This window comes from Candidatus Eremiobacteraceae bacterium, assembly GCA_035295225.1.
Taxonomy (GTDB): Bacteria; Vulcanimicrobiota; Vulcanimicrobiia; order Eremiobacterales; family Eremiobacteraceae; genus JABCYQ01.
In genome coordinates this window covers 1-57671 of the sequence record DATGJI010000060.1, presented here as the reverse complement: position 1 = coordinate 57671, position 57671 = coordinate 1, and the positions used below count along the sequence as shown (strand labels likewise).

The window sequence follows — 57671 nt, the reverse complement described above, 5'->3', positions numbered from 1 at the left end:
CGGATTTGAGTTAGCCACGGCACTCGCGCCCGACGTCGCGGTCGTCGATATCGGCTTGCCTGGCGAAGACGGTATCGCGCTCACCGGCCGGATCCGCCACGCGCAGCCGAAGACGCACGTCGTCATCCTCACGATGCACGATCTTGAAGACGAGGTGATCGCAGCCCTTGCCGCCGGCGCCGATGCATACTGCCTGAAGGCATCGCGCCCGGAGCGTGTGCTCGACGCGGTCAGAATCGCAGCCGAGGGCGGCGTGTACTTCGATCCTCTCGTCGCCCACGTCGTGCTGCGTGGATTCGGCCGCCCGCTCATGCCTGCTCGAGCGACCCTTTCGCCGCTGACCGAACGGGAGACGCAGGTCTTGGAACTGATCGCGGGCGGCAAGTCGAACGCGGAAATCGCGGCGAACCTTTCGATCGGTTTGGGCACCGTCAAGGGCCACATCCGCGATATATTGGAAAAACTTTCGGTCGCGGACAGGACGCAAGCCGCGGTTGAAGCGTTTCGCCGCGGTCTGATCTGAAGGATCGTCTGAAGGGGCCGACTTCACGTCGGCCCAACCTCGATACCGATGATCTCCGTCGACGTCCTTCTCCCGCTGCTCTCGACGCTCGTCGCGCTCGCGGCCGTCGTGTTCACGACGATGATGATGGCGCGTCAGACGCGGCAGATCGAGCACGAGCGTAACGCGCTTGCGCTCATCGAAGCGATCGATAGACTTTCATCGCCCGAGGTGGTGGCCGCGTTCTACGAACTGGCCGGCGTCAACGAGCGCTATCCGACGGATATCGATCTGCGCGAGAAATTCCCCGGATCCGCTGACGAGCGCGCTCTGTTCGTCGTCGCCCAGTTCATCGAGACGATTGCGTGTCTCGCCCGGCGTGAGGTGCTTGATGCTTCGCTGATCGTCGATGCGGTCGGGCTGCTGCTTCGGACGCGGTGGGCCATGATCCAGCCGTTCGTCGAGCGGCAGCGCACGTTGGCCGGCAACCCGTACATCTACGAGAACTTCGATTGGCTTGCGCGCTACAGCGCGTGGTGGAAGGACGAGCCGCGGCCGAAGCGTCCGAACTACGATCCCGCGCAATTCTCTGTGTAGGGCGGGCCTTTACGGCCCGCCGGCGTTATGTAGGGCGGGCCTTTATGGCCCGCCGTCGTTATGTAGGGCGGGCCTTTATGGCCCGCCGGCGGACCGTAAAGGTCCGCCCTACAAGGCTTTTGCGCGGGCGGCTTCGATCATCTCGCGTTGCATGTTCTCGTCGCGCCAGCGGGCTTGCGCTTCGGGCTGCAGCTTGTCGATCGGATCGAAGTAGAGGAACGTCTTCCCCGGCTTGACGCTTGGCGCGGTGTAGACAGCGATGCCGTTCTCCGGATCGTAGTATTCGTAGCTGTGCAGATCGCGTTTACCGCCGCCGCCGGGTGCGTCGCAAAGGAACAGCGGTGTGTTGAATCCGGCGGTCGAACCGCGGACAAATTTCTCGATGTCGACCGCTGTCTGAATGGTGGTGCGCAGGTCTTCCACGCCCTTCACCATGTCGTGCATGTACACATAGTATGGATGCACGTTCAAATATCCGAGGCGCTTGACGAGCAGCTGCATGGTCTTCGCGTCGTCATTCACGCCGCGGATGAGAACGCTCTGATTGCGCACCATGATGCCGCGCTCGAACAGCAAGCGCATAGCCTTCTCCGTGACCCACGTGATTTCGTTTGGCGAATTGAAATGTGTATGCAGCATAACGTCTTTGCCGAGCTTGCGTCCTTGGTCGACGATAGACGTGAGCGCATCGGTCCACGCGACGTCGGTCAGGATCTTGCTCGGCAACACCGCCGGTCCTTTGGTGGCAAAACGCATGCGCCGGACGTTCGGCATGGCCAACAGCCGTTCGCCGATAGCTTTCAGGCTCTTCGCGGAGAGCTGATATGTGTCGCCGCCGGAGATGACGATATCCTCAAGTTCCGGACGCGACTCGATGTACTTGAACGCACGCTCCCATTTCTTGGGATCGGTGGCGAGCACGGCCTTTTCGACCGTTTCCGTATCTCCGCCGATCGCATACGAGCGCGTGCAGAATCGGCAATAGACCGGGCAGACGTTGAGCGGCAGGAAGAGCGCCTTGTCCACGTAGCGATGCGTGAGCCCCGGCACGGGCGCATCTTCTTGTTCGTGCAGCGAGTCGAGCGAAAGCTGCGGATGATCGGGCAGCAGGCGCGATGCAAGCGGGATGAACTGCGTGCGGATCGGATCGCCATATGGGTCGCTCCAGTCGATGAGCGATATCATATACGGCGAGACGCGCACCTGCATCGGCGCGCGCATGAAGCCGCGCTTGGCGTCTTCGATAAATTCGGGGGATGCGAGCTTTTGGATCGTGCTCAGCAACTCGTCGGGCGTCTTGACGGAGTGGCGGCCTTGCCAGATGTGGTCCGAGAACGTTTTCTCGTCCACGGCTTCGTAAGCGGGGATATGGCGCCAAAACTCGCCCTGACGAAGGTTCTTGTACTCGAAGGCTTCTGGTCCGACGGGCGGTTTGAGCGCGACGATCGGTTCTTCGGCTGCGGCGGATGCTGCGTTAACGGCGGTCATCGATTCCTCATGAGGTGAGTGTGAGATTCGTACGCGGCCGGCGCGCGATCAGCGGACGCTGCGCAAGCGCCGCGGCTGCGATTCTGCGGCCTGGGTGAGCTCGAGGCCGCCGCGTTCGAACGGCGAGGAGAGCACGATGGTGGTTCGCGTGCGCACCATCCCCGGAATCTGCTTGAGGCGAGCGAGAAAGTCGTCCAGATGCGTTGTGGAACGCGTGAGCACTTTCAAGACATACGTCTCTTCACCGGCGACACTGTGGACTTCGCAGACTTCGTGCATCGCGGAGACGTTCGCGGTGAACTCGTCATACTTGGTCTCGGCGGATGTAAAACAACTCACGAAAGCCGTTAGCGCGAGGCCGAGACGCGGACCGTCGAGTTGCGCGGCGTAGCGGCGCACGTAGCCGCGCGCTTCCAAACGCTTCACCCGATCGTGCACCGATGGTGCCTTCAGGCCCACGAGAGCGCCAAGTTCTGCGAACGTCGTGCGCGCGTTGCGTTGCAACGCATCGAGCAAACGGATATCCAGTTCGTCCAGATCAGGTCCTTCGATCATCGTCAAGGCCGCTCTCCAAGAATAGCCATTTATTAGGCATTCACAGCATATCACGCCGTATATTTCGGCGCAAGCGATGTCTCCATCGTATGGATGGACCCTGCGGTACCAGAGCGCGTGAATTGCAATCTACGGGACAGGCTGGTCGTGCGAACCTCGGGCGCAAATGCGTATGACGTCATCGTATTTGCCTTCGGTTACCGTTTGGCATCAGGCATTAGGCTTAAGCGCCCAAGGGTCGCGGTCTGCCGCATCCGCAAAAAGCGAATCGGATCAATTTCTTTTCCGCGAAAGATGCACATGCCAAAACACGGCTATATCGTCTTCGTCCTCGTATTTGCGCTGGCAGGGTGCGAAGCAACCACGCTCCCGCATACGATCTCGGCCGTTCGGCCCGCAGCGCCGCTGCACAGCAGTCGCAATGCACCGCAGACGATCGCGATGACTCATTTGTCGAACTTCGAGGACATCGGACAGGACGGGCATCGGACGAAAGTGTCCTGGCAGTCGATGAGCGCGTACCTCACGGCAGATGAACCGAGCAGCCCAACGGAATCTGATCTTGCGGCGGCCGCAGGCGAGCGCGTCGGCTGGTACAGCGATGTTGCGATTCTGCACGCTAGCGACGCCCTGTTCACATCGGATGAGACGACGTTCGCGCACGATTGCGGCGGCAATCGGATCACGAGCGCGTATGCAGGCCAGACCATTTACCTGACGGACCCGCACTCGACGCATCTCTTGCGACTCTGGATCGCGCAAGCGCGAAACGTCGTTGACGAGAGCGGCTACCACGCCGACTATGTCGATGCCGATAGCGTCGACGATCTGCGTAAGTTCGCGGCTCGACCGTGCAACAACGCAGGGCACACAGGCTTCGACGAATATGAATGGACGCACGCGACCGCGCAGATGTATGCGGCATTCGAGCAGCGCACGGGACTTGCGATTCTCGCAAACGCGCTCTACACGCCGTCGCCGAACGGCGGACATCGGATCAGCCCGGGCATCGCGCTCGCTTTCGCCGTGTGGGGCGAGATGACCGAGGAGTGCTACGCCGACACCGAAGGCTCGGGCGTGAATCCGGGTCCGGCCGAAAGCGCTTGGACGGCGCAGGAGACTGCCGAAATCGCGATCATGGCGACCGGCAAGAATTGGTTTTGCAGCGGCGATTACGAAAACGGCACCGACGCGGCGGCGGCCATCCCCGAGCGCATGTATCAGCTCGCTTCGTTCTTGCTCACGTATCAGCCGGCGCAGGCGTCCCTGAAGCAGCCGTGGCTCACGGGAAGCAATTTCCGGCAGAACAAAGAGACGCACCTCGTCGCGCTTGACCCCGTCGCGCCTCAACCCACGGACATATCCGGACTCATGACCCCATCCGGCGTCTTCGCGCGCGAATATGCAGCGTGCTATCTGTCGGGCGTTCTCGCCGGTCCGTGCGTGGCGATCGTGAATCCCATGAAGACCGCGGCGCTTGCGCGCGGATACGACAATTACACCCATACGCTGGCGGTGACCGGGTCGGATCCGTTCGACGGCGGCACCATCCGCGTCAACGGCCCGGCCGCACCGTCACTCCTACCGCCGGTGTCGGGATATATTCTCTTTCCCTGAGGCTAGGCTCACAATATGTGCATCCCGACCGGGATTCGGTCCCACATCGTCGTATGCGCAATGTATGAAATCATGGCCGCAAGCATAAGATGTATCAACGCAAGATAAATCCCGCTGAACCAGTGCAAGTCGACTTCGAGCGCCACGGGGTCGTGCTGTCATCCGATGGTTCGGATTGGGAAGCATGGGGCGTCATCAATCCCGGTGTTGCGAGAAGCCGTCAGGGCGAATTGCTTCTCTATCCGCGTAAAGTCGCGCAAGGCAATGTGTCGCGCATCGGGTTAGCGCGAGAAGGCACATCTTCGGGCGGTCATTTCGAGCGCCTCGGCGTCATCGTCCACCCGGAGACCGACTACGAACTCAGATCGGAGCCGGGCGGATTCGGCTGCGAAGACGCGCGCGTCACGTTCATCCCGAAGCTCGACAAGTACATCATGGCCTACGCGGCGTTCGGCAGACAGGGGCCGCGCATCGCGTTAGCGACATCAGATGACGGTTACCAATGGAAGAAACTCGGTCCGGTGCTGTTCGCGGACGGTGCGCTCAACGCGCTCGACAATAAGGATGCCGCGTTCTTTCCCGAACCGGTCTATTCGCCCGCCGGCGTCCTTTCATTTGCGATGTATCATCGGCCGATGCTTCCGTTCAGCGTGAACGGCCAAGCGCCGATCTCGACGATTCTTCAACTCGATCCGGCGGACAGGGAATCGATGTGGATCGCCTACATGTCCGCCGAGAGCGTGCTCGAAGATCTGGAGAATCTGCGCTATCCGCGTGAGACCGTCCGCGTCCTTCCCGTCGATTCTGAATGGGGAAAGCTGAAGAACGGCGCCGGCACGCCTCCCGTCCGTTCCCGCGCGGGTTGGCTCTCGATCTTCCACGCGGTGGACAGTCATGGCCCCGACCACGATCCCAAGCGAACGTATAGCGCCGGTATCGTCATTCACGACCTGCATCAACCGCATCGCGTACTCTACCGCTCGCCCGAACCCTTGATCGTGCCGCTTACCATCGACGAAAGCGTCGGCATCGTCGACAACGTCGTCTTCCCGACCGGACTCGACGTGATCTCCGACGGCGTCTACGACGTCTACTACGGCGCGGCCGATCACAAGATCTTGCGCGCCAGGTTGAGCGTCGAATTTTGAAGAGCTTCGAGCGTTAAATCAGGCGGATCCGAGCTGCGCCTCGTGTTGCCGAGTGCCGCGACGCTTGGATTTGTACATGACCAGGTCGGCTTGGCGAACCAATGCCTCGGCGTCATCGCCGTCTTGCGGGAATATCGCCATGCCGACGCTTGCGGTCACGCGGATGTCGTTCCCGTCCAGTGTGAACGGATCGGAAAAAGCACGCAAGACCGCGTTGCCGACGAGCCTGCATGCCTCGGGCGACGCCAGGGAATTGAGCACGATCAAGAACTCGTCGCCGCCGGAACGGGCTACGGTGTCGATCTCGCGCACGCCCGCGCGCAGCCTCTCGCCGACGAGCACGAGCAGCCGATCGCCCGCGGCGTGTCCGAGCGTGTCATTGAGTTCTTTGAAGTTGTCGAGGTCGAGGAAGAGCAACGCACCGCTGCAATCAGCACGGCGCGCGAGAGCGATTGCCTGGCGCAGGCGGTCGAACAGCAGCATCCGATTGGGCAATCCGGTGAGTGAGTCGTGCTGCGCGAGATACTCCAGCCGGTCTTGAGAGCGTTTGCGCTCCGTGATATCCAGAGCCGTGCCCATGAGTCGAACAGGATCCCCCGTGGAATCTTCTTCCACTGTACCCTGTGCGCAGAGCCAGCGCACCGCTCCACCCGGCATCGCGACGCGAAAGTCCACGCTGAACGGCTCGCGCAACGCGCACGCCGAGCGCAGCACTGCCGCGACGTTCTGCCTATCTTCCGCATAGATGCCCGCGATGAACGTCGTGAACGTCGACGTCGCCATCGTCGGCTGCATTTCAAGCAGGCGGCGCAGTTCTTTTGAACACGTGAAGACGTCTCTTCGGATATCCCAATCTAAGCTGCCGATGTGGGCGACGCGCTGCGCCTCGCGCAGCGCTGCTTCTGCCGTCTTGGCCGCGTGGGCGGCGCGACGCTGCTCAGTCTCGATATCGTGGGCCATGTCGGTGAATGCAGACGCTAGACGGCCGAGTTCGTCGGGCGCTTGCGTATCGAGATCGATTCGGTAATCGCCGCGCGCGATCTGATCCGCCGCGCGCAGCATCGCTTTGAGGCGCACGGAGATGCGGCGGGTCACCGATGCGGTGAGCAGCAAGCCGCTCAGTTCGACGGTGAGCGCGGCCGCGAAAAGTATCGTGAGGATGAGGCCGGTCATCCAGCGCGAGCCGTCGCCGAGCGTTGAGGAGAAACGATCTTCGACAACGGTCAAGCTCGCGTTCACGTCGCCGATCTGCGCGAGCGTCTTGGCGGCGGTCCGCGGCGGTTGCCCCGAGGTGATCTGAGCGTGCAGCTGCGTCGCGAGACCTTGGATCTGGCTGAGCAGCGAATCGCCTTCCGTCCAGTCCGCGATCGCGTCGGAGATATAGCTAATGCGGTTGAAGCGCTGGAAAAGCGCGATCATGCCTGGGATGTCGCTTGGATTATTGCCGCCGCGAAGGAAGCCCTGATACTCCTTGTTCCAATCGGGATTCGGCTTTGACATCTCCAGACGCGCCGCACGGTCGCCGAGCGAGACGCCGAGCAACGACCTATAGGCGGCGTATTCTTTGGGATCCCGCGTGCGGCCGTATGCCTCGAGGTGATAGACCGCGTCCTTTTGAGCTTTCGACCAGAGGCCTTCGCCGCCCACGTAGGCGCGAACGGCCGAGAGCGTGTGGATGGTGAAGACGAGCGCGGTCAATTCGGCGCTGATCAGGAGCACCATGATCCCGAGGACGAGGTAGAGACGTTGAGAGATCGACATCCGAGCCTATCTGTCGGAGACGCCTCGGCTGGCCCGGCGTACCGGTAGTCTATGCTTGTACTATCGGCCCCGTGAGGACCGCACGGCGTGTGACCGCAGTCACTGCACGCTCACAGCGTGGTGAGAATAGAATTGCTCAAAGTCACGAGGTATTAGGTACCCGCCGCTTGCTGCCTTAATCGAGTGCGTAGACGTTGCCATCGGTGCTTCCGACGAAGATCACGCCGTCGTCGATCGCGGGTGAAGAGAGAAATGCGCCCACGGTCATCATCCGCGCGAATCCCGTGATCAAGTCGTCGTAAAAATCGGAGGCGTAAGCCGGGGCGTAGTTGGGGCTGCCGTCGGCTTTGGTGAGATCCGGCCCAAGGCGTTTTGAAGCATCCGTCTGAAACGACCACGCCGTCTGCCGCTTCGTCAGATCGATCGCTGTGAGCACGCCTCGCCAGGAGCCGAGATACAGCATGTCTCCAGCGACCGCCGGCGACGCAAATTCCGGCCAGCCGTGGAAATCCTCGGAGAATACTATGGACCCGTCGCCGGCGTTGACCGCATAGAACAGCCCGCTATCCGATGTCGCGAAGTACACCTTGCCGTCGCGAACCGCCGGCGACCCGATCACCCACGACCCGTGCATGTCGAGCGACCATTTCTTGTCTCCGGTCTGTTCGTCGAGGGCATAGAGATGCGAGTCGCGACAGCCAAAGAACACTGTGCCGTCCATGACCGCCGCCGATGATTGGATGCCGACCTGATTGTGGATGTCGGGATCCACGCCGGTCTTGAAGCGCCATCGCATTTTGCCGCTCAGCGCGTCGAGCGCATAGAAGTAACTATCCCAACTCCCCACAAAAAGTGTGCCGTTATCGATCGCCGGTGATGCGTGGACGATGTCGCCGGTCTTGAAACTCCAAAGTTTTTCGCCGGTCTTTGCGTTCAGGGCGTACACGTGGCCGTCGCCGCTGCCGAAATACACCGTTTCATGCCAGATCGCCGGCGATGAGAGATACACATCAAACGGATCGGGCATGGTCTCGTCCACCGGCTGCGAGCCATGGAGATGCGTGCCTTCGAATCGGCGCTCCCCACCGGTTTTGAACTTCCAAAGGAGCTTGCCATCGTTTGCGCTCAGCGCGTAAAAGTTGCCGTCGTAACTGCCGAAATAGACGGCGCTCCTCCAGATCGCAGGTGACGAAACGACTCGGCTGCCTGTCTTGAAATGCCAGAGCGATTTGCCGGTTGTTTCGTCGAGCGCGTACATATTATCGTCGGCGCTGCCGACATAGACGACGCTATTCGCCACGACCGGCGACGAGTTCACATAGCCGCGCGTGTGGAAGGCCCACTTCACGTGTGCCGCTTGGGCTACAGGCGGAGAATCGTAGACGCCGGTGTGATCGAGGTCTCCGCGGAACATCGGGGTATCCGCGCCGCGCGCGGGGCTGCACAACGCCGCGAACAGCGCGACGATCAATATTTTTCGCATTGTGCTCGTCGCGTTCGGCGTTCTGAGGGCCGGAACCATGCCACCCCGGGTGCCGTGCTACTGCCATGCGACCGATCGGCAGGCCCATATGCGCGGGTGGCAAACCGCCGACATCATGGAGCTTGCAGGTCATACCGTTCTCATCACCGGCGGAGGTTCGGGCATCGGCCGTGCCCTTTCCGGCCGCTTCGCCGAGGCTGGAAGTTCGGTCGTGGTGTGCGGCCGTCGCGAGAGCAAGCTGCGCGAGATCGAGACCGCGCTTCCGGGCGTACGCACGCGAGCATGCGATCTCTCGACCGCGGCCGCGCGCGTTGAACTCGTCGAATGGGTGATTCGAGAGTTCCCGCAGCTCGACGTGCTTGTGAACAATGCCGGCGTTCAACGCCGGATCGATCTCACCGCGCCGGAATCATGGGAACACACGCACGAAGAGATCGCGATCAACTTCGAGGCACAGGTACATCTGTGTTCGCTGCTCATCCCGTATCTTCGCACGCAGCAGCATCCCGCGATCGTGAATGTCACGTCGGGATTGGCGTTCGTGCCGCTTGCGGCCGTACCGGTCTACTGCGCAACGAAGGCGGCGTTCCACTCGTTCACGCTGAGCTTGCGCCGGCAGCTCGCCGCGACCCCGATCGCGGTCGTCGAAGTGGCACCGCCCGCGCTAAACACCGATCTTGGGGGTCCGGGCACGCACACGCAATTCATGGCGTTGGATGAGTTCATCGAGGCGGCGATGGCGCAGTTGGAGGCCGGCAGCGAAGAGATCACCTACGGGTTTTCGGAGCAGGCGGCAGCGGCTTCCGGCAAGGAACGCGCGCAGATATTCGAGCGAATGAACGCGTCGCGTTAGGTTCTTTGGGACGTCATCAGCCGAGCGCGTTGCAGAAAGACGGTCGGCGCATCGTTGAAGAGTCCGCGTTCGAAGGCCTCGTAACCGATTTTCTCGGCCACTCGCAGCGACGCGAGGTTTTCCGGATCAATCATGCAGACGGTTCGCGGCGCGTCGATCTTCTGGTCGGCCCAGGCGACCGCCGCGTGAACCGCCTCAGTGGCGTAACCCATCCCATGCACCTGCGATGCAAGAACCCAACCGACCTCGGGTACGTCGCGCATGCGCTCGATGGTGTCGCGTTTGAAATCGGCGAATCCGACGTCCCCGATATAACGGCCCGTCTTCTTCTCCTCAACGGCCCAGTATCCGAACGGCACGTGCTGCCAGTGGCCGCCATACGCGAGCATTCGCAGCCAGCTTTGCGTTCGCGTTGACGGTTTGCCGGATATGTAACGAACGACAGCTGGATCCGCCCAGACTGCTGCACAGGCTTCGAAGTCTTCGAGCCGATGGCCGCGGAGCTTAAGACGATCTGTCTCGAGAATCGGGACTAGCATCCCGTTGCGATTTAGGATAGCGCAGTTGGCGTCCTGCGGTCGCCTGATCGGATAAGCCGACGGAGGGACTTGAACCCCCGACCAACGGTTTACAAAACCGCCGCTCTACCAACTGAGCTACGTCGGCGCATGTAGAAGACGCGCGACGTTGCATTTCTCTTGACGATTTCTTCATTCCCGTTGTCACGGGATCTGTCGAGACGGCTCCGCGCGGCGGACAACACCGCGCGGAGTCGGCACGATATCTGGGATCTAGGCCACGGTTCGCCGCCCAGTAAGCAGGTTGATCACGAAGATCACGAGGGCGACAACCAACAAGAGATTGATCAGACCGCCGCCGATATGCGCGACAAGGCCGATAAGCCAGAGCGCGAACAAGATCACGATAATCGTCCAAAGCAGGTTTGCCATTTTTTATGCTCCTCCAAGCTCCGGATGTCAGCGTGACTCCGGTCCCGTCAACGCTGATTCCCTTGGCGCGCCTTTTGCAAACATGGTTTGAAACGCGACGAAACGGGAATAACCGTTTGCAAAGGTTAGCTTGTTTGAGCTAAACTTCGTTTTCGCGTCCGTGACGCATCATCGATGTTTGAACCCCGCGTATGTCAGATAGATACCGAGCAGCAGAGCTGCTCCCACATCTGCATAGAAGAACTGCTCGTACGCTGATCCCCACACGACAATCCCGACCGATGCCGGCGGCGGAAAGAACAGGAAAGCCAGCCCCTTCAGCAGCGTGAGCCAACCGACGATCGTGACGATGACCGGAAGTGCGCCGCCGGACCAGATTTTGTGGCTCAGTATCAGCGCCAAACCGGCGGCGACGACGATCAAACCGAAGAAGAACAGCAACGGGGCGTCGTGAACGAGAGCCGTCACCATCTGAATGGTGGCTTGCTTGTTTATTCCCATCGGGATTGCAGCGAGAATACAGTAGATGCCGATGAGCTTGCCGAGAAAGGCCGTCCGCTGCGCCATAATATCCTCCAATGTATTCAGCCTAGGACGAAAAGAGCGTTCACCAACGCCGGATCGAACCATTGTGCGCTCGACGTCGCGCGACTTTCATTGCGTCAAGGTGGCTCCCGACGGGCATTCGAATCCGTGGCGCATGGCTCGCCGCGTCTATGACGCTGACGCGTTCACCTACTATCCAGGCCGCATGGCACGGACTCCCATCATCATGCTCTCAGGCCTGGTGGCGGGCGATTGGATCTGGATAGAAGTCCGCGACGCATTGATCGCCGCCGGCTACCCATGTGTGACCATGCGCGATCCGATCGCGGTGACGCACAGCTCCATCGCAGCAGCGGCGGTTGAACTCGGGGAAATGCTCGACCAGTTCTCGATCGAGCGCGCCACGATTCTCGGCGCATCGCTGGGCTCCGCGGTCGCCCTCCTATACACTGTTAACAATGCGCACCGCGTCGAAACGCTCGTCTTAAGCGGTGCTCCGGCCATGGGCGGCAGAACTCTCGGCATCGCGTCCTTCGGGAAACTCACGAGGAGCATCGCGTTCGATGTCGCTCGCGGGTTATTCCACGATCGGTCGCGGATCGCCGACGAACGGATCGAGCACGCTTTCCGGCTGTTTCTCGACCGGCGGCATCTGGCAAATATGATCCGTCTGCTGCGAGAGGCGCAGTCGCTCGACGTCGCGGTCATGCTGAGAAAGCTCGAAGTCAGCACGCTCTTGGTCTGGGGCGACGACGACAAGGTCAGCGACTGCACCGATTGGGCGTGCTTGAGCGAACACGTCAAAGACGCCACGTTCGTGCGGGTCACCAAATGCGGCCACTTGCCGATGGTGGAACAGCCGGCGCGCTTCACATCGGCGCTGTTCGCGCACATGGGCGCCACGCAACTACGGTGAGGGCTGGCGGCTATCGAGCCGCAGGTTCCGCTAGCGCCCCATCGCTCAAGTAGACCACGCGATCAGCGACGTCGGCAATGCGGCTATCGTGCGTCACGATGAACACCGTGCACCCGCGCTCTTTCGCCAGTGCCCGCAACAGGGCGATCACCGCATGACCGCTCTCGGAATCAAGCGATGCCGTCGGCTCATCCGCGAAGACGACGCTTGGATCGCACGCAAGCGCGCGCGCGATCGAGACGCGTTGCTTCTCGCCGCCTGAGAGATCGCGCGGATGCGAACCTGCACGGTGACCGATTCCAGCGCTCTGTAAGAGATGGTGCGACTGATCGCGCGCCGCGGCGCCGCGAACGCCTTTCAGGTGCAGCGCCAGCTCCACGTTCTCGCGCGCGCTCAATGCCCCGAACAGATTGAACCCTTGGAAGACAAAGCCGAAATGGCGCCGTCTGAAATCCGCAGCGTCTCGCCGCGTCAGCGCGGTGATTTCCGTATCGTCGACGTACACAGAGCCGGTCGTCGGCGTGAGGATTCCCGCGAGCACGGAGAGCAGCGTCGTCTTGCCCGAGCCCGACGGGCCCATGAGCACGAGCACCTCACCGCCCGTGACATCGAGTGAGACGTCCTGAAGCGCGCAAACGCGCGCATGCCCCGAGCCATACACTTTGTGTAACCCGCGCGCCCGCATCGCCGTGCTCATGCTTTGAACACGATCGCGGGATCGACACGCGTCACGCGCTGCATCGCGAATACGGCGGATAGCACGCACATGCCCACCGTGATCGCAAGCGCCTGCAGCGCGACCGCAGGGGAGATCAAAACGAGCAGCCCGCGCTGCGCCATGGCGAACGCCGCGACCCATTCGCTCACGAGAATGCCGGGTAAGAAGCCGACGACGGCCATGAGCACAGCCTGCGTGATGATGATCTTGTGCAGCGTCCAGTCGGATGCGCCCATGGCTTTCATCGTGCCGTACTCGCGGATATGATCGGAGACCGACGTGTAGAGGATCTGGCCGACGACGGCCATGCCGACGATCATGCCCACGACGGCGCCAAGACCGAGAATGAAGCCGAGACCTGTGCGCTTTTCCCAGTACGTCTTGGTGACGTCACCCATCTGCATTTTCGTATACGCGTCGGTGCCGGGAAGCGCGCGCTCCAAGTCCCTCTGTACTTTTGCGATGTCCGCGCCGGGCTTGACGCGTATCAGCACGTAGCTCAAGGACGTATCGGGGCCGAGCGTGTCGAGCGCGCCGACCGGAAAGCCGAAATATGCCGCCAAGGGGTTGAACGACTTCGTATCAATCGCCGGTCCAAGCTGCAAGTATGTCCGTTCGTTCGGCAGCGACGTATAGATCAACGTAGCCGAGACGATCGGCTGCGTGCCTTGCGTCAGCGCCACCAGACGAAGCGTCGTGTCTCCGATCTCGCCGGTGTCGCCAATTCCGTGCAGATTCATCGCCGACAGATTCGCACGGTCTACCAGAAACGTGTTCTTCGCGCGTAATTTACGCAGGTCAGCATCACTCACGGGGCCCGGGCGGAAAAGCGTGCCGTCCGGATCGAAGCCGACGACACGGACCAACTCGAGTCGATGTTGCGGTCCTTTGAATGCCGACGTGCGCACGACCATCGGTTCGGCGCTTGCGACACCGGCGACGTGGCGCGCCTTGTCCAGATCAGCGTAGGGTATCGGCAGGGTCAATTCGACGTAGCGCATGTCTTGCGCGCAGACCCAGATGTCTGCCGTCGATTCATCGATGAGCAAGCCGGCTGATTTGACGAAACCGGCGTAGATGCCGGTCTGGATCGCGATGAGCGCGACCGCGAACATGATGCCGGCGAGCGCGACCGCAAGCCGTCCTCGGTCCTCGATCAGGTTTTTCCATGCGAGCGACGGCACGGTCGCCGCTTCTCTTACGCGATGAGGCGGTCCTCGGCGCTCGAGTTCGGGCGCCGCGCCGCGGTGTGACTACAGGCTTGCGATGTGGTCAAGAGACAAACGGATTGTCCGAGTTGACGGTCAGCGCCGAGACAGCCGCGCGCAGATCCTGATAGGCAGTGGTCTTGCCCGTCAACGTCGTGTAGTTCGCGGAGAGCGTTGTGCCTGCGGCCTGCACGATGTTCGGTATCGTGTAGCCGAGCGAGCGCAGCCAATAGAGATAGACGATAGCGCAGCCGGTTGAGACCGAGTCTTGATCGGTTGTTTCGGTCTGCGAGATCCAATCGGGATAGCCGGCCTTCGCCCATGCGGGCCCGGTGGCAAATGCGTCGAGCGTGCCCGCGGGTGTCTCAACCTCGGCGCAAAAACGAGATAGGCCTTCACCGTTGCTCGAGCCGCAGCCCCATCCGCCGGCTTGCAGACCCATGAAGCACTCGCTCAACTCGGCGACGTAGAGCCCTACCTCGAGATCGAGCGCGTTGACGGTCGTGTTCGCGAACGTCGCGTCGAGGTAGAGCACGCCGCCAGACGTGAAGTCGCAACCGTAGTGGTATGCGCCGCCGGTGCCATCGTTGTTTCCGCTCAGCGGGGCGACGATGACGTCGGCCGCACTTCCCGTGACCCCGAAGAACGACTGCATATCCAAGTAAGGCCCGACAATCGCGTTCAATAACTGCTGAGCAAGCGCCAGCCCCGGCGGTCCAAGCGAGGGATCGTAGTAGACCGTGATATTGCCGGATACACCGAGCTGGGTGGCCGGATAGTCGAACGTCGATGCCGCGGCGATCTCTTCAGCGGTGCGTTGCCGGCGCGATCCGCCGGTCGGGAGAAGTTCTTTTCGAGTATTCATGCCGGCCTCTCAAACTTTCTGACGCCTTCCGCGCAGCCGCCGGCGCGCTCCTGTCGGGAACGTCTGCGCGGTCCAGCGTGAATTAGAGTGGGCCGACTAGCGTCGGCCCCTTCAGTACCGTTCCTTCGTTGCGTGGCCGTCAGATCGAGCGGGGGCAGACGGAGCGGAGCGAAGCTTCGGCGTTTGGGTTCGCGCGAGCCGACATCGGACGGATGTACGCGGCCATGATACGGACGTTCTGCCATATCGCCGTGATCGATTCGAGACGCGCAGGCTGGCCGAATGCCGAGCCGATCTTCACCGTCAGCGTAGCGGGGTGACCGCCGCAAATCGTGACGGGTTTGCCGGAAACGGTTCGGTCTTCGCCGGGCGCGAGGTCGCCGGGCCGCGTCACGAGCACTTCTTCACCCGGATTGCGAGGATTTGTCCAAAGCCGCGAACCCTCGTGCGGCGGCAGCGCCGTCCACCCAGCCGGCGGCGTGAATGCGAAGCCATCGAGCGGATCGGAAGCCGCGCATGCGCAGAGTAATCCCAAGAGAGACAAAATGGATAGGCGGACCATAAAGGTCCGCCCCACATGTGTCGTCCGAGCGTAACGGCGGACCATAAAGGTCCGCCCTACATTCATCTTCGTCTTAGTAGAGGTCGACTTCGCTCAAGTTCTTTTCGATCTTGCGCTTGACGCGCTGGAGCGCGTTGTCGATGGACTTGACGTGCCGGTTCAAGTCGCGCGCCATCTCCTGGTACGATTTGCCCTCGAGATAGCTCAGGAGCACTTGCGACTCGAGGTCGCTCAGATTCTCCTGGATCCGCTCCTTGATGTCTTCCGAGACTTCCTGATTGATCACCAGTTCCTCGGGATCGGACATCTTGGCGCTCGCCATGACATCCAACAGCGTTCGTTCGCTGTCTTCGTCGTAGATGGGCTTGTTCAGCGAGATGTACTGGTTCAGCGGGATGTGCTTCTGGCGCGTGGCCGTCTTGATGGCAGTGATGATCTGCCGCGTGATGCACAGCTCCGCAAACGCGCGGAACGACGACAATTTGTCGGCGCGGAAGTCGCGAACGGCCTTGTACAGGCCGATCATTCCCTCTTGGATGATGTCCTCTCGGTCGGCGCCGATGAGGAAGTAGCTTTTCGCTTTGATGCGGACGAAGTTCTTATACTTATTGAGCAGGAACTCCATGGCGAGATTGTCGCCACATTTCGCTGCATTTACGAGTTCTTCGTCGGCGCGTTCGCTATAGTCTAGGTTTTCTTCGGTCTGATGGAGTGCCGCCAAGTGTGTTGTCTACCCCCGATGATTAGAGCGGCTCTGCCCCTCTTTTTATCCTTTGTGATTATAGGTGTGCGCAGGGCGGAAGTCAAGGATTGACGGGGCTTTGACCGCTTGTTCTGCTCGTCACAAGCTTTCGTTGCGACCTCTGACGCACCGCCTCGAAGAGCATGATCGCCGAGGCAGATGACGCATTCAGTGATGCTATCTTCCCCTGCATCGGGATTCTTGCGAGCAGGTCGCATCGCACCAAAGCCAAGCGGGATATGCCTTTGCCCTCCGCGCCGATAACGATCACGCAACGCCCCGTTAGATCGACCGAGGTGTAGTCGGGCGTGCCGGGCGCCGCGGCGGTGCCGATGACCCAGCACCCTTCGCGCTTCAAATCCTCGAACGCCCTGACCAAGTTCGGGACACGGGCAATCGCCAAGTGTGAAGCAGCTCCGGCTGCCGCTCGCCGAACCGATGCGGTGACGGACGCGCTCCGGCGATCCGGCAGCACCGCTCCCACAGCGCCCGCGGCCTCGGCGTTGCGCAAGATCGCGCCGACGTTATGCGGATCTTCGATGTGATCGAGCGCGACGACGATCGCGTCATCCCGCTCGCGGACCGCGGCGAGCAACGTACTCCACTCTGCATAACGAAATGGCGGCGCGATCGCCACCACGTGTTGATGGCGCGCGTCGCCGAAACGGCGGAACATCGCCTCTTCTTCTATTTCAACGCGCGTGCCGCGCGCCGCGGCTTCTTTGAGGACGACCGAGAGCTCGCGATCGGCGGTACGCCGTTTCCCGACGATGATGCGCTCGAGCGGCTCGCCGGCGGCTATCGCTTCCGCAACGGCGTGAACGCCGAAGATATATTCAGACTCGCGTCTTGCCTCCGGCTTACTCGGATTCAATGACGGTCCACTCGGATCCGGATTTCGAATCTTTGACCGCGATGCCCGACTTCAGCAGCACGTCGCGCAGGCGATCGGACGCGGCGAAGTCGCGCGCTTCGCGCGCGGCCAAGCGTATAGCGACAACGCGGTCGACGAGCTTACGGTCGTCCGAGTGGCCGTCACCGGCGATAATGCGCAAACTCAAACGGGCCGCGTCCGTCAGACGCAGTGAAGATTCGGCTTGAGTCAGACCGGCTTCGTCGACCGTCGCCGGCAAGCCGAGCACAGCCAGGCAGCGCTCGGCGAGCGCCACGGCGGCCTGCGGTGATCCATCGCGCTGCGCCGCAGCTGTGCGTTCCGCCTTGAGCCGCTTCTGAAGCCAGCCGACGGCGCCGGCCGTGTTGAGATCATCGTCCAAGAGCGCGTCGAATTCTTCGGCGTCGGCGGCTTGATCGGTGCGCGCCGGGCGCGCGCCCGCGGCGACTCGCAGCGCCTCAATATCAGCGTACAGGCCGCGCAGACCTTTGGTGGCCGCTTCGAGCGCAGAATCCGTGAAATTGGTGGGCTTGCGATAGCCGGTCTGCAGGAAGAAATAGCGGATGGCCGCCCAGGAATGCCGCTTCAGCAGATCGACCAGCGGCATGAAATTGCCGAGCGACTTGCTCATCTTCTGACCGTCCACGTTGAGGAGCCCCGCATGCATCCAGATGGCCGCCATCGGATGCAAGCCCGTGCAGCTCTCAGTCTGCGCGATCTCGTTCTCGTGGTGCGGGAAGATCAGATCGGTCGCGCCTCCATGGATATCGATCTGATCGCCGAGATGGCGGCGCGACATCGCCGAGCACTCGATGTGCCAGCCGGGGCGGCCCGGTCCCCACGGGCTCGGCCACGTCGGCTCCCCCGGCTTGGCTTTCTTCCACAGCGCGAAGTCGAGCGGATCGGCTTTCTGCTCGCGCACTTCGATGCGCGAACCCGCCTGGAGCTCGTCGATCTGGCGTCCGCTCAATTCGCCATAACGGGCAAAAGACTTCACCTTGAAATAGACGCCGTCCGCCGTCTCATACGCTTTGTCCAGCGCGACGAGCTGCGCGATCATCGCGACGATCTCATCCATCTCGGAGGTGGCGCGCGCGAGCACGTCGGGCTCGGCGATACGCAATTGTCGGGCGCATGCTTCGTACTCGCCGTAGAATCGCGCCACGACGTCCGTCCACGGCGTCTTATCTGCAGCCGCCCGTTCGATGATCTTGTCATCGATATCGGTGACGTTCTGTACGTAGCGTACCGTGAGGCCGCGCGAACGCAGATGACGCCGCAAGACATCGAAGGTCAGAAACGTACGCGCATGTCCGAGATGCGGATGCGAATTCGGCGTCATGCCGCAGACGTAGATGCTCACTTCGCCGTCATGCAGCGGTGTGAGATCGTCCGTGCGGCGCGTCCGGCTGTTAAAAAAGCGGATCGGCATGCGACTCCTCGCTGCGGTCGCGGGCTTCCAGCGCCTCGATCCGGCGCGTGAGCGCTTTGATCGCGTCGTCCTCCGGATCCGGCATATCGACGTGTGGGATGACGGGTTCCTCGACTTTCTTACCGTTTTGGAAGACGACGCGTCCGGGCACGCCGACAACCGTGCTGTCCGGTGGAATGTCCTTCACGACGACCGCCCCGGCTGCGATTTTTGCTCCTCGACCGACGGTGATCGCTCCGAGAATGATGGCGCCGGCTCCGACCACCACGCCGTCTTCGAGCGTCGGATGGCGCTTGCCGCGCTGCAGGCTCGTGCCGCCGAGCGTCACGCCTTGATAGAGCGTGCAGTCGCGGCCGACTTCGGCGGTCTCTCCGATGACGACACCCGTTCCGTGGTCGATGAACAATCCCGCGCCGAGTTCAGCCCCCGGGTGGATTTCGACGCCGGTGAAGAACCGCGTGACATTCGCGAGAAGACGCGGCAGAACCGGAATGCCCCATCTCTGCAGCGGATGGATGAAACGATACGCGAACACCGCATGAAAACCGGGATAGCTCAAGAGCACGTCGAGCGCATTGCGCGCAGCCGGATCGCGCGCGAAGCACGCGCGCCAGTCTGCGGCTATCTTACGGAAGATCGATTCGTGACGCATGGGGTTCGCTTCTGCTCTGCTTGCCGGCGCGGTCGGGGCCGCGTACGATTGCGCTTAATAGGAAGACGGGCGCATGCGGCGCTCGCTCAACAGCAGCAACAGCAGCCGCAGCAGCAGCAGCAACAGGTCGGTTCGTTCGTGGGCGTCTCCACTGTCATCACCGCGCTTGGTTCAAGCCGTCGGCGGCCTGTCCTCCCGCGCGAGCGACCGGCGGATGCGGCGTACGACGAGTTCCGGCCCGAGAAGCGCGAGCAGCAGCGGCAATTCGTGGCCGTGTTCCGATCCAGTGACCGCTGCGCGCACCGGCCGGAAGAGCGCTCTCCCTTTCAGGCCGTGGCGCGCGCCGAGCGCCACGATCGCATCGCGGCTCACCGCCGTTGCCCAGGCAGGCGCATTGTCCTTGGCGGATTCAGCTTGCGTGGCGAGTTCGAAAACCATTGCACGGGCCGCCGGATCGGCAAGCGCGTCCGCCATCGACGGCTCGAGTTCCACGTCGGGCGCGAAGAGCGCGCTTGCCTCGCGCGGCACATCGCTCAATTCATGGATGTGGTCTGCGAGCGCGCGGTCGAGCAGGCGCCGCCACGCAGGATCTCTGAACGCCGGAAGCGTTGCGACCACCGGGCTTTGACCGGCCCAATCTGCGATCAGCTCTATCCGCTGCTCGTCGGGCAGCCTGCGCACATAGTGTGCGTTGAACCAGCGCAGCTTCGCGTGATCGAACACGGCAGGGCTTTTGCCGACACGTTCGAGCGAAAATGCTTCTACCAGATCGGCGAGCGAGAAGAACTCTCGATCGTCTCCGGGCGACCACCCGAGCAGCGCGAGATAGTTGACGAGCGCATCCGGAAGGTAGCCCTGGGCGCGATATTCCGCGACCGCTGTTGCACCGTGCCGCTTCGAGAGTTTCTGATGGTCCGGCGCGAGGATCATGGAGACGTGCGCGAAGAGCGGCGGCGGCAACTCGAGCGCCTCATATAAGAGCACTTGTCGCGGCGTATTGGGGAGGTGCTCGTCGCCGCGGATGACGTGCGTTATCTCCATCCCTGCGTCGTCCACGACTGCCGCGAGATTGTAGGTGGGCAAACCTTCGGATTTCACGATGACAAAATCGCCGATGGTGTTGCCGGGGAAGTGCACCGAACCGCGGATCAGGTCTTCGACGTAGATGTCTCGCGACGGCACCGGAAAACGCAATGCCGGCTTTCGGCCTTCCCGCTCTCGCGCGGCGCGCTGCTCGGCGGTCAGATCGCGGCATGTGCCCGGATAGCGCGGCGGCAATCCTTTCGCTTCCGCGTCTTTGCGCGCCGCGTCCAACTCCTCCGGCGTGCAGTAGCATGGATACGCGCGGCCGACTTCCATGAGACGCGCCGCGGCCAGCGCGTAGGTGTCGCGGCGATCGGTTTGCCGGTACGGCGCGAAGGGGCCGCCGATGTCCGGTCCCTCATCCCATGCGAGGCCGAGCCAGCGCAAATCGTCTTGTATGACTTTTTCCGATTCCAAGGATGAGCGCGCGCTGTCGGTATCTTCAGACCGCAGGATCAGCGCGCCGCCGTGTTTGCGCGCGAAGAGATAGTTGAAAAGTGCGGTTCGCGCGCCGCCGACGTGGAGTGAGCCGGTGGGGGCCGGCGCGAACCGTAGCCGCGGTCCCTTGTTGTTCATTCCTCGTCACTTGCCTGGAATGCCGGCCTCGCAGGCTTCACGCTCGCGATCGCATACGCCGCGATGCCGCGGCTCTCGCCTTCAAATCCCAGGCCCTCGGTCCGTTTCGCTTTGACGCTCACGAATGCGGTCGTCACGTCGAGTGCGCGAGAGAGATTTGAACGCATCTGACCGATGTACGCGGCGAGCGCTGGCCGTTCGGCAACAATGGTGCAGTCGACATTTCCAATCACATGATTCTCCGCCGCGATAAGCGCGACGGCTTGGCGCAGGAGATCCAGGCTCCGCGCACCCGCGAAACGAGCGTCGCCTGCGGGGAAGTGCGAACCGCAATCACCGAGCGCGAGCGCGCCGAGCAGCGCGTCGATGACGGCGTGCGCCACGACGTCGCCGTCTGAATATCCGTCGAGACCTCGCGCGTACGGCACCTCCACACCCGCAAGGACGAGCAGCCTTCCCGCGACCAGCGGATGTGCATCATAGCCGAAGCCGACCCTCATGTCGCGCCCAAACGAGCGCGAGCGATATGCTCGGCGATTATCAGGTCTTCGGGCGTCGTGATCTTCACGTTGTCGTACGACCCTTCGACGATGCGCACGGCCGTCTCGCCCGCTGCTTCTACGAGCATCGAGCAGTCGGTGCCGACGAATCCGCCTTGCTCCGCGGCTGCATACGCGCGCATGAGAATGCCGAATTCGAACGCCTGCGGCGTCTGCGCGTGCCAGAGCGCCTCGCGCGGGAGCGTTCGGGCGACGGCTCCGCCTTCGCCCGCTTGTTTCACAGTCTCTTTTTCCGGCACAGCGAGGATAGCCGCCCCGCCTTCGCGTGCAGCCGCAAGCACCGCTTCGATCTGCTCGCCCGTGACGAACGGTCGGGCGCCGTCGTGCACGATCGCGATCGCGGTCTGCGCGGGCGCCGCGCGCAAGCCGGCGTAGACCGAATCCTGGCGCCGCTCGCCCCCGCTGACGACGGCGCGCACTTTGCCGCCGCCGCGGTCGCGCGAGAGAGCGACGAATGCTTCATGCTCGTCCGCTTCGCACACGACGACGATGTCCGTCACGAGCGGACACGCGGCGAACGTTTCGAGCGACCACGCGGCAAGCGGCTTGCCTTGGAATGCGAGCAGCTGCTTGCGCGATCCGAGCCGGACGCCGCGACCGGCAGCCGCGAGGATCGCGGTGACCGCGCCGACGCCTGTCACGTCAGCGTTTGAGTTTCGCGAAGATCATGCGCCCCGCCGCCGTCTGCAACACGGACGTCACTTCGACCGAGACATTCTCGCCTTTCAGCGCGCGGCCGTTTTCGACGACGATCATCGTGCCGTCATCGAGGTACCCGACGCCCTGATTCGGCTCCTTGCCGTCCTTGACGATCGCCACCGCCATCCCTTCGCCCGGGATCACGACCGGTTTGAGCGCGTTTGCGAGCACGTTGATGTTGAGGATCTTCACGCCTTGCAGACTTGCAACGCGGTTCAAATTGAAATCGTTCGTAAGGATGTGCGCGCCCATGTCGCGCGCGAGCACGACGAGCTTGCCGTCCACATCGCGCTCGTGGACGTCGCGATCGAGCACTTCGAGCGACTGCGACGCGTCGCGCAACTGCGAAAGCACTTCCAACCCGCGGCGGCCGCGGCCGCGTTTGAGCGCGTCCACCGAATCGGCGATCGTCTGCAGTTCGCGCAGCACGAATTTGGGAACGATGAGCCGACCGTCCAAGAAGCCGGCCTGCACGATCTCGAGGATGCGCCCATCTATGATGACCGATGTGTCGAGCAGCTTGGGCGGCGCGTCGCCGCCGTGCATCGCACCTCGCGTCCACGTGGAGAGCCGCTGGCGCAGGCCTACCCGCACGCCCAGATAGCTGAAGAACATCGTGATCAGCGCGTACAGCACGAACGAGAGCATCGGCCCGTAGCGCGGCAGCTGCGTGAATCCTTGGAATATGTCGCGCACAAAAAACGAGACGACGAGGCCGACCACGAGGCCGATGGCTCCCGAGAGCGCTTCGGCGGGTTGGAGCCGCGCGATGCTGTCTTCGATCGCAAAGACCAGCGTTTCAAAGAGGCGATAGAACAGCGGTGAGATCGCGATGCCGACGACCGCCCCGAGCGTCGGCAACCCGAAATCGCGCAGAAATTCGACCATGCCCGTAGCCGCGATCTGCGAGGCGAAATGTAAGGAGAGTTCGTGGCCGCCGATGATGCCGAGGATGCAGAATAAGATGGCGAAGGCCGACCGGAAAAAGATTCGTGTCACGCGTGCTCGTTTCGCGGAAGGTCGGGCGTGAGGAACTCGGCGCAGACCGAGTTGGCGAGGAGGCGACCGCGGCTGCTGAGGTGCGCGCCCGCCGCGCTCTCTTCGAGCAAGCCGGCCGCCGAGCATTTTTTCCGCGCGGCGCCGAAAATCGCGCGCGCATCCACGCCGAATCGCCGCTCGAATTCGTCATAGATGATGCCGTCCGATGTCCGAAGCGCAAGCATCGCCGCTTCCCCGACGCGCCGCCCGAAGTCGAGCAGCTCAAGCTCAGCGATCGCCGAACGATGCGCTTCGATCGCTTCGCAGTAGGCATCGAAGCCGCGAACGTTGACAAAGCGCACACCATCGCGATAGCCGGCCGCCGACATGCCGAATGCCGCGCAGTCGGCTTGCCGCCAATATCCGCGGTTGTGCGCGCTTTCGAAGCCTGGCCGAGCGAAGTTGGAGATCTCGTAGTGCACAAAGCCGGCGGCCGTCAACTGGCAATCCGCTTCTTCGAGCAGCGCCGCCACGAGATCGTCATCGGGAAACGCCTGCGGCTCGCGCGCGAACCACGTCGCATACGGTGTGGCCGCTTCGATCGTCAAGCCGTAGACGGAGACGTGATCGACGCCGGTCGCGACCGCCGACCGAAGTGAATCGCGAAATCCCTCGAGCGACTGACCGGGCGAGCCCGCGATCAGATCGAGGCTGATGTTCTCGAAACCCGCGGATCGCGCCGCGCGCAAGAACTCAGCGGCATCGGCCGACGAATGGTCCCGTCCGAGCCGGCGCAATTCGGCGTCGTCGAAGGATTGGACGCCGACCGAGAGCCGGTTTACGCCGGCTTCTCGCCAGCGCCGGATGTCGTCGCCGCCGCGCGACGGATTCGCCTCAAGCGTGCATTCGATCGAGTCCGGCGCGATGGTGAATTTCTCGAATATGAATGTGGTCAGCGCCGCGATCCGATCCGGCCCGATGGCCGACGGCGTTCCTCCGCCGAAGTATACCGTTCCGACTCGGCGCGGACCGCTTGAGCGGCCGATCTCCGCATGCAGCGCCGCGCAGTAGCGATCGATTGCGGATTCTCTTGTCCGAACCACCGCGAAATCACAGTACGGACAGATCCGATCGCAGAACGGGATATGGACGTAGACGCCGGCAGCATCGTCTCCAGTGCTCTCGCGCGGCGTTGGATCGTTCAGGGGATGAAACATACGCCGACCGCTCCGGGCCCAGCGTGCGTGCCTACTGTCGGGCCGATCTCACACGTGATCAGCGACGACGGCGCGACCGCCGCGCGCATCCGTTCGCCCACGGACTTGGCGAGATCGGGAGCGACCGAGTGGAGAATCGCCACCCGTGCCGAGCCCTTGACCGGGATATGGGCGATGGCAGTCTCCACCAGCTGGTCGACTGCGCGGGTAAATGTCCGCACTTTCGCCTGTTCGGCCACCGCGCCGTCTTCGACTTTGAGGATCGGCACTATCTTGAGCACGTTGCCGAGCAAACCGCGTAGACCGCCGATGCGTCCGCCCCGCGCCAAATACGTGAGATTCGGAATCGTCGCGAAGAGCTCAACGCGCGGGATGTCGGCTTGCAATGCCTCAAGGACTTCTGCGGGCGACGCGCCGCTCTCGAAGCGCGCGCGTGCCTCGATCGCGAGCATTGCGATCCCCGCGGAAACAGATCGCGTGTCTACGACGCTGATCCGCGCCGGATCGACGGCAGACGCCGCAAGCGACGCCGAGTTGAACGTTCCGGACAACGCGCTTGAGACGTGCAGCGAGAGGACGTGCTCGGCCGCACCCTCATTCAGGATGCGGCGATACTCCGCTTCGAATGCAGCGGGCGTCGGCTGCGCGGTGATCGGCGGCTGAGGACTCGTCGCCAGCATAGCGTAAAATTGCTCGCTCGTGAGGTCGATGCCGTCGCGAAACTCTTCGTTGCCGAATCGGATCGTCAGCGGGACCACGGAGACGCCGGCTTCGGCCGCCAGCGGCCCCATATCGGCTGTCGAATCCGTGACGATCGCGAAACGCCCGCTCATGCGCCGGCCGCTGCGAACGCTCGCGCGATGGAGCCGAGGACGTCGTGGCTGACAGCCGCGAGCGCGGCGCGACACGCGCTCTCGACGGCGAACGAGTCGGCGCGACCGTGACCGATCAGGCAGATGCCGCGCACCCCGAGCAGCGGCGCGCCCCCGTACTCGCGGTAATCGAGCATCGCTTTCACCTTTCGCAGCGCGGGGCGCATGAGCGCCGCGCCGATCCGAGCGCGCGCGTTGTCCTTTGCCCGTGCGCGGACGTTGTCAAAGAGATACTCCGATGCGGCTTCGACCAGCTTGAGCGCGACGTTGCCGACGAAACCGTCGCAGACGATGACATCTGCATCGCCCAAGAGCAGGTCGCGCCCCTCGACGTTGCCGATGAACTCGATCGGCGCGGCGCGCAAGAGCGGAAACGCCGCGGCGGTCAACGCGTTGCCTTTCTCCTCTTCCTCGCCGACAGAGAGCAGTCCGACTTTCGGCGCCTCGACGCCGAGCACACCGCGCGCGTAAGCGCATCCCATGATCGCGAACTGTACGAGCCATTCGGGTTTGCAGTCCACGTTCGCGCCAGAGTCGAGCAGCAACATCGGGCCTTTTCGCGCCGGCCATGCGGTTGCAAACGCCGCGCGCGCAATACCCGGAAGCGTCCGTAGGCGGATGGTGGAGATGGCGAGGAACGCGCCGCTATTGCCCGCCGAGAACGCGGCGTCCGCTTCGCCGTCGCGTACGAGTTCGACAGTCCGTCCCATCGAGGTCGCCGAGCCGCGCCGCACCGCGCCCGCCGGCGCTTCGTGCATCGCGACTTCCTCCGGTGCGTGCACGATCCGAACATCGGCGGTCGAATTCGCGCCGGCGATCAAGCCTTCGATGCGTTGCTGGTCACCGACGAGGATAAGCGAGAAACCGAGCTGAGCTGCGGCGCGGCAAGCGCCCGTCACGATCTCATCCGGCGCAAGATCCCCGCCCATGGCGTCTATCGCGATGCGGGCGTCCTTAGCGTTCAATACTGATCACGTAGTCCGACGACGCCTGGCCGCCATAATAGACTTCCACGGCGAGCTGCGGATGAGCGGTGCGTACCGCCGCGGCGACCGCCTCTGCATCTTTTAGTTTGCGATTTGTGCCATAGTATAAGGAAAGAAGAGAAGCATCCCCGGCGCCGGCATCGCGCAGCATCGCCAGGGCGATGCTGGCCGCGTCGTCACCGTCGATGAGGCGTTCGGGGCGGCCGTCGCGGGCGTCGACCGCGCCCACGAGCTGATGCTGCTTTACCGCAACGCCGCCGATCGATGCGTCGCGGCCGGCCGAGAATATCGATCCGGATACGGCGACGGTCGAATCCGCGAGCAATTCCTCGGGGCCCGGTTGCGCATCGGCAGCCGAGTTGAGCAGGGCGAAGAGCGCCGCGATGCCGTCGGGGATCGTGCGCGTCGGCACCACCACGACCGTTCGGTCCGTGAGAGCGCCGACTTCGCGCGCGCTCAGGATGACATTCTTGTCGTTCGGCAGCAGATAGACGACCGGGGCCAAGACTTTGTTGACTGCGACAAGCAGATCTTTCACCGATGGATTCATGGTCGCGCCGCCGAGGACGCTCACGTCGGCGCCAAGCTCCTTGGCGATCTTCACAAAGCCTTCGCCCGGCACGACGGCGACGATGCCTCGCGGCTTTGCCTCACGATCGACGACGAGGACATTGTGCTGCTCTTCCATATTGTCGATCTTGAGTTTGGAGACGACGCCGTGCTCGCGCGCGCTGTCAGCGACGCGCTGCGGAAAATCCGTATGGATGTGGACGCGGATGGTGCCTTCGCCCCCCGCGACGATGAGCGAATCGCCCTGCGGCAAGAGCAGCGTGCGAAAGGTGTCCGCGTCGATGGTCGCGCCGGTCAGCACGAACTCCGTGCAGTAGCGGTTGACGTCCACCTTTTGTCTGGTCGTGAAAGTGGCGGCCCGGATCGGCTTGCGCGGAAACGCCGTCGTGTACGGCGCGCGTCCGGGCAGCATGCGCACGACGCCTTCCATGAAATACACAAAGCCCTGACCGCCGGCGTCGACGACGTTCGCTTCTTTGAGAACCGCCAGTTGGTCGGGCGTCCTTTCGAGCGCCTCGTTCGCCGCGGAGACGACGGCATGGACCACGCTGTAGAAATCTTTCTCCGACACCGCGCTCTTGAATGCCGCGGCCGCCGCGGCCGAGGCGACGGACAGTATCGTACCCTCGACCGGTTTGAGCAGCGCACGCCGCGCGGCTTGCACGCCTTCTTCCAGCGCCGTGGCGAAATCGATCGTTTCGATCGCCGCTTTGTGCCGCACGGAGTGGGCAAATCCTCGGAACATCTGCGATATGATGACGCCCGAATTCCCGCGCGCGCCCATCAGTGCGCCTTGCGCGGCGGCGGCGGCTACCGCCTTCAGATCGCGGCTCCTCACCTTGCACGCCTCGATCATCGCGCTGCGCACGGTGAAGAACATGTTCGTCCCCGTGTCGCCGTCCGGAACGGGAAACACGTTCAGGTCATTGATGACCGAACGATACTTCCGCAAGAAATACGTTCCGGCGACGATGAAGTCGGCGAACGTCTTTCCGTCGCACGTCGTGATGCGCACGGCCGTGATTACGACGTCCCGTACAGCAGGCCCTTGAAGGCTAACCTCTCGTGTGGTATCATGCGTAGGTTGTCCAATTGAACCTAAGGATAAATCTGATGGCGAAGCGATGCGATGTCTGCGGCAAGGGCCCGGCATCGGGAAATAATGTCAGTCACTCGATGCGCAAGACGCGCCGGCGCTGGCTGCCGAATCTGCAGTCCGTCCGCGTCAAAGACGCCGGCACGGTGAAGACCTCGCGGGTCTGCACGAGCTGTCTGCGCTCGAAAAAAGTAACCCGCGCCGTCTAACTCTGTAGGGCGGACGTTCATCGTCCGCCGGCGGACCATAAAGGTCCGCCCTACATCTTTTGAGCCGGCGGACCATAAAGGTCCGCCCTACATCTTATTCAGGTGGTCGTAGCCGCGCGGCGGCAGCGGCTTTCGGCCAGATTCATCGACCGACCAAACGGCACCGCTCCCTTTTTCAAATGTGCCGATCGCGCGAAGGACCGTGCCGCAGCGGCTTCGCAGCCCCCGGGCCACTTGCGCGAAGGATCGTCGTTTGATCGCGACGAGCAGCTCGTAGTCGTCGCCGCCGTCGAGCGTCAGTCGTAACGCATCGTCGCCGGTCAGTTTCGCCGCAGCGGATACCGCCGGATCCACCGCCAGTAAACGAAGATCGATGACAGCGTCGACGCCCGACGCCGCAGACAGTCGTCCGACGTCAGTCGATAGACCGTCCGAGATATCCATCATCGCGTGCACCGCCGACGAGCCGCCGAGAAATGCGCCCTCGCGCAAACGCGGCGTCGGGCGTAGGTATGCGCCGCAGACGGCGGCGCGCTGCACCGGATCGAGCGCTTCAGCCACCTGCCGGTCGAGCGCTCGCAGTCCTGCGGCCGCGCGTCCAAGCGCTCCCGTCACCGCGATCAGGTCACCCGGCTTGGCGCCCGATCGAACGCGCAATCGGCTCGGGCGTACGTGCCCCGCGATCGTCACGGCGATCGTCAGTGCGGGCGCGCGTACGATATCGCCGCCGGCGATCGCGCACTGCGACGAGTCCGCGAGTCCCGCCATGCCGCGGTACAGCCCGCGCAGCCAGTCCGAATCAAAACCTTCGGTGATGCCGAGCGCGATGACCGCGACAGCCGGCCGCGCTCCCATTGCAGCGATGTCGGACAGGTTCACGGCGAGCGCCTTTGCGCCGAGATCCTCGGGCGTCGTGGCGTGCGACCGGAAGTGGACGCCGTCCACCAACATGTCGGTGGTCAGTACGCTGAGGTGTGAGCCGGACGTCTTCCAGACAGCTGCATCGTCTCCGATCCCAACGCGCAATGCGCGCGGCGGTCGTCCGAGCGCATCCCGTAAGGAAGCGATGAGCGCGTCTTCAGAGAGTTGCGGCGCGGTCAGCGCGCGCACAATTCGCGGACGCGCCGGATCGTGGCCGCCGGATCTTTCGTGCCGTAGATACCGGCGCCCATGACCACCGTGTCCGCACCCGCGCGCGCCACGTCGGCGACGTTGTCAACATGCACGCCGCCGTCCACTTCGATCTCGACATCCAGGCGGCGCTCGTCAATCGTGCGGCGCGCCTCAGCGATTTTCGCAGTGGATGTCGGGATGTACGTCTGACCGCCAAATCCCGGATTGACGCTCATGACGAGCAGCAAGTCGACGTACGGCAGTATCTCGTCAAGGACGCGCACCGATGTCGCGGGATTGATGGAAAGCCCGGCGCGCGCGCCCGCGGTCTTGATCTGCTGCGCGAGACGATGCGCATGCACGGTGGCTTCCCAGTGCACGGTCACGATGTTCGCACCCGCCGCGATAAAATCGTCGACGTAACGCTCCGGTTCGACGATCATGAGATGCACGTCGAAGGGCAGCGCCGAAAGCCGGCGCATATCTTTGATGATCTTCGGACCCCACGTGATATTGGGAACGAAGCGGCCGTCCATGACGTCGATGTGGAGGTAATCCGCTCCCGCGCGTTCGACCAATTCGATCTGCGCCCGGATCTCGGCGAAATCCGCCGACAGAAGCGACGGCGCGATGCGAAATGCGCGCCGGTCGGAGACACGATGGACCGCCATGCCGTCGCTTTCGCGGCGCTCGAGGAGAATTCCCTAGAGCTCGGTCGAGTTCACGAGCGCGTCGTTGACGAACGTCTCAATCGTCGCGGCTCCGGTGACCGTCACATCGAACGATAACGTGAAACCGCCGGTAGTATCCTGATCGTACAGCGTGCGCGAACCTTTCGCATCCAACAGCACGACGCGCACGCGCGCCGGCGACGACGATGCCGGCAACGCGACCGATACCCGCATGCCGCGCGAAGACTCAGGCTGCGGAAGCGCGCTGGTGGGCGACGGTGACGGCTGCGAGGTCGGCGGCGGCGAGTCGATCGCGGCATTGCCGACGGGAAACGACGGCAACGGTGCGGGTGTGGGCGGCGCGCCGCCGCTCACTTGGAGCGAGATACGCTGATTCGGCAAGAGCGGCGAACCGGCCGGCGGATCTTCGGCCACGATGATCCCCTTCGGCTTCGCATTCGGCGCGATCGCGAGCACCGTGATCTTGTCGAGGGAGATGCCCGCTTCTTTCGCCGCAGCCGCTGCAAACGTTGCTGGATAGCCGACGAAATTCGGCGCGTACTTCAGCGGCCGGCCCCGAGCGACGACAAGATCCACCTTCGAGCCCGCCGGCACTTCAGTGAACGCATCCGGCTTTTGATCGAGGACGATGCCTGCCGTGACGTCCGACTGTTCGCGCGTCGTGACGGCGCCGCTGACCAGATGTGCATTCTCGAGGGCGACGATCGCGTCGCGTTGCGACATCGAGCCGACATTCGGCACTTTCACGGTCGGCACACCGTCCGAAACGATGATGTCGATGCTTCGCCCTTCGCGGACGTGTTCGCCCGCCTCGGGCAGCTGGCCCAAGATGTCATCTTTGGGCACGCGATAGTCCGCGCGACGCGCGATGGTATGCAGTTCAAGATGCGCGCGCGCGGTGACGGTCTGCGCCTCAGAGAGCGACAGGCCCTCGAGCGAGGGAACGGTGACCGATGCACCTGCGGGTGCGAGAAATACGTTCAGCGTGATCGCAAACCAGAGCGCGACGATCACAGCGACGCCTAGCGCTGACCAAAGCGCGTAGGTCTGCCATGTCCAACCGAGGGCGCGCCTGCCTCTCACGCGGCTTTTTTCCGCGGCGAGCTTCGCGGAGCGCTTGCCGACCGCGGACGGCCGGTCGCCCGATCCGTTCACGCGAGCTCCTCCATCAACGCGTCCGGGATGTCGGCGTTTGACGAGACGCGCGTCACGTCTTCGTGCTCATCGAGCGCGTCGAGCAGGCGCAGCACGTCGGGCGCTTCCGCTGCGCCGAGCGCGACCGTGGTCTTGGGGAGCATCTCGACGGACGCGGATGTCAATGTAACGCGGCGCGGCCCGAGAAGCCGGCGATCAAGCTCTTCACGGGCGGCAGAAAGCGAGCCCGGCTCCGTTAAGATCTCGATCTCATCGCCTTCGATACTGACGTCCAGCACGCCCACGATGTCCGCAAATTCCAACAGATCGTCTTGGGAGATCCCGGAGGCGGGGAATCGCAGGACGCCGCGTTCTTCGAACTGCCACGCGACCGAGCCGCTCTCGCCGAGGTTGCCCCGGTTTCGAGAGAATAGGTAGCGCATCTCGGAGGCGGTGCGGTTGCGATTGTCGGTGACCGCGTCGACGATCACCGCGACGCCGCTCGGACCGAATCCCTCGTAGCGGATCGCCTCGAATGTCGCCGACCCGCTGCCGGCGCCGGTCGCGCGCGCGATCGCGCGCCTGATGTTCTCCATCGGCATGTTCGCTTCGCGCGCCTTCGACACGGCGAGCTTGAGTTTGAAGTTGGCGTCCGGATCGGGCAAGCCGGATTTGGCCGCCACGATGATCTCTTTGCTGATCTTCGTGAAGACCTGCGCGCGTTGCGCATCGATTTTGCCCTTGTGGAGGCGGATGTTATGCCATTTAGAGTGACCCGACATGTCAGCGCACTCGTCCGTTTAGCGCGGCGCGAGCGACATGCCCAACCGCAGCCGGATGATGTCGCGGATCGTGCGCAGGATGACGCCCGCATTCGCGCCCTTTGAATAACCTGTCGTGCGAGGATAGTGGTGCACGCCGCGCTCCACGATTGGAACCCCGTGGCGCCGCAGCTTGATCAACAGTTCGGAACTGATGAATGCGCCGTTGGATTCGAGCTGGATGCCGTCCAAAGCGTCGCGCCGGAACAGCTTGAACGCGCAGTCGATGTCGCGCACCGCCAATCCGAACACCAGCCGGACGATCAAGTTGTAGGTCTTGGCGATGAAGAGGCGATGCGGGGGATCGTTGCGCTTTATCCGGTAGCCTACGACCGCCGGCGCACTCGCCGCCAACGGCAAAAAGCCGGAGATCTCCCGCAGGTCGAATTGGCCGTCGGCATCTGAAAAGAATACGAGCTCCTTCGCCGCGGCGGCGAATCCGGTCCGCAGCGCAGCGCCGTATCCGCGATTGCGCTCGTGACGCACGAGACGCACGCGCGCGTCCTCTCCCGCTAGGCGTTCCACGACCGATGCCGTGCCGTCGGCGCTGCCGTCATCGACGACGATCACTTCCAGATCCGATGCGAGCGGCGTGAGCGCCGCGAGCGCGTCGCGAACGGTCTTCTCGATGATCGCTTCTTCGTTGAACGCCGGAAAGAACACGCTCACGCCGAGCGCCGCCGGCGGCGCTTGGATCATATCCAGCCATACCAGTTCGGTGCGCCGTAATGGAACCACATCTTGTGATCCCAGGCCGCCCACGTGATGGGCGTCGCGTTGAGAATCGGAAGGAAGTAGAGAAATCCGATCGCACACGCCATGACGTATGCGCCAAGCACGAGATTGGTGAAGGTTCGAGTCGTCTTGTCCGCTCGCGCGCCCTCGCGCCAGAGCCGCAGCATCACGTAGGTGGTGCACAGACAGATGATCGCGGTGTTCGAGTAGAAATTGTATTCGAAGTCGATGCGTGTGGACAGCGCCCACGGCAGCCACTGCCAGACATACGCGATGGTGACGAGCAGCATGCCCTTGTGCCGCTCGCGCCATGCAAAGACCGCCGCGACCGGAACCGTGATCACGCCGGCAAGCCAGACGAACGGGTTCGGCAGCGCGATGATTTCAGAGACGAGCTGATTATCTCCACTATGAGCCGGAGGATTCCAGTAATATGAGACCGGCCGTATCTCAAACGGCCACGTCCACCATGCTGATGCGTACGGGTGCGTCGCCACGAGATCGTGGTGATAGTGATACATGATGCTCTGCAGCCAAAGGAGCGCAGCAAACCCCTTGTGGCCGCCTTGGCTCGGGTCCATCGCCGTGTGGACGGCGTGACTGTAATTCGGAAGATACGAAAGCACGTAGACCACAAGCGTCGCAAACGAAATCGCGCTGATGTAGAGCGGCAGGCGCGCGGCGAAGGGATTTCCCCACGCGAAGCGCTCGGTGGCGGCACGAGCCTTTGACCAGAGAAGTGGAAGGAATTGCTGCGCGGTGATGAGAGCGGCGATGAACCACAGACACGCAAGGTCGAACAGACCGTACCACTTGCTCGCGACCATGCACGCGATCGAGAGGCACGTGACCACGAACCAGAAGCGCCACGGCTGCGTATCGCGAATGTCGGCGTCTTCGAGCCGGCCTTCGATCGTGCCGTCCCGTCCGCGACGCAACGTTCCCGAAGCGGTCTTCACGTCGCATCCCGCCGCGGACCACGTCACGGTCGCGTCGCCGTCGGTGAGCGCGGCATCCTTGAAGGACCGGCGGTCGCCGGACGGCAGCACGAGCGAATCGCCTTCGTGGGAGACGCCGTCCCCGAACACCACTGCGGCGCGGCGGCGCGCATAACCCAGGTCGCGTGCGAAGAGCCAGACGCTGACCGCTCCGAATACGACGACGGCGATAAGATACGGCACAAGCGATGCGTTCTCGGTCGCGGGGTTGCCCACGACGATCGCCTGAACTTTCAGGTAGACGAGTACGCCGACAAACGCGGCCACTCCAGCCCAGATGCCCCGCGCTTCAGGGTACGTCACCGGCTTCGGCCGCGCGACGATCTGCGATGCGATGATGAGCCGGTACGCGCAGTACAGCGTGAGCAGCGCGAAGAAGCCCAGGAAGATCTCGGGTTGGGCGATGCGCGATTGCACGTACCAATAATTCCCGGTGATCAGCAAGACGACCGCGAGGCACGCGCCTACCGTCGAAGAGAAGAGCCGCTTCGCAAAACCGTAGAGCAGCGGTATCGTCATGACGCCGCAGACGGCGCTCGTCATCCGCGCTCCGAACGGATCGCCTTGATGGAAAAATGTCTGGAAGAACCACGCGCCCGCAGCATAGAGCAGCTTGACGAACGGCGGATGGGTCCATTCATACAAGTCCAGATGGTGCAGATATTCCTGCGCCGCGCGCGCGTAGTAGATCTCGTCGAAATAGCGGTCGGTGGGCGTGTGCAGCCCGGTGAAGAGCATGACGCCCGACATGAGCATGAACAGCGCCACGAAGATGTAGTCCAGCCGCGTCCATCCGACCAACCCCTCAAACACCGAACGATAGGCGCCGGACGGGGAGCCGGTCTTGAACTTGAACTTCGCAAATGCGGCCGCGATCGAGACATCCATCTCCTCGACGAGATACGATCCGGCAAGCGCGAACAGCACGACCACGTTGACGAACGAGAGGATGTGCACTTCGAACGGGTTCAAGTCCGCGCTTGGCGCGAACAAGTACCGTAGCGCGTACGTGAGATTGAACATGAAGGTGGCCGAGAGCACGACGTAAGCCACCCTCGAGAGCGCGCTTCGATTCCAGATGAGCGGTGCAACCGCAAGGGCCGAGAACATATAGCGCTCGTGCACGCGCGTCGTGAGCATGAAGTAGCCGAGCAGCGCGATGAAGCAAGCAGCCGCAAAGCGGTACTCAGCTTCGGCGCGATCCGCCGTCGGCGCAACCGTCCGCCACATGCGCCAGGCCAGCGCCGCGAGCAAGACGACGAAGATCGCGATCCCCCAATCGTATTGCGCGAAGGCGAGGCCGGGCACGCACCATCCGCCCGCGATGCCGCTCGGCAAGCAGACGCGGATTATCTCGGTGTCCGGCTGCCACATGTCGCGCACGACGGAATAAAGGTTGAACGCGTTGACGGAATTATATGGATAGACGCTGATGCCGGTATGGTAGCGATCGTACAGCCACGTCAAGACGGTCGCGGGATCGTTTCCCGGAGCAAACGGCATGGACCCTATCCATGCGACGAGCCCTCCGATCAGCGGCGCGAAGAGAGCGCGCCACGGCGCGCGGCCGCGCAGCTGCCAGACGAGAAAGAGCGGGGCGGTGACGAGCGGCTGCGGCTTCACGAGCACCGCGAATGCAAGCGCGGCCCATGCCCACTCGAACTGATCCGTGACGGCGAGGTAGATCGCCAGCACCAAGAACACGGCGGCGACGGAATCCGCTTGACCCCAGTACGCCGACACGAACCACGATGCGGGGTTCAGAACGAAGACGGCTGCCGAGGTGAGAGCCGCGGCCGCCGGCCAGCGTCGGCGCACGATGAGATAGACGAAGATCGCTATGCCGAGATCCGACAGAACGGCGGGCAGCTTGCACAGCTGAAGCAGCAGACCGTAGTTGGTGGGCTGATGGAAGAAATCAAAGAATTTCGCGACACACCACAGCACGAGCAGATAGCCCGGCGGGTAGTCCACGAATCCGGCTTTGTCGTAGAACGATTTGAACCCATACTTGTCCAGGGCCATCGTCCACGACTCGAAGCTGCCGATGTCCGTCACGTGCCCTTGCGACGGCAAGAGCAAAAGGCGGATCAGCAGGCCGGCTGCGAGGATGATCAGCAGCCAGATGACATCACGAGACGCGCGCGGTTCTGACCGCGTGTCTAGCTGCTTCACCTTCGACACGGCACTCACGCTTCGTTACCTGCCGCTCCACGCCTTTACGAAGGCCGTCACGTGCTTGAGTCCTGCCGCCAATTCGAGTGCGTCATCAGCGCACGTCGCAGCCGCCGCTTCACTCGCTTCACGCGCTCCGGCCGATTCAAGTGCCGCGCGCACTTCTGCGACGGTCTGCGTTTCCGTGTCGCCGCCCGGGTTGGCATACGCCGCTTCGATCACAGAACGCTCGGCGCTCGGTCCCTTTTCGAGCGCCCACACGATCGGAAAGCCTTTCTTGCGGCGGGCGATATCGCCGCCGCTCGTCTTACCCGTCGCGGCAGTTTCATCCCAGATCCCGGCGATGTCGTCGCGGATCTGAAATTGCAAACCGAAGTTGCGTCCGACCGACGCGCAGCGTTCGACATCGGCCGCGGCAGCGCGCGCGGCGAGTGCGCCGAGGCGAGCCGAACACGCGAAGAGTGCTGCTGTCTTGCCTTCAATGGTCTGGAAGTATGACGAGACCGTCACGCGGTTGCCGTGCTCCGCGTCAAGATCGGCCGCTTGTCCTTCGCACATCGCGACGTGCGCGGATGCAAGCGCGGCTGACATCTGCGCCGCGGTTTTCGATCCGAGGCGTGCCGAAACGGGAGTCAGCGCGCGATACGCGAGCGCGCCGACGACGTCGCCGCAGTTCACGCCGTGCGCCAGTCCGAATGCGGACCAGATCGTCTCGCGTCCGTGGCGCAGCCTGTCTCCGTCTTCGATGTCATCGTGGATAAGCGAATAATTGTGGAGCAATTCGATCGCCGCACACGCGGGCATCGCATCGGCTCGGTCGGCGCCGAGATCCTGCGCCGCTGCGAGAACGAGCCTGGGTCTCAGCCGCTTGCCGATACGGCTGCCGCCGTCTTGTCCATCCCCGAAATGGTGGCGCAGTTGTTCGCGGACCGGTTCGCTGCCCACGCCGTCATCAAGCGCGCGGCGAAGGTATTGCTCGAAATCCTCGAGCGGCGGCGCGGCGCTCGGGATGGCTATCAGGCCTCGATGGCGCGTGCGCCCGGAAACCATTCGCGCAGACGAGCGATGACTTCATCGGCGAGGAAGCCTGGCGTCGACGCGCCGGTGGCGATGCCGATGCGCTCTTCGCCCGTGAACCATTCGCGGCGCAGATCGCCGGCGTTCTCAACGAGATGGGCGCGCGCGCCCTCCGCTTCGGCGATCTCGGCGAGATGACGCGTGTTCGCAGAACGAGTGCCCCCGATGACGACCATCGTGTCGACTTCACGCGCCAAATCGCGCGACGAGTCCTGGCGCCCCTGAGTATCGGAGCATATCGTGTTGTAGACGCGCACCTCGTAGTTGATGGCGGAGATCTTTCCGACGAGCTCTTTGAACTTGTCGCCGTTGAGCGTGCTCTGCGAGACGATCGCGATGCGCCGGAGGCGGCGCACCTCCGTCTCGTCTTTTGGCCATTCGTTCAGCACGAGACAGCCGGGCGCATGACCGGCGATGCCCTTCACCTCGGGATGGTTCGGATCACCGAGAATGATGACGCTGCGCCCTTCTGCGGTGAGTCGCGCGGCAAGCCGCTGCGTCCGCGTGACCATGGGACACGTGGCGTCGGTGACGCGCAGGCCCTTTTGTTCGGCAGCCGCGATCACTTGCGGGGCGAGGCCGTGCGCGCGGACGAAGAGCGTGCCGGATTGGATATCGTCAAGCGATTCGACGTTCTTCAGACCTTTTTCATCGAGCTCGCGCACGATAAGCGGATTGTGAACGATGTTCCCCATCGTGTGGACGTCGTCGCGTTCGGCGGTCTCGGAAAGCGCCTTCTTGTACGTGAGTTCCACGCCGAAGCAGAAGCCTTGAGTCCGCGCTCTCAGTATTTCCATATCACTTAGTCGGCCAGCAGGCGCTCGATCGACGCCGAAAGTTCTTCAGTCCACCGCTCGATTTCAACTTTCGTCGGTTTTCGTACCGTTCCCTGGAAGACGAGCGGTGTGCCGATCCTCACTTCAACGCGGGCGCCGCGCAATCGGCGTGCGGCGCGATCCGTGCCGACGAGTCCGACCGGCACGATCGGGCACCGCGCGGTGGCCGCGATCAAAACGGCGCCGCCGCGCGCTTTCGCAACGCCGTCACGATTGCGCCTGCCTTCCGGAAAAATCCCGACGCACTCACCGCGCTTCAGTGTTTCGAGCGCGTGCTTGATCGCGCCGAGATCGGGGCGGTCGCGTTCGACCGGAAACGCGTGGACGCTGCGCAAGATCGCGCCGATCAACGGGTTTGCGAAGAGCTCCCGCTTGGCCATGTAGTGCAGCACGCGGGGAAACCACGTGCCGAGCAGCGGCGGATCAAGGTACGATCGATGGTTCGCGGCCACGACAAGCGGACCGGTTGCGGGCACGTTGTCCGCGCCGACGGCGTGCGCCGCGAACAGCGCCGCGGTCAGCGGACGGAATAACGCCTTGGCGGCCATGTAGACGCTCACGGGGCCGCAGTCACCGCGTTCTCGAGCCGTGCGACGACTTCTTCGACCGGAATGCCCGACGTATCGAACTCGACGGCATCCGGAGCTTTGACGAGCGGCGAAGCGGTGCGCGACGAATCCCGCAAATCGCGCATTTCGATCTCGGCGCGCAGCGCCTCGCGGCTCATCGAACTGCCGCCCGCCCGCAGTTCGGCGAGACGGCGATCCACTCGCGCGTCGAGGCTCGCGGTGAGATAGAACTTGAAGCGCGCGTCCGGCAACACCACCGTGCCGATGTCGCGGCCGGCCATCACCACGTCTTCGCCGCGCGCGAACTCACGCTGCACGTCGATGAGCTGTTTGCGGACGTGCGGCATCGCGGCGATGGGCGATACCGCGCGTGAGACCGCCGTGGAGAACAATTCGACTTCGAGCGGCACGCCGTCCGCAAGCAGACGGTAACCGAGCGCGGTTCGGGAATCGGATTCGATGCGAAGATCGAGCGTATCGACGAGCCGCCCCACAGCCAACGGATCGTCCGGCGATACGTCGCGCGCGATCGCGACGTAAGCCACCGCTCTATAAAGCGCACCGGTGTCCAGGAATAAGCAGTGGAGACGCGCCGCGAGAAGCCGCGCGACCGTGCTCTTGCCGGAGGCGACCGGACCGTCGATCGCAATGTGACGGGGGGCCACGCCCACAAGAAATCCTTTCACGCCGGTGCGCGCGGCGGTCTAATCGCGAGTCGCGATGTTCCCGTGGCGGGCGACATCGGTCCTGCCGCAGAAAGAACCGCTCGTGGCGAAACGACAGACGACTTACTATTGCGGCGCATGCGGTTTCGAAGCGCCGAAATGGATCGGCCGCTGTCCGTCCTGCGACGCATGGAATTCCTTCGACGAGGCGCCGAGATTGCAAAAGCAATCCTCGAGCCACGCCGGCCGTGCCGCACGGTCGCACGCGGCGCCGCTCCGTATGGCGGACGTCGAGAACGCGGCCGCTCGCAGATTATCCACTGGCATTCTCGACTTCGACGATCTGCTCGGCGGCGGCATCGTGCCGGGCGGCGTGATGCTCGTCGCCGGGCCGCCGGGCGTCGGCAAGTCGACGCTCGCCCTTGCAGTCGCGAGTTCGCTCGCAGGGGGATCGAAGATCCTCTACGCGTGCGCCGAAGAGTCGGCTGCGCAGACCAAACTGCGCGCAGGCCGCTTGGCGGCCTCCGATGAGATCCTCTTAGCCGCTTCTGACGACGTGGAAGCGATCGTCGCAGCGGCGCGCGAAACGCGCCCCGCACTGCTTGTCGTGGATTCGATCCAAACGGTGTTCTTGCCCGGCGTCGACGGCGCGCCCGGCTCGGTCTCGCAAGTGCGCGAGTGCGCGCAGATGCTGACGCGCTTCGGCAAGGAAAGCGGCTGCGCTGTCTTGCTCGTCGGACACGTCACGAAAGACGGTTCGATCGCAGGGCCGAAAGTGCTCGAGCATCTTGTCGACGTCGTGCTCTCGTTCGACGGCGAACATCTTGGAGTGCATCGCCTCCTGCGCGCCACGAAGAATCGATTCGGGGCCACAGATGGCGTGTGCGTCTTCGAGATGGCCGAAGGCGGACTGCGCGAAGTGCGCGATCCGTCGCTTGTCTTTCTCGGCGAACGGCGCGGAGCCACGCCGGGAGCCACGGTCGTGGCCACGTTGGCTGGCGCTCGGCCGTTGCTCGCCGAGGTCCAGGCGCTCGTCTCCGCAGCCGGCTATTCGAGTCCGCGCCGACTTGTCAGCGGCGTGGATTACAACCGCGTCTGCATGATCGTCGCGGTCCTCGAGCGCCGCCTCGGTATGCAGCTCAGCACGAACGACGTCTACGCGAGCGTCGTGGGCGGACTGCGCGTGACCGAGCCCGCGGTCGATCTTGGGATCGCCGTCGCGATCGTCTCGGCGCTGCGCGATCGCGCGATCGCGCACGATGTCGTCTGTTCGGCGAGGTCGGCCTCGCCGGCGAATTGCGCGAAGTCAGCGGCGCGGCGCGGCGCCTTGCCGAAGCCGAGAAGCTCGGCTTCAAACGCGCTATCGTGCCCGCCTCGGCGCGCGCAGTCTATTCGACCGCCGCGCTCTTCGTCTCTCCGGCGCGAACGCTCTCGGAAGCCGTCGCCATAGCGTTTGCGGATTGAACGCCCGCTCCGAGCATGATGGCGCGCGCCGCTAGCCGAAACGACGCGTCATGACGAATCCCCGGCCGATCGCTATAGACGGCACGAATCTGTCGTTATCGCTCGTCGAAGCGGTCGCGCGCCGCGGGGCCAAGGTTTCGCTCGCCGATGCGTGCCGCGCGAAGATCGCGGCCGCCCGCGATCTCGTCGAGCGCACCGTGACTGCCGGCGACCGCGTCTACGGCGTGACGACCGGCTTCGGGCACTTGAAGAACGTCAAGATACCGGCCGAGGACGCACTCGAACTGCAGCGCAACCTCGTCCGCAGCCACGCGACCGGCGTCGGCGAGCCGCTGTCAAGCGCCGCGACGCGCGCATCGGTCTTGCTACGTGCGCATTCGCTCGCCCGCGGCAATTCCGGCGTCCGGCAAGAGGCGATCGATCTTCTTCTCGCCATGCTGGACCGCAACGTGCTGCCGGTCGTGCCATGTCAAGGGTCGGTCGGTGCCTCCGGCGATCTGGCACCGCTCGCGCACGTCGCGCTCGTCCTCATGGGCGAGGGCGAGGCGTGGTACGACGGTCAGCTGCTGCCCGGCGCCCGCGCGCTTTCTGCCGCCGGGCTCGCACCGCTCAGCCTGTCGTATAAGGAAGGGATATCGCTGATCAACGGCACGCAAGTGATGACCGCGATCGGCGCGCTCGCGCTTTTCGACGCGGAGAACGCGTGCAAAGCCGCCGACATCACGGGTGCGATGAGCCTCGAGGCTTTCCTCGGCAGCGACGCACCGTTCGTCGAACGCATGAACGCGCTCCGGCCGCACGCCGGGCAGCTGCGCGTCGGCGCGAATCTGCGGCGCTTGCTGCGCGATTCGGGCGTCATGGCCTCGCACAGCGACTGCGATCGCGTGCAGGATCCGTATTCGTTTCGCTGCATGCCGGTCGTGCACGGCGCGGTGCGCGACTGCGTGCGATTCGTCAAGGACACGATCGAACTCGAGATCAACTCGGTGACCGATAACCCCGTGATCTTCCCGGAGGACGGTTCCTTTGTCAGCGGCGGGAACTTCCACGGCGAGCCGGTCGCGATGGCGATGGATTACCTCGCGATCGCCCTTGCCGAACTTGGATCGATCTCCGAACGGCGCGTCTACAAACTGCTCGATGGTCTCGAAGGCTTGCCGATGTTCCTCACCGAGCGAAGCGGACTGCGCAGCGGCTTCATGGTTGCGCAGTATACCGCGGCGGCGCTCGTCAGCGAGAACAAGACGCTCTGCGCGCCCGCATCCGTGGATTCGATTCCCACGTCGGCGGGCCAGGAAGACCACGTCAGCATGGGCACTATATCCGCGCGTCAGTGCGCGCGTGTAGTCGAGAATCTCCAGAACGTCCTCGCGATCGAATTGCTCGAGGCGGCGCAAGCGCTCGATTTCCGCTCGCCGCTCACGTTCGGGCGCGGCACGGCGATCGCGCACCGCGCGATCCGGGCCCGCGTGCCGCATCTCGATGATGATCGCGATTTGAGCATCGACATCGCCACGGCCCGCGAACTGCTTGCGAGCGGCGAGCTCGTCAGCGCCGTCGAAGCCGAAATCGGTCCACTCTGACATAGTAAGAGGATAGACTCTGATGAGCACGTCATCCAGCCGCGTCGTGCGAGCACCGCGCGGACCCGAGCGGACTTGCCTTGGCTGGGGCCAGGAAGCCGCCATGCGCATGCTCATGAATAATTTGGATCCGGACGTGGCGGAGCGGCCGCAGGATCTCGTGGTCTACGGCGGCAGCGGGCGCGCGGCGCGGTCGTGGGAAGCGTTCGACGCGATCGTGCGCACGCTCAAACGGCTCAAGAACGATGAAACGCTGCTCGTCCAGTCCGGCAAACCGGTCGCGGTCTGGCGGACGCACGAAGCCGCGCCGCGCGTTTTGATTTCGAATTCCATGCTCGTGCCGAAGTGGGCGGACTGGGAGACGTTTCGCGCGCTTGAGGCACAGGGCCTGACGATGTACGGCCAGATGACCGCCGGTTCGTGGATCTACATCGGCACGCAGGGCATATTGCAGGGGACATATGAGACGTTTGCGGCGCTTGCGGCTAAGCACTTCGGCGGGTCGCTCGCCGGACGCATCGTGCTCACCGCCGGCTTGGGCGGAATGGGCGGCGCGCAGCCGCTCGCCGTGACGATGAACGGCGGCGTCGCCATATGCGTCGAGATCGACCCCGCGCGAATCCAACGCCGCATCGAAGGCCGCTATTGCGACGTCGCGGCTCAATCAATAGATGAAGCGCTCGGGCTTGCCTCCGCGGCGGCTTGCGAGAAGCGGGCGCTTTCGATCGGCTTGCTGGGCAATGCGGCCGACGTTTTTCCCGAGATGCGCCGCCGCAACGCGCCGATCGACGTCGTGACGGATCAGACGTCCGCGCACGATGCGCTCGCGGGGTATGTGCCGGCGGGCCTCACTCTCGATGGCGCCGAGGAGCTTCGCGAAGAGGATCCCGCGCGCTACGAACAGCGCGCGCTCGAATCGATGGGCGTGCATGTCCGCGCTATGCTCGACTTCCAGCGCGCGGGTGCCGTGGTCTTCGACTACGGCAATAACATCAGAGCGCAAGCCAAGATCGCCGGCGTGCAGGATGCGTTCGACTTCCCCGGCTTCACGCCGGCATTCATTCGGCCGCTCTTCTGCGAAGGCAAAGGGCCGTTCCGGTGGGCGGCGCTCTCAGGAGAACCATCGGATATCGCGGTTCTTGATGATGCTTTGCTCGAGACCTTCCCGGACAACGGGCACCTACGCCGTTGGATCGAGCTCGCACGAGAACGCGTGAAGTTCCAGGGTCTGCCCGCTCGCATTTGTTGGCTCGGTTTCGGCGAGCGCGAGAAATTCGGCTTGAAGATCAACGAGCTCGTGCGGACGGGGCGTGTGAAAGCGCCGATCGTCATCGGGCGCGACCACCTCGATGCGGGCTCGGTCGCTTCGCCGAATCGCGAGACGGAGGCGATGCGCGACGGGTCGGACGCGATAGCCGACTGGCCCATTCTCAACGCGCTGATCAACGCCGTCGGCGGCGCGCACTGGGTGAGCGTGCACCATGGCGGCGGTGTCGGAATCGGCTACTCCATCCACGCGGGAATGGTCATCGTCGCCGACGGTTCCGACGATGCTCGCGAGCGGCTTCGACGTGTGCTCACGACAGATCCCGGAATGGGAATCATCCGGCACGCCGATGCCGGTTATCCCGAAGCGATCGCCGCTGCCGATCGCAATCACCTCGACTGGAGGCTCTGATGAACGTTCCCGTCTTACTGCCGACACAGGCCCGCGACGAGACCTTCGGCGGCGTCACGTATCACATCGAAGGCGAACTCGTCCCCGTCCTCCACGTCGAACTCACGTCTGAGAAGATCTACTTCGAGCACAACATACTGCTCTGGAAAGATCTCTCGGTCGAGATCAGCATCATGCCGGTGCCAGGTGCGCTCAAGCGCATGCTCGCCGGCATGCCGGTCTTCGTGACGCAGGCCGGTGGGCCGGGGCGCATCGCGTTCAGCCGCGATGGCGCCGGCCACGTCTTGGCCATGCACATGGAAAGGGGCCAGACGGTCGACGTTCGCGAGCATCAATTCCTCGCCGCCACGAACGGCATCGGCTATTCATTCGCGCGCGTCAAAGGCGCCGCGAGCATGTTCTTCGGCGGCACCGGCTTTTTCATCGACACGTTCAAGTGCCAGTCGGATGCTGGTGTAATCTGGCTGCAAGGCTATGGAAATGTTTTCGAAGTAGAGCTTGGCGCTGGGGAGCAGATCGATGTCGAACCCGGCGCGTGGCTTTATAAATCGCAAACCGTGAAGATGGAGACGATCTTCCAAAAGCTTTCGACGGGTATTTTCGCAAGCGGCGGCAACCTATTTTGGAATCGCTTCACGGGCCCGGGCAAGTTGGGATTCCAGTCGATGTCGGTGATGCTAGCCACCGAGTGACGTCGGAAGCCGGCGGACCATAAAGGTCCGCCCTACAAATCTTGCCCTTCGTCGACCACCTAGGTTGTGGCTTCTGGCGGTCCGTCGATGATTTTCGGCGGGCGATATGGCTGCCAAGGCGCCGGCGCGGGCGCGTCGGATTCTTCGGCGACGCGGCGTGGTAAGTCCGGTTTGAATACGTTGCGCGGGGTTTGGCCTGCGAGCCGCGATGGGATCGTAAGACGGTCGACGAGTTGCGCATGGAGCGCTTTCGTCGACTCTAGACTTGAGCACGTGACGTACGAATCCCACAGGCGCCAACACACGAACGCTGCTATGAGGCCCGGTATGATTCCAAGGATGGACAGCAAGCCGACCAGCGCGTTCACGCCGGCAAGGATCGCGCCGACGAGGAACGGCCAGCCTTGACCTTGCGACGCGAAATACCAGAACGTGGTGAACATCGCGGCGACGAATGCGCACAAGAAGAGCGCTGAGGGATCCCTGAAGTTGGCGATCGCGAGCAGCGACCACGCTGCCATCGGGATCCAGAACCAGCGCGCGCGGCCGCGCGCAAGAGATAGAATGGCCGCTGAGGCGTTATCTATCATAACGTCTTAGACTTCGAAGTTCATGAACTCGGACCTGTGGGCATTGCTTCCCATGAGGAGCGGACGTTTGTCGTCCGCCGGCGGACCAGAAAGGTCCGCCCTACGATTATTTTGCAAGAGCTTGCCAGGCCTTGCTCGTTGGTGCGTGAGAAAGGTCGCCTGCGATGAGTGAAGTTGCGGCGACGACCTTTTCCAGGGAAACGCCGGTCTCGATCTTCATGCCGTGCAGCATGTAGATGAGATCTTCTGTTGCGAGGTTGCCGGCGGCGCCCGGCGCGTACGGACAGCCGCCGAAGCCGCCGGCGGCGCTATCGAAGATCGAGACACCGCACTGCAGCGCCGCGAGCACGTTGGCAAGCGCCGTGCCGCGCGTATCGTGGAAATGCATCGCGCAGCGCGCGGCTTCTACGTGCGCGAAAAGCAGGCCGCACAGTTCGACGACCTGATTCGGCGTCGCGACGCCGATCGTGTCGCCGATCGAAAGCTCATCGATGCCGAGGGCCAGCAGTCGCGACGCGACGTCGACGACAGCGTGCGGCGCGACTTCTCCCTCGTACGGACAACCGAAGCACGTCGAGACATAGCCGCGCACGCGCATGCCTTGTGTCTTCGCACGCCGGACGACGGGTTCGAATCGCCCGATCGATTCGGCGATCGACGCGTTGATATTCGCACGCGCGAAAGATTCAGAAGCGGCGGTGAACACGGCGATCTCGCGCGCGCCGGCGGCGATCGCGCGATCCAACCCGCGCTCGTTCGGCACAAGGACCGGATAGCGCACGCCGTTGCGAAATCGGACACGACGCATCACGTCATCCGCGTCGGCGAGTTGCGGTATAGATTTGGGGCTTACGAACGAGGTCGCTTCCACGACAGGAAGGCCTGCGTCGGCGAGCGCTTCGATAAACGCGACTTTGCGTTCGGTCGGAACGATCTCTTTTTCGTTCTGCAGGCCGTCGCGCGGCCCAACTTCGACCACGGTGACGCGGCTCGGCATCTCGCTCATGCGTCGATGCGCACGAGGACGTCGCCTGCGGCCACGGTATCACCTTGAGCGACCGAAATCTCCGCGACGCAGCCCGCGTGCGGCGCGGCGATGCTATGCTCCATCTTCATCGCCTCCATGACGACGAGCACTTGGTGCGCTTCGACGTCTGCACCGGGCGCCACGGCGACTTTGACGACCGTTCCGCTCATCGGCGCGGCGACCGATCCGGTCGAACCATGCGCGGCATGGCGGTGGCCTTTCGCGCTTTCGGCGACCGCGGGCGGCAGCGCAAGCACACAGTCGGCAAAGAATGAGTCGAAGGCGACGCCGATGCCGCCGCGCAACGGCCACGCGACGAACGGGCGCTCAGTGCCGTCTACCTGCGCGACAAACTCGCCGTTGCCCGTTGTAGACACGCGCGTAGTTCGATCGCCCGCGGAGCACCACCACGCCGAGGCGCGCGGATCCCATGTCAGCCGGACGTCGCTCGCAAGAGGCCGACCGAAGTGGACGGTGCGTTCGGCCTGCGACTGCCGCCACGGCCCGAGCGCTCGCCACGGGTCCGGCGGGCGAGAGCGCTCGAAGCCGAAACCGAGCGCCGCGGCCGCGGCCATCAGCGCGAGTTCTTGATCGCCCTCATGCGCAAGCGCGCTCGTGGTGAAATGGCGCTCAATGAAATCGGTCGTGGTCTCGCCGCGTTGAAATGCCTCGTGGCTCACAAGCCAGCGAAGAAATGGAAGGTTCGAGCCGACGCCTCCGATGCGGTAGTCGTCGAGAGCCGCCGTCAGGCGCTCGATGCATGCCCCACGCGTGCGATCGGAGACGATGAGTTTTGCGAGCATCGGATCGTAGTCGGACGAGACGACGGTGCCTAACGCAACGCCTGCATCGTTGCGGATGCCTGGTCCTTCGGGGAGACCGAACGCCGTTATCATTCCGGTGCACGGTAAGAATCCGTTCGAAGCGTCCTCGGCATACACTCGCACTTCGATCGCGTGACCGCGCGGTCTCATCTCGTCCTGAGAAAACGCGAGCGGCTTGCCGGCGGCGATCCAGAGCTGTTCGCGAACGAGGTCGATTCCTAAGACAGACTCGGTGATGGGATGCTCGACTTGCAGCCGCGTGTTCATTTCAAGGAAGTAGAACGATCCGTCGGCGTCGAGCATGAACTCGACAGTGCCGGCGTTGACATAGCCGACGGCAAGAGCGGCTTGTACCGCGGCCGCGCCCATGCGCGCGCGAAGAGCGGCGTCGACGGCGGTCGATGGCGTCTCCTCGAGAACTTTTTGATGGCGGCGCTGGACCGAGCACTCGCGCTCGCCGAGGTGGATGCACGCGCCGCTCGCGTCGGCAAGTACTTGGATCTCCACATGCCGCGGCGCGCTGAGATAGCGCTCCAGGAAAACCGTGTCGTCGCCGAACGCAGCGCCTGCCTCACGCTTAGCGCCCTCGATCGCGGACCGCAGATCGGCCGGATCGCGCACGATTCGCATGCCCTTGCCGCCGCCGCCGGCGGCGGCCTTCACCAGAAGCGGGGCTCCGATACGCTTGGCTTCCGCTTCGAATACCTCAAAGGACTGTTCGTCCCCCAAGTAGCCCGGAACGGTCGGCACGCCCGCTTCGCCGACAGTGCGCTTGGCCGCGATCTTGTCACCCATCGCGCGCATCGCATGCGGGGGCGGTCCGACAAACGCGATGCCGGCGGCAGAGCACGCCGCCGCGAAGTCCGCGTTCTCGGAGAGAAAACCATAACCGGGATGTATCGCGTCCGCGCCGCTGGCTCGAGCGGCTTCGACGATCGCGTCGGCACGCAGATACGATTGGCGGGCGGCCGCCGGTCCGATCCGCACCGCTGCATCGCACGCTCGGACGTGCACGGCTTCTTTATCCGGGTCGGAATAGATGGCGACAGTATGGATACCCATCGCGCGGCATGTTCGCGCGATGCGCACCGCGATCTCGCCGCGGTTTGCTATCAAAACTCTTTCGAAAGGACGGGCTAGCGCCACTTGGGCGTCCGTTTTTCAAGAAATGCGCGCAGTCCCTCTTGTCCTTCGTCGCTGCTCCGCCGCTGCGCGATCGTGGCGGCGGTCCATTCGCGCGCCTCGTCTTTGTCGAGCCCGAGAACCGTTCGCGCGATGATCTTCGCCGTCCGAGTCGCTTGCGGTCCGCACGCGAGCACTTCATGGATCGTCGCTTCCAGCGCCTTGTCCAGGTCCGCTGCCGGCACGACGTGGTGCACGAGACCGATCTGCAGCGCTCGAGCGGCGCCGAATCGTTCGCCCGTGGTGAATAATGCTCGAGCGTGGCCGACACCGATCTTTCGCAGCACGAACGGCGAAATCACCGCCGGCACGATGCCGAGCTTCGCTTCGGTGAATCCAAAGATCGCGTCGTCTGCGGCGATCACGATATCGCACGCGGCGATCAGCCCGGCGCCGCCGCCGAGCGCCGCGGATTGCACTCTCGCGATGACGGGCACCGGACAATCATCGATCGCTGCGAACATGTCCGAAAGCCGCAGCGCATCTGCGCGATTCTCTTCGCGCGAAAGCTCGAGGCTCTGGCGCATGTAGTTGATATCGGCGCCGCCCGAGAACATCTTGCCCGCGCCTTCAAGGACCATCGCTCGGACCGACGCATCGGAGCCGACCGAAGCAAACGCCTCGGTCAATTCCGCGATCATCCGTGTGTCGAGCGCGTTGCGCACGTCGGGTCTGTTCATGCGGACGCGCATGACCGCGTCGCTGCGATCGATCGCTATGGTATCGTGCATGAACGACCTTTCCTCTGTTCCCCGTTATAAGGCGAGCATCGCCCGCCCGCGGTCCGCCGTCGTAGGGCGAGCACCGCTCGCCCTACATGACGCCGATCTACATTCTGAATACGCCGAATTTCGTCGGCGGCAGCGGCGCGTTGGCCGATGCCGAGATACCGAGTGCGAGAACTGCGCGCGTGTCCGCCGGGTCTATGATACCGTCATCCCACAGCCGCGCCGTGCTGTGGTACGGATTACCCTCCGCTTCGTATTTCTCGCGGGTCGGGCGCATGAACTCGTCGCGTTCTTCAGGCGTCAGCGAGCGCCCCTGACGCTCCAACTGCTCAAGCTTCACGGTCAGCAGCACGTTTGCGGCCTGTTCGCCGCCCATCACCGAGATGCGGGCGTTCGGCCACATCCAAAGCTGCCGCGGACCATATGCTCGGCCGCACATGCCGTAGTTGCCGGCGCCGAACGATCCGCCGACGATGACCGTGAATTTCGGAACTTCGGCGTTGGCCACCGCCATCACCATCTTGGCCCCGTCCTTTGCGATGCCGCCTTCTTCATATTTCTTGCCCACCATGAAACCGGTGATGTTCTGCAGGAAGACGAGCGGAACACCGCGCTGGCAGCACAACTCGATGAAGTGCGTCGCCTTTAGAGCGCTCTCGGAAAACAGCACGCCTTGGTTCGCGAGGATGCCCACGGGCTGCCCTTCGATGTGGCCGAATCCGCAAACGAGCGTCTGACCGTAGAGCGCTTTGAACTCGTGAAATTCCGAACCGTCCACGATGCGTGCGATCACTTCGCGCGCGTCGTACGATTTTCGTCGGTCGCTCGGGATGATGCCGTAGAGCTCGCGTGCATCGTGGCGCGGCGGTTTGGCCTCTCGCACCGGCCACGGCGTGCGCTTGCGCGAGTTGAGATTCGTGACGATCTCGCGCACGATCGCAAGCGCGTGTTCGTCGGACACGGCGTAGTGGTCGCTGACGCCGGAGATCTTCGTGTGCACATCGGCGCCGCCAAGATCCTCAGCACTCACGACCTCGCCGGTCGCGGCTTTCACGAGCGGCGGACCGGCCAGAAATATCGTTCCTTGGCCTTTCACGATCACCGTCTCGTCGGACATGGCCGGCACGTACGCACCGCCGGCAGTGCACGACCCTAAGACGGCTGCGATCTGCGGAATCCCTTTGCCCGACATGCGCGCCTGATTGTAAAAGATCCGCCCGAAGTGATCGCGGTCGGGAAACACTTCGTCTTGCAGCGGCAAAAACGCGCCGCCGGAGTCGACCAGATAGATGCACGGCAGATAGTTCTGCTCCGCGATCTCTTGCGCGCGCAGATGTTTCTTGACCGTCATCGGGTAGTACGTGCCGCCTTTGACGGTCGCGTCGTTGCCGATGACGACGCACTCGCGCCCCTCCACGACGCCGATTCCGGTGACGAGACCGGCCGACGGCGCATCGCCGTCGTACATGTCGCACGCGGCGAGGCTTGAAAATTCGAGGAATGCCGAGCGCGGATCCAACAGCCGCGCGATGCGTTCGCGCACGGGAAGTTTGCCGCGCGACGTGTGCTTGGCCATCGCTTCCGGTCCGCCGCCGGCGGCGGCTTGCGCCGTCCGCGATCGCAATTCGTCGAGCAGGCCGAGCATGTAGTCGCGGTTTGCTGTAAACGACGGCGACGAGACGTCGATCCGGCTTTCGATGACTGCCATGCCGTAGAATTGTCGCGCGCAAGGGGAGCGGCCTGCCGGAGGCCAAGCGGTCGCATCGATGGCGAAGGTCTTCGAATGCGTGCCGAACATTTCGGATGGGCGCCGCATCGATGTGATCGAAGCGGTACGCGCTGCCGCTGCTGCCGGCGACGGCGTCACGGTCGTCGATGTCAGTTCCGATGAAGCGCACAATCGCTCGGTCATCACGCTTGTCGGCACCGGTGACGGCGTGCTCGGCGCAGCGGTACGGCTCGCCGAAAAAGCAGTCGAACTCATCGATTTGCGAAGCCATAAAGGCGAGCACCCGCGCATGGGCGCCGTCGACGTCATCCCGTTCATCCCCGTCGGCGACGCAACGATGGACGACGCAGTGCTTTTGGCGCATCGCTGCGCTCAGGCCATTTGGGAGCGCGCGCGCGTGCCTTCCTATTACTACGGCGCGGCCGCCACACGGCCGGAGCGCCGCCGGCTCGCGGACGTGCGCAAGGGACAGTTCGAAGGTCTGCTCGAGGCCGTCAAAACGCCCGAACGGCGTCCGGACGTGGGAGAGCCCGTGCTGCACCCGAGCGCCGGCGCGGTGGCGATCGGCGCGCGCGATTTCCTCATCGCATTCAATGTCGATCTTCGGACCAACGATCTCGCGCTCGCAGAGCGGATCGCGGCCGGCGTCCGCCAGACCAGCGGCGGCTTCTTCGGACTCCAAGCGAAAGGATTCGTCATCGGCGAGAACCGGGTGCAAGTCTCGATGAACGTCTTGGACTATCGAGCCATACCGCTTTACCGGGTCGCAGAGATCGTCCGTCGCGAAGCCGGCGATCGCGGCGTCGGCGTCGAGCGATGCGAGCTCGTCGGGCTCGCGCCGCTCGCCGCGGTCGCGGCGTCTGCCGCATACTACCTGAACCTCGAATCGATCGACTCCTTGCAGATCACGTGGTAAGAAACGAGCGAGACTTCGCGGTCGTCAACGCGACCCTGCTGACGCTTGCCCCATTCGCGCAAGCCCACGGCGTGCTGCCCGCAGACGAGGCAGCCCTTGGCATTATCAAAGACGGAACCGTGGTCGTGCGTGCAGGCCGAATCGCCGCCGTCGGGTCGTACGCTGAATGCCGGGCGAGACTGTCCGACGTACGCGAAGAGCGCGGCGATGCGTTTGAAGAGTTCGATGTTCACGGGGCCGTCGTGATGCCGGGCATGATCGATGCGCACACGCACGCGCTTTTTGCGGGCGATCGCGTTCAAGATTTCGACGATATTAGCGCCGGCCGGAAGCCGCGCCTCGGCATCGCGCACACGGTTGAACAGACGCGCGCGATGTCGGACGTCGAACTCGTACAGCTCGGCGCTCGCCGGCTCTCCCTCATGGCCGACCACGGCACCACGACCGCCGAAGTGAAGACGGGATACGCCTTGACCACCGAAGGCGAGTGCCGCATGCTTGCGGCACTCAAAACGCTGGACGCGGACTCGGCGCTGCCGCACGTCGTGGCCACGTTCTGCGGCGCGCACGCGCTTCCGCCCGAATTCACCGACGCCGACGCATTTGTCGCTATGCTGATCTCAGAAACGCTTCCGGCGATCAGCGCCGCACACATCGCTCGGTTCGCCGACGCCTTTTGTGAAGCAGGCTATTTCAGCGTCGAGCAGTGCCGACGTTTTCTGCGCGCATGCGCGGAGCGCGGTCTGCGGCTTCGCATCCACGCGGACGAGCTCGCGCATTCCGGAGGCAGCGCGCTTGCCGCAGAACTGCGCTGCACGTCGGCGGATCATCTGAATTTCGCCGAGCCCTCCGACATCGCCGGGCTCGCACGCGCGGGCTGCGTCGCGGTGCTATGTCCGACCACGACGGAATATCTCGGGCTTGAGCGTTACGCCCCGGCGCGTGCATTGATTGCCGCGGGTGTTCCGGTAGCGCTTGCGACGGATTTCAATCCGGGCACGAGCCCGTGCTTCTCTTTGCAGACGGTCGCGCATCTCGCGCGACGCCGGCTTCACATGACCGTCGCCGAAACGATCGCAGCCGTGACAGCAGTGTCAGCAAGGTCAATCGGTCCAGATGAGGAGACGGGCAGCATCGAGCTGGGCAAGCGAGCCGATTTCGCCGTGATGCAGAGCCGCGATTTCCGCGAATTTGGATACTATTTCGGCGTAAATCTGATCTCGTGGGTGAATATCAGCAAGTAAGCGGTAGAACGAGAGCGATTCGCGGTTGGCATGCCCAGGTGTGGGTATGGTTATAGCAGCGAGATTCTAATGGTTGATTTTGAAGCGCAGTTTCCGAGCGCACCTTCGGCCGTCCGCGCGGCCAGGCGAGCAGCGCGGGCATTTGCCCGTCGCTCCGGCTTTGGCCAGTGGGATGTCTCCGATATCGTGCTTGCTGTCGGCGAGGCGTGCAACAACGCGGTCGAGCATGGTCACGTCACCGGAGGGCAATTCACGATGCGCTGTCATTGCGACGATGGCGGTGACGTCGCGTTTGAGATAGAGGATCGCGGCGGTGGATTCGAACTCGGCACCAAAGGCGGCGCGATAGCGCCGTCCGAGCGCGGCGTCCGCGGCCTTGGCATTTTTCTCATGCGCTGCCTGATGGACGACGTGCACTACGACGCGACTGAATTCGGCACAATTGTGCGCCTCGTGAAGCGCGCTCACCCGGCTCCAATGTAGGGCGGACCTTTATGGTCCGCCGGTAGGGCGGACCTTTATGGTCCGCCGGTAGGGCGGACCTTTATGGTCCGCCGGTAGGGCGGACCTTTATGGTCCGCCGGCGGACGATAAACGTCCGCCCAACATAACGTAGGGTCAGAGCACCTTCGAGGCGGCAGAGAAACGCCGCGCGAATTCGGTCGGGGTCAAGCCGACTTTGGCTGCGATCGGTCCGAGCCGCGGCTCTTCGAGATCGGCCGGCTCGAGACGGATCGAATATTTGCGGCAGACCTCGTAGGCCTCTGAGCGCGTATCAAGGACGCGCACGCGGATGCGGCCGGTCTGAGGGTCGATCATCTCTGCGAGCGGCACGGGCGCGACGTGTCCGCCGCGCAAAGCGACCATCGCACCCGATCCGCCGCCAAGCAAGTACCGCACGGCTCCATAGCCGAGCGTGCGGGTGTATTCGACGTCGAACGGTACCGGCTTAGCGCAGCGCAATTCGTATCCAACGTCTTTGGTCACCACGCCGATGTTCAGCCGCAGATCCTTGAGCCGTGCCATCACCGTGCTCTTGATGATGGCGCCAAGGTCGATGTCGGCGAGGCGCACGTGGCCATATGGATCGCGCTCGACGTCCTTCAAGCCGGTGAGTTCGCGCTCGTCCAATCGCTCGGCGATGCCTTCAGCGATCACCGCGACGCCGTGATCGGCGCCGCTCGCGCTCCGCTTGATCATGCTGCCGACGATGACGTTTGCCACGAGATCCAGCGACGCGGGCGTAGAGGCGAACTGTTCGGGAATGACTGCCAGCGTCGCGCCGGCGGCTTTGGCGATGCCGACCGCCAGCGCGCCGGATTTGCGGCCCATGCTGATCACGAGATACCAGCGTTGTGTCGTGCGCGCGTCCTCCATCAGCGTCTCGACGATGCCGGCTCCGACGGCGCGCGCCGTCTCGAAGCCGAACGTCGGCATATTGTCGGGCAGCGGGAGATCGTTGTCGATCGTCTTCGGCACGGTCGCGACGCGGATAGAGCCGCCGGTGGCTTCAGCGATCTTGGCCGCACCGAACGTCGTGTCATCGCCGCCGATGCACAGCAAGTGCGTGATCCCGAGTTCGCGCAGCGCGTTCACGCAATTCGTCAGCGTCTTCTCATCTTGCGCCGGATTCGTGCGCGCGGTCCGCAAGATCGAGCCGCCGGTCCAATGGATGCGGCTTACATCTTCGATGCGCAGCGAGGTCGCGTGCGCGGCGTCTCCGCGCGCCAGCCATCGATAGCCGTCGTAGATGCCGATGACCGAGCAGCCTTCGTTGATCGCCTCGATGGCCGCCGCTCCGATGACGCCGTTGATGCCGGGCGCAGGGCCGCCGCCGACGAGGATTCCCAGTGTTGGCATGATCTAGGGCTTTGACGCCACGCCCGGCGTCCCCGCGTCCATCGCTTCCAACTCGGCGAATCGCGGGGTGCCGCGGGGATACGTGCCATCCGGAAATTTCTTGTTCCAGATCCGACCGCGCACGGCAAGATATTCGAAGTTTTCATAGACCGCCGCACCTCTGCGCGCGCGCAACTGTGACGTCACAGGGGCGAGCTTTCTCCAGTACCGCACTGCCGTTCCGCTGATCAGGTCCAGAAACAGGCGCTCGTCGAGCAGCCCGTGTTTCATGTACGAACCGACTTGTTCGAACCAGTCGCAGACGAGCAACTCGGGGTGGGCGCCGCGCTCACCCGAAGCATCCCGAAGGCTCTCGAGAAACGTCGGATCTTTGACCTTTTCCTGGAGATCGTCGCGAACGAATTTCATGCATTCTTGGAACTGGCTGTCCTGCCACGTCTCGAGTACAGTCAAGAGCGCGTTGAGCTGGTTGCTCGCGCGCAAATGGCGGAGTTGCACGATGGCCGCGATGGCGGCAGCTGCGACCACGGCAAACGTGGATCCGGAGAGAAGAGTATTCCAAGCCTCGATCGACATGCGCTACTCCGGCAGGGTGTCTTCAAGCCGCAGGCGCGGCGTGTCTTTTGGGTACGTACCGTCGGGGTGACGCGCCTCCCACATCATCGACCTCGATGCGAGCCACTCGAAGTTGTCGTACACTTGGGACCCGCGGGCCCGCCGTATAAATGCGATGACCGGGACGAGCTTGTTCCACGCGGCGATGCACTGCATGCTCGTCGTATCCATGAAGGCCGCTTCGGACGTCAGCCCGAGTTTGATGATGGAACCCATCTGCTCCCACGTTGCGAGGAGCGATGCCTCCGGATGCCGCGCGAGATCAACCGGCGTCTTCAGGAGTTCGGCGCGATATTCTGGATCTTCGAGCTTGCGATCGAGCTCGCCATGAAAGACGTATTGAAGGACGCGCTGGAATTCAGGATTCGAAACCCGGGTCATCAATTCGAGCGACGCGGTGATCTGGTTCGCCGCGCGGATGTGCCGCAGTTGCAACAGCGCAGCCAAGGCTGAAGCGGCCACGACAAGAAACGTGGCGAGCGAGGAAAGCGCGGAAACCGCGTTCCAGTCCATAGGCCGCCGTTTCGCGGCGGCCTATGACTACGCTTCTTTACGTTCCGCTGATCTCGGGGCTCGAAGGTTCGAGCGGCGGCGGCTTGAGCGGCTCACCGGATTTGCGGAACACGCTCTTGCCGTCTTCGGCGTCGAACAGGATGTGGTCGCCGACCTTGAACGTGCCGCGCAGCAGCTCTTCGGAGAGCGGGTCTTCCACCATGCGCTGGATGGCACGGCGCAAAGGACGCGCTCCCATCGCCGGATCCCATCCTTCTTTGGCCAGAAGTTCGCGAGCCGCGTCGGTGGCCTCGAGCGTCATGTGCTGGTTCTCGAGTTCCTTCACGACTTTGGCGAGTTCGAGTCCGACGATCTCCTTGATCTGCGGCAGGTCGAGCTGATGGAAGACCACGACTTCGTCGATGCGATTGAGGAACTCCGGCCGGAAGAGATGCTTGATCTCCTCGAGGATCTTGTTCTTCATCCGCTCGTGCTTCACGGTAGGCGAACCCTCGTCTTTGATCGGCCGGAACCCGATCTCCGCGGAGCGCTGCATCCCGGCTGACCCGACGTTGCTCGTCATGATGATGACCGTGTTTTTGAAATCCACGGCGCGGCCTTGCGAATCCGTCAGCCGCCCGTCCTCGAGCACTTGCAGCAAGAGGTTGAACACGTCCGGATGCGCCTTCTCGATCTCATCGAGGAGCACGACCGCGTAGGGGCGCCGGCGCACGGCTTCGGTGAGCTGGCCGCCTTCTTCATACCCGACATAGCCGGGAGGTGCGCCGACGAGCCGCGAGACCGCGTACTTCTCCATGTACTCCGACATGTCGATGCGGATCATCGACTCGGAATCGTCGAACATGAACTCCGCAAGCGTGCGGGCGAGTTCGGTTTTGCCGACGCCCGTCGGACCGAGGAAGATGAACGAGCCGATCGGGCGCTTCGGGCTCTTCAGCCCGGCGCGAGCGCGACGGATCGCGCGCGTGATGACTTTGACCGCTTCGTCTTGTCCGATGATGCGCTTGTGCAGCGCGTCTTCCATATAGAGAAGCTTCTTCGTCTCTTCTTCCCGCAGCTTGCTGACCGGGATGCGCGTCCACGTCGATACGATGTGCGCGATCTCGTCGGCGCCGACGGTGTTGACCGACTCTCCCTTGCCCGTGCGCTTCTCCGACCACTCCGCTTCCAAGAGCTGCTTCTTCGTGCGCAGCTTCTCCTCACGGTCGCGGACTTGCGCGGCCTTCTCAAATTCCTGGGCTTTGATGACCGCTTCTTTCTCGGCTTTGACCTTGCGGATCTCATTCTCGATCTCGCGGATCTCCGGCGGCATCGCCGTGGATTGCAGGCGAACGCGCGAGGCTGCTTCGTCCATGAGATCGACAGCCTTATCGGGCAAGAAGCGGTCGGTGATGTAGCGATCGGAGAGGCGCGCCGCCGCTTCCAAAGCATCGTCGCCGATCTTCACGCGGTGGTGCGCTTCATAACGGTCGCGCAGGCCTTTCAGGATCTCGATCGTCTCTTCGACCGAAGGCTCACCGACCATGACCGATTGGAAGCGCCGCTCGAGCGCTGAGTCTTTCTCGATATGCTTGCGGAATTCGTTGAGCGTGGTGGCGCCGATGCATTGCAGTTCGCCGCGCGCCAGCGCAGGCTTGATGATGTTGCTCGCGTCGATCGCGCCTTCGGCGGCGCCGGCGCCCACCAGCGTGTGCAGCTCGTCGATGAACAGGATGATCTCGCCCTCGGCGGCGCCGACCTCCTTCAGCACCGACTTCAGGCGCTCCTCGAACTCGCCCCGGAACTTTGCGCCGGCGATGAGCGAGCCCATGTCCAGCGCCATCAGCTTTTTGTCGCGCAGGCTTTCGGGCACGTCGCCATTGACGATGCGCAGCGCCA

56 protein-coding genes and 1 tRNA gene (1 of these 57 running past the window's edge) are annotated in these 57671 nt (G+C 63.4%); 14 read left to right on the top strand and 43 right to left on the bottom strand.

What is annotated here, in order from left to right; translation table 11 throughout:
* On the top strand, nt 1–523 hold the 3' portion of the coding sequence (locus tag VKT51_13175) for a response regulator transcription factor (GenBank protein HLJ85119.1). It extends 122 nt beyond the left edge of the window; only the last 523 of its 645 coding nucleotides appear in the window; its start codon lies off the left edge, out of view; it ends in the stop codon at nt 521–523.
* Between the two features lie 48 nt (nt 524–571).
* Entirely contained in the window at nt 572–1099 is a 528-nt protein-coding gene (locus VKT51_13170) for a DUF4760 domain-containing protein (protein HLJ85118.1), read from the top strand.
* A 108-nt stretch (nt 1100–1207) separates the two neighbouring features.
* On the opposite strand, the gene VKT51_13165 is transcribed toward VKT51_13170, so the two are convergent.
* Together VKT51_13165 and VKT51_13160 are read right to left on the bottom strand one after the other, a co-directional pair.
* Nucleotides 1208–2587 (bottom strand): KamA family radical SAM protein, encoded by a 1380-nt coding sequence (locus VKT51_13165; protein HLJ85117.1) that lies wholly within the window; start codon nt 2585–2587, stop codon nt 1208–1210.
* A gap of 48 nt (nt 2588–2635) precedes the next feature.
* Nucleotides 2636–3142 (bottom strand): Lrp/AsnC family transcriptional regulator, encoded by a 507-nt coding sequence (locus VKT51_13160; protein HLJ85116.1) that lies wholly within the window; start codon nt 3140–3142, stop codon nt 2636–2638.
* A gap of 300 nt (nt 3143–3442) precedes the next feature.
* Here VKT51_13160 and VKT51_13155 point away from each other — a divergent pair, with 300 nt between their 5' ends.
* Nucleotides 3443–4759 (top strand): hypothetical protein, encoded by a 1317-nt coding sequence (locus VKT51_13155; protein HLJ85115.1) that lies wholly within the window; start codon nt 3443–3445, stop codon nt 4757–4759.
* Between the two features lie 89 nt (nt 4760–4848).
* The gene (locus tag VKT51_13150) at nt 4849–5907 is read left to right on the top strand and encodes a hypothetical protein (GenBank protein HLJ85114.1); all 1059 of its coding nucleotides are present in this window, start codon (nt 4849–4851) and stop codon (nt 5905–5907) included.
* A gap of 18 nt (nt 5908–5925) precedes the next feature.
* On the opposite strand, the gene VKT51_13145 is transcribed toward VKT51_13150, so the two are convergent.
* The gene (locus tag VKT51_13145; protein ID HLJ85113.1) at nt 5926–7668 is read right to left on the bottom strand and encodes a diguanylate cyclase; all 1743 of its coding nucleotides are present in this window, start codon (nt 7666–7668) and stop codon (nt 5926–5928) included.
* Nucleotides 7669–7843: 175 nt separating this feature from the next.
* The gene (locus VKT51_13140) at nt 7844–9151 is read right to left on the bottom strand and encodes a PQQ-binding-like beta-propeller repeat protein (protein HLJ85112.1); all 1308 of its coding nucleotides are present in this window, start codon (nt 9149–9151) and stop codon (nt 7844–7846) included.
* Between the two features lie 88 nt (nt 9152–9239).
* Between VKT51_13140 and VKT51_13135 the strand changes: the two genes are divergently transcribed.
* Complete coding sequence (locus VKT51_13135) at nt 9240–10004, top strand: SDR family oxidoreductase (GenBank protein ID HLJ85111.1); 765 nt, start codon at nt 9240–9242, stop codon at nt 10002–10004.
* On the opposite strand, the gene VKT51_13130 is transcribed toward VKT51_13135, so the two are convergent.
* The 4 genes from VKT51_13130 to VKT51_13115 form a co-directional block, all read right to left on the bottom strand.
* Nucleotides 10001–10543: a GNAT family N-acetyltransferase gene (locus tag VKT51_13130; protein ID HLJ85110.1), complete on the bottom strand. Its 543-nt coding sequence runs from the start codon at nt 10541–10543 to the stop codon at nt 10001–10003. The genes VKT51_13135 and VKT51_13130 overlap by 4 nt on opposite strands.
* A 54-nt stretch (nt 10544–10597) precedes the next feature.
* Nucleotides 10598–10670 (bottom strand) — tRNA-Thr (locus VKT51_13125).
* A gap of 125 nt (nt 10671–10795) precedes the next feature.
* Complete coding sequence (locus tag VKT51_13120; GenBank protein ID HLJ85109.1) at nt 10796–10954, bottom strand: lmo0937 family membrane protein; 159 nt, start codon at nt 10952–10954, stop codon at nt 10796–10798.
* Nucleotides 10955–11122: 168 nt separating this feature from the next.
* Nucleotides 11123–11521: a hypothetical protein gene (locus VKT51_13115; GenBank protein ID HLJ85108.1), complete on the bottom strand. Its 399-nt coding sequence runs from the start codon at nt 11519–11521 to the stop codon at nt 11123–11125.
* A gap of 133 nt (nt 11522–11654) precedes the next feature.
* Here VKT51_13115 and VKT51_13110 point away from each other — a divergent pair, with 133 nt between their 5' ends.
* Nucleotides 11655–12416 carry an alpha/beta hydrolase gene (locus VKT51_13110; GenBank protein HLJ85107.1) on the top strand — a complete coding sequence of 254 codons (762 nt, stop codon included), beginning with the start codon at nt 11655–11657 and terminating at the stop codon, nt 12414–12416.
* A 10-nt stretch (nt 12417–12426) separates the two neighbouring features.
* Here the strand turns inward: VKT51_13110 and VKT51_13105 are convergent, their stop codons facing one another.
* The 16 genes from VKT51_13105 to VKT51_13030 all read right to left on the bottom strand — a co-directional run bounded on the left by VKT51_13105 (nt 12427) and on the right by VKT51_13030 (nt 28043).
* Nucleotides 12427–13113, bottom strand: coding sequence for an ABC transporter ATP-binding protein (locus tag VKT51_13105; GenBank protein HLJ85106.1), 687 nt, complete (start codon nt 13111–13113; stop codon nt 12427–12429).
* The gene (locus VKT51_13100) at nt 13110–14318 is read right to left on the bottom strand and encodes an FtsX-like permease family protein (protein HLJ85105.1); all 1209 of its coding nucleotides are present in this window, start codon (nt 14316–14318) and stop codon (nt 13110–13112) included. The genes VKT51_13105 and VKT51_13100 overlap by 4 nt, the downstream gene beginning before the upstream one ends.
* An 88-nt stretch (nt 14319–14406) precedes the next feature.
* The gene (locus VKT51_13095; GenBank protein HLJ85104.1) at nt 14407–15207 is read right to left on the bottom strand and encodes a hypothetical protein; all 801 of its coding nucleotides are present in this window, start codon (nt 15205–15207) and stop codon (nt 14407–14409) included.
* A 139-nt stretch (nt 15208–15346) separates the two neighbouring features.
* Nucleotides 15347–15784 carry a hypothetical protein gene (locus VKT51_13090; protein HLJ85103.1) on the bottom strand — a complete coding sequence of 146 codons (438 nt, stop codon included), beginning with the start codon at nt 15782–15784 and terminating at the stop codon, nt 15347–15349.
* 58 nt (nt 15785–15842) lie between these two features.
* A complete protein-coding gene (gene sigH / locus VKT51_13085) occupies nt 15843–16490 on the bottom strand; it encodes an RNA polymerase sporulation sigma factor SigH (GenBank protein HLJ85102.1) in 648 nt (215 codons plus the stop codon).
* 82 nt (nt 16491–16572) lie between these two features.
* Nucleotides 16573–17385, bottom strand: a complete 813-nt coding sequence (gene rlmB, locus VKT51_13080; GenBank protein HLJ85101.1) for a 23S rRNA (guanosine(2251)-2'-O)-methyltransferase RlmB — start codon at nt 17383–17385, stop codon at nt 16573–16575.
* The gene (gene cysS / locus VKT51_13075; protein HLJ85100.1) at nt 17372–18835 is read right to left on the bottom strand and encodes a cysteine--tRNA ligase; all 1464 of its coding nucleotides are present in this window, start codon (nt 18833–18835) and stop codon (nt 17372–17374) included. Before cysS ends, rlmB begins: the two co-directional genes overlap by 14 nt.
* Complete coding sequence (gene cysE, locus VKT51_13070) at nt 18816–19487, bottom strand: serine O-acetyltransferase (protein HLJ85099.1); 672 nt, start codon at nt 19485–19487, stop codon at nt 18816–18818. The genes cysS and cysE overlap by 20 nt, the downstream gene beginning before the upstream one ends.
* 171 nt (nt 19488–19658) lie before the next feature.
* A complete protein-coding gene (gene gltX, locus VKT51_13065) occupies nt 19659–21146 on the bottom strand; it encodes a glutamate--tRNA ligase (protein HLJ85098.1) in 1488 nt (495 codons plus the stop codon).
* A complete protein-coding gene (gene ispF, locus VKT51_13060) occupies nt 21143–21646 on the bottom strand; it encodes a 2-C-methyl-D-erythritol 2,4-cyclodiphosphate synthase (GenBank protein HLJ85097.1) in 504 nt (167 codons plus the stop codon). Before ispF ends, gltX begins: the two co-directional genes overlap by 4 nt.
* Nucleotides 21643–22347, bottom strand: coding sequence for a 2-C-methyl-D-erythritol 4-phosphate cytidylyltransferase (ispD, locus tag VKT51_13055; GenBank protein ID HLJ85096.1), 705 nt, complete (start codon nt 22345–22347; stop codon nt 21643–21645). Before ispD ends, ispF begins: the two co-directional genes overlap by 4 nt.
* Before the next feature lies 1 nt (nt 22348).
* Entirely contained in the window at nt 22349–23404 is a 1056-nt protein-coding gene (locus VKT51_13050; GenBank protein ID HLJ85095.1) for a hypothetical protein, read from the bottom strand.
* Nucleotides 23401–24600 carry a radical SAM family heme chaperone HemW gene (gene hemW, locus VKT51_13045; GenBank protein ID HLJ85094.1) on the bottom strand — a complete coding sequence of 400 codons (1200 nt, stop codon included), beginning with the start codon at nt 24598–24600 and terminating at the stop codon, nt 23401–23403. The genes VKT51_13050 and hemW overlap by 4 nt, the downstream gene beginning before the upstream one ends.
* Nucleotides 24585–25433 (bottom strand): DegV family protein, encoded by an 849-nt coding sequence (locus VKT51_13040; protein HLJ85093.1) that lies wholly within the window; start codon nt 25431–25433, stop codon nt 24585–24587. Before VKT51_13040 ends, hemW begins: the two co-directional genes overlap by 16 nt.
* On the bottom strand, nt 25430–26437 hold the full coding sequence (gene plsX, locus VKT51_13035) for a phosphate acyltransferase PlsX (protein ID HLJ85092.1): 1008 nt from the start codon (nt 26435–26437) through the stop codon (nt 25430–25432). Before plsX ends, VKT51_13040 begins: the two co-directional genes overlap by 4 nt.
* Nucleotides 26427–28043, bottom strand: a complete 1617-nt coding sequence (locus VKT51_13030; protein HLJ85091.1) for a DAK2 domain-containing protein — start codon at nt 28041–28043, stop codon at nt 26427–26429. The genes plsX and VKT51_13030 overlap by 11 nt, the downstream gene beginning before the upstream one ends.
* A 98-nt stretch (nt 28044–28141) precedes the next feature.
* Here VKT51_13030 and rpmB point away from each other — a divergent pair, with 98 nt between their 5' ends.
* The gene (gene rpmB, locus VKT51_13025) at nt 28142–28333 is read left to right on the top strand and encodes a 50S ribosomal protein L28 (protein HLJ85090.1); all 192 of its coding nucleotides are present in this window, start codon (nt 28142–28144) and stop codon (nt 28331–28333) included.
* Between the two features lie 87 nt (nt 28334–28420).
* Here the strand turns inward: rpmB and thiL are convergent, their stop codons facing one another.
* Genes thiL through cmk form a run of 10 tightly spaced genes read right to left on the bottom strand, consistent with a single transcriptional unit; the run spans nt 28421 to nt 39148 of the window.
* The gene (gene thiL, locus VKT51_13020) at nt 28421–29443 is read right to left on the bottom strand and encodes a thiamine-phosphate kinase (protein HLJ85089.1); all 1023 of its coding nucleotides are present in this window, start codon (nt 29441–29443) and stop codon (nt 28421–28423) included.
* Nucleotides 29431–30117 (bottom strand): ribulose-phosphate 3-epimerase, encoded by a 687-nt coding sequence (gene rpe, locus VKT51_13015; protein ID HLJ85088.1) that lies wholly within the window; start codon nt 30115–30117, stop codon nt 29431–29433. The genes thiL and rpe overlap by 13 nt, the downstream gene beginning before the upstream one ends.
* Before the next feature lie 33 nt (nt 30118–30150).
* Nucleotides 30151–31293: a PASTA domain-containing protein gene (locus VKT51_13010; GenBank protein ID HLJ85087.1), complete on the bottom strand. Its 1143-nt coding sequence runs from the start codon at nt 31291–31293 to the stop codon at nt 30151–30153.
* Entirely contained in the window at nt 31290–32054 is a 765-nt protein-coding gene (locus VKT51_13005) for a YebC/PmpR family DNA-binding transcriptional regulator (GenBank protein HLJ85086.1), read from the bottom strand. The genes VKT51_13010 and VKT51_13005 overlap by 4 nt, the downstream gene beginning before the upstream one ends.
* 18 nt (nt 32055–32072) lie before the next feature.
* A complete protein-coding gene (locus VKT51_13000; GenBank protein ID HLJ85085.1) occupies nt 32073–32792 on the bottom strand; it encodes a glycosyltransferase family 2 protein in 720 nt (239 codons plus the stop codon).
* On the bottom strand, nt 32789–36001 hold the full coding sequence (locus VKT51_12995; GenBank protein HLJ85084.1) for a phospholipid carrier-dependent glycosyltransferase: 3213 nt from the start codon (nt 35999–36001) through the stop codon (nt 32789–32791). The genes VKT51_13000 and VKT51_12995 overlap by 4 nt, the downstream gene beginning before the upstream one ends.
* A gap of 24 nt (nt 36002–36025) precedes the next feature.
* Nucleotides 36026–37051 carry a polyprenyl synthetase family protein gene (locus VKT51_12990; GenBank protein HLJ85083.1) on the bottom strand — a complete coding sequence of 342 codons (1026 nt, stop codon included), beginning with the start codon at nt 37049–37051 and terminating at the stop codon, nt 36026–36028.
* Nucleotides 37018–37875, bottom strand: coding sequence for a 4-hydroxy-3-methylbut-2-enyl diphosphate reductase (gene ispH / locus VKT51_12985; protein HLJ85082.1), 858 nt, complete (start codon nt 37873–37875; stop codon nt 37018–37020). Before ispH ends, VKT51_12990 begins: the two co-directional genes overlap by 34 nt.
* Before the next feature lie 5 nt (nt 37876–37880).
* Nucleotides 37881–38474, bottom strand: coding sequence for a lysophospholipid acyltransferase family protein (locus VKT51_12980; GenBank protein ID HLJ85081.1), 594 nt, complete (start codon nt 38472–38474; stop codon nt 37881–37883).
* Entirely contained in the window at nt 38471–39148 is a 678-nt protein-coding gene (gene cmk / locus VKT51_12975) for a (d)CMP kinase (GenBank protein ID HLJ85080.1), read from the bottom strand. Before cmk ends, VKT51_12980 begins: the two co-directional genes overlap by 4 nt.
* 55 nt (nt 39149–39203) lie before the next feature.
* Between cmk and radA the strand changes: the two genes are divergently transcribed.
* The 4 genes from radA to VKT51_12955 all read left to right on the top strand — a co-directional run bounded on the left by radA (nt 39204) and on the right by VKT51_12955 (nt 44565).
* Nucleotides 39204–40598, top strand: a complete 1395-nt coding sequence (gene radA, locus VKT51_12970) for a DNA repair protein RadA (protein HLJ85079.1) — start codon at nt 39204–39206, stop codon at nt 40596–40598.
* Between the two features lie 64 nt (nt 40599–40662).
* Entirely contained in the window at nt 40663–42195 is a 1533-nt protein-coding gene (gene hutH, locus VKT51_12965; protein ID HLJ85078.1) for a histidine ammonia-lyase, read from the top strand.
* Nucleotides 42196–42217: 22 nt separating this feature from the next.
* Nucleotides 42218–43873, top strand: a complete 1656-nt coding sequence (gene hutU, locus VKT51_12960; protein ID HLJ85077.1) for a urocanate hydratase — start codon at nt 42218–42220, stop codon at nt 43871–43873.
* Nucleotides 43873–44565: an AIM24 family protein gene (locus VKT51_12955; GenBank protein ID HLJ85076.1), complete on the top strand. Its 693-nt coding sequence runs from the start codon at nt 43873–43875 to the stop codon at nt 44563–44565. Before hutU ends, VKT51_12955 begins: the two co-directional genes overlap by 1 nt.
* A 59-nt stretch (nt 44566–44624) precedes the next feature.
* On the opposite strand, the gene VKT51_12950 is transcribed toward VKT51_12955, so the two are convergent.
* The 5 genes from VKT51_12950 to VKT51_12930 form a co-directional block, all read right to left on the bottom strand.
* Complete coding sequence (locus tag VKT51_12950) at nt 44625–45155, bottom strand: hypothetical protein (GenBank protein HLJ85075.1); 531 nt, start codon at nt 45153–45155, stop codon at nt 44625–44627.
* A gap of 106 nt (nt 45156–45261) precedes the next feature.
* The gene (locus VKT51_12945; protein ID HLJ85074.1) at nt 45262–46161 is read right to left on the bottom strand and encodes a hydroxymethylglutaryl-CoA lyase; all 900 of its coding nucleotides are present in this window, start codon (nt 46159–46161) and stop codon (nt 45262–45264) included.
* Nucleotides 46158–48122, bottom strand: coding sequence for an acetyl-CoA carboxylase biotin carboxylase subunit (locus tag VKT51_12940; protein HLJ85073.1), 1965 nt, complete (start codon nt 48120–48122; stop codon nt 46158–46160). The genes VKT51_12945 and VKT51_12940 overlap by 4 nt, the downstream gene beginning before the upstream one ends.
* Before the next feature lie 20 nt (nt 48123–48142).
* Nucleotides 48143–48919: an enoyl-CoA hydratase-related protein gene (locus tag VKT51_12935; GenBank protein HLJ85072.1), complete on the bottom strand. Its 777-nt coding sequence runs from the start codon at nt 48917–48919 to the stop codon at nt 48143–48145.
* 97 nt (nt 48920–49016) lie between these two features.
* Nucleotides 49017–50624 carry a carboxyl transferase domain-containing protein gene (locus VKT51_12930; GenBank protein HLJ85071.1) on the bottom strand — a complete coding sequence of 536 codons (1608 nt, stop codon included), beginning with the start codon at nt 50622–50624 and terminating at the stop codon, nt 49017–49019.
* 58 nt (nt 50625–50682) lie between these two features.
* Between VKT51_12930 and ftcD the strand changes: the two genes are divergently transcribed.
* The 3 genes from ftcD (at nt 50683) to VKT51_12915 (ending at nt 53288) form a co-directional block, all read left to right on the top strand.
* A complete protein-coding gene (gene ftcD, locus VKT51_12925) occupies nt 50683–51561 on the top strand; it encodes a glutamate formimidoyltransferase (GenBank protein HLJ85070.1) in 879 nt (292 codons plus the stop codon).
* Nucleotides 51555–52805: an imidazolonepropionase gene (gene hutI, locus VKT51_12920; protein HLJ85069.1), complete on the top strand. Its 1251-nt coding sequence runs from the start codon at nt 51555–51557 to the stop codon at nt 52803–52805. Before ftcD ends, hutI begins: the two co-directional genes overlap by 7 nt.
* Before the next feature lie 69 nt (nt 52806–52874).
* Nucleotides 52875–53288 carry an ATP-binding protein gene (locus tag VKT51_12915; protein HLJ85068.1) on the top strand — a complete coding sequence of 138 codons (414 nt, stop codon included), beginning with the start codon at nt 52875–52877 and terminating at the stop codon, nt 53286–53288.
* Between the two features lie 135 nt (nt 53289–53423).
* On the opposite strand, the gene pfp is transcribed toward VKT51_12915, so the two are convergent.
* The 4 genes from pfp to VKT51_12895 form a co-directional block, all read right to left on the bottom strand.
* Nucleotides 53424–54665, bottom strand: a complete 1242-nt coding sequence (pfp, locus tag VKT51_12910; GenBank protein HLJ85067.1) for a diphosphate--fructose-6-phosphate 1-phosphotransferase — start codon at nt 54663–54665, stop codon at nt 53424–53426.
* A gap of 3 nt (nt 54666–54668) precedes the next feature.
* Nucleotides 54669–55241, bottom strand: a complete 573-nt coding sequence (locus VKT51_12905) for a DUF4760 domain-containing protein (GenBank protein HLJ85066.1) — start codon at nt 55239–55241, stop codon at nt 54669–54671.
* A 3-nt stretch (nt 55242–55244) separates the two neighbouring features.
* Nucleotides 55245–55793, bottom strand: a complete 549-nt coding sequence (locus VKT51_12900; GenBank protein HLJ85065.1) for a hypothetical protein — start codon at nt 55791–55793, stop codon at nt 55245–55247.
* A 37-nt stretch (nt 55794–55830) separates the two neighbouring features.
* Nucleotides 55831–57671: AAA family ATPase (locus tag VKT51_12895; GenBank protein ID HLJ85064.1), on the bottom strand; the 1841-nt coding region annotated here is incomplete at its 5' end.

Coding starts and splice junctions, on each gene's coding strand:
- VKT51_12930 (HLJ85071.1), bottom strand. CDS start 50,624: ATGGCAGTCATCGAAAGCCGGATCGACGTCTCGTCGCCGTCGTTTACA.
- hemW (HLJ85094.1), bottom strand. CDS start 24,600: ATGTTTCATCCCCTGAACGATCCAACGCCGCGCGAGAGCACTGGAGAC.
- hutU (HLJ85077.1), top strand. CDS start 42,218: ATGAGCACGTCATCCAGCCGCGTCGTGCGAGCACCGCGCGGACCCGAG.
- VKT51_12900 (HLJ85065.1), bottom strand. CDS start 55,793: ATGGACTGGAACGCGGTTTCCGCGCTTTCCTCGCTCGCCACGTTTCTT.
- VKT51_13165 (HLJ85117.1), bottom strand. CDS start 2,587: ATGACCGCCGTTAACGCAGCATCCGCCGCAGCCGAAGAACCGATCGTC.
- VKT51_13160 (HLJ85116.1), bottom strand. CDS start 3,142: ATGATCGAAGGACCTGATCTGGACGAACTGGATATCCGTTTGCTCGAT.
- cysE (HLJ85099.1), bottom strand. CDS start 19,487: ATGCGTCACGAATCGATCTTCCGTAAGATAGCCGCAGACTGGCGCGCG.
- VKT51_13120 (HLJ85109.1), bottom strand. CDS start 10,954: ATGGCAAACCTGCTTTGGACGATTATCGTGATCTTGTTCGCGCTCTGG.
- VKT51_12935 (HLJ85072.1), bottom strand. CDS start 48,919: ATGCACGATACCATAGCGATCGATCGCAGCGACGCGGTCATGCGCGTC.
- VKT51_13095 (HLJ85104.1), bottom strand. CDS start 15,207: ATGAATACTCGAAAAGAACTTCTCCCGACCGGCGGATCGCGCCGGCAA.
- VKT51_12955 (HLJ85076.1), top strand. CDS start 43,873: ATGAACGTTCCCGTCTTACTGCCGACACAGGCCCGCGACGAGACCTTC.
- VKT51_13040 (HLJ85093.1), bottom strand. CDS start 25,433: ATGAGCGGGCGTTTCGCGATCGTCACGGATTCGACAGCCGATATGGGG.
- cysS (HLJ85100.1), bottom strand. CDS start 18,835: ATGCCGATCCGCTTTTTTAACAGCCGGACGCGCCGCACGGACGATCTC.
- VKT51_13130 (HLJ85110.1), bottom strand. CDS start 10,543: ATGCTAGTCCCGATTCTCGAGACAGATCGTCTTAAGCTCCGCGGCCAT.
- radA (HLJ85079.1), top strand. CDS start 39,204: ATGTTCCCGTGGCGGGCGACATCGGTCCTGCCGCAGAAAGAACCGCTC.
- VKT51_13155 (HLJ85115.1), top strand. CDS start 3,443: ATGCCAAAACACGGCTATATCGTCTTCGTCCTCGTATTTGCGCTGGCA.
- VKT51_13150 (HLJ85114.1), top strand. CDS start 4,849: ATGTATCAACGCAAGATAAATCCCGCTGAACCAGTGCAAGTCGACTTC.
- VKT51_13005 (HLJ85086.1), bottom strand. CDS start 32,054: ATGTCGGGTCACTCTAAATGGCATAACATCCGCCTCCACAAGGGCAAA.
- VKT51_13140 (HLJ85112.1), bottom strand. CDS start 9,151: ATGCGAAAAATATTGATCGTCGCGCTGTTCGCGGCGTTGTGCAGCCCC.
- hutH (HLJ85078.1), top strand. CDS start 40,663: ATGACGAATCCCCGGCCGATCGCTATAGACGGCACGAATCTGTCGTTA.
- VKT51_12950 (HLJ85075.1), bottom strand. CDS start 45,155: ATGATAGATAACGCCTCAGCGGCCATTCTATCTCTTGCGCGCGGCCGC.
- ispF (HLJ85097.1), bottom strand. CDS start 21,646: ATGAGGGTCGGCTTCGGCTATGATGCACATCCGCTGGTCGCGGGAAGG.
- VKT51_13170 (HLJ85118.1), top strand. CDS start 572: ATGATCTCCGTCGACGTCCTTCTCCCGCTGCTCTCGACGCTCGTCGCG.
- VKT51_12990 (HLJ85083.1), bottom strand. CDS start 37,051: ATGGTTTCCGGGCGCACGCGCCATCGAGGCCTGATAGCCATCCCGAGC.
- gltX (HLJ85098.1), bottom strand. CDS start 21,146: ATGAACAACAAGGGACCGCGGCTACGGTTCGCGCCGGCCCCCACCGGC.
- VKT51_13145 (HLJ85113.1), bottom strand. CDS start 7,668: ATGTCGATCTCTCAACGTCTCTACCTCGTCCTCGGGATCATGGTGCTC.
- rpmB (HLJ85090.1), top strand. CDS start 28,142: ATGGCGAAGCGATGCGATGTCTGCGGCAAGGGCCCGGCATCGGGAAAT.
- rpe (HLJ85088.1), bottom strand. CDS start 30,117: ATGGCGGTCCATCGTGTCTCCGACCGGCGCGCATTTCGCATCGCGCCG.
- VKT51_12945 (HLJ85074.1), bottom strand. CDS start 46,161: ATGAGCGAGATGCCGAGCCGCGTCACCGTGGTCGAAGTTGGGCCGCGC.
- VKT51_13135 (HLJ85111.1), top strand. CDS start 9,240: ATGCGCGGGTGGCAAACCGCCGACATCATGGAGCTTGCAGGTCATACC.
- ispH (HLJ85082.1), bottom strand. CDS start 37,875: ATGGAAATACTGAGAGCGCGGACTCAAGGCTTCTGCTTCGGCGTGGAA.
- VKT51_12905 (HLJ85066.1), bottom strand. CDS start 55,241: ATGTCGATCGAGGCTTGGAATACTCTTCTCTCCGGATCCACGTTTGCC.
- VKT51_13000 (HLJ85085.1), bottom strand. CDS start 32,792: ATGATCCAAGCGCCGCCGGCGGCGCTCGGCGTGAGCGTGTTCTTTCCG.
- VKT51_13110 (HLJ85107.1), top strand. CDS start 11,655: ATGGCTCGCCGCGTCTATGACGCTGACGCGTTCACCTACTATCCAGGC.
- pfp (HLJ85067.1), bottom strand. CDS start 54,665: ATGCCAACACTGGGAATCCTCGTCGGCGGCGGCCCTGCGCCCGGCATC.
- VKT51_13105 (HLJ85106.1), bottom strand. CDS start 13,113: ATGAGCACGGCGATGCGGGCGCGCGGGTTACACAAAGTGTATGGCTCG.
- VKT51_13115 (HLJ85108.1), bottom strand. CDS start 11,521: ATGGCGCAGCGGACGGCCTTTCTCGGCAAGCTCATCGGCATCTACTGT.
- ftcD (HLJ85070.1), top strand. CDS start 50,683: ATGGCGAAGGTCTTCGAATGCGTGCCGAACATTTCGGATGGGCGCCGC.
- VKT51_12915 (HLJ85068.1), top strand. CDS start 52,875: ATGGTTGATTTTGAAGCGCAGTTTCCGAGCGCACCTTCGGCCGTCCGC.